Origin of the sequence: Pseudoalteromonas sp. SR45-1, from assembly GCF_014163655.1 — a bacterium.
Taxonomy (GTDB): domain Bacteria; phylum Pseudomonadota; class Gammaproteobacteria; order Enterobacterales; family Alteromonadaceae; genus Pseudoalteromonas; species Pseudoalteromonas distincta.
In genome coordinates, this window is record NZ_JACJDR010000011.1 from 115343 (window position 1) to 173013 (window position 57671).

The window sequence follows — 57671 nt, forward strand, 5'->3', positions numbered from 1 at the left end:
TGGTCATACTGCCATCTTTAGACACAAAACCTAATACCATCAAAAAGTTACGCGCAGACTTTGCAACAACGACACCTTGCCTTTGTACTTCTTCAGGTAAAAGTGGTGTTGCTGTCGCTAATTTATTTTGCACTTGAACTTGTGCAATATCAGGGTCTGTTTCGGCGCTAAACGAAAGAGTAAGCGTTGCTGAACCGCTCGACTCAGACGTTGATGACATATAAAGTAAGCCATCAAGCCCTTTCATTTTTTGCTCTATAACTTGCGTAACCGTATCTTCAAGCGTACGTGCAGATGCACCAGGGTACGTTGCCGTGATACTAATTGCTGGCGGTGCAATTGACGGATACTGTGCAATTGGCAAGCTTTGTATAGCCAAAATACCTGCTAGCATCACTACAATAGCGAGTACCCAAGCAAATATCGGTCTATCGATAAAAAATCGTGACATTAAAACTCTCCGTTATTGAGCTTGATCGGCTTTAGCAGACGATTGAATTTCAGATGGGTTCACAGGTGCACCAGGGCGGATTTTTTGTAAACCTTCAACTATTAACTTATCGCCATCACTTAGGCCATCAGTAACAAGCCAATCAGAACCAATAGTTCTATCTACTTTTAATACGCGGCTTTCTACTGTATTGTCTTTACTGACAACCATTGCTGTTGGTTCGCCTTTTGAATTACGGCTAACGCCACGTTGCGGTACTAAAATCGCATCCGCTTTAACGCCTTCAACAATAGATGCACGTGCATACATGCCTGGTAATAATAGCTTTTCAGGGTTAGGGAACTTAGCGCGCAAAGTTACAGAGCCGGTACTTGGGTCAACAGTCACTTCTGAGAACTGCAACGTTCCTTTGTGAGAATACGCCGAGCCATCTTCCATTATTAATTCAACATCTGTTTGGCTGTTTGCATCAATACCTAAACGGCCAGATGCAATCGCTTTTTTAAGTTGCGTCAACTCATTGCTCGATTGTGTTAAATCAATATAAATTGGGTCTAATTGAGTCACTGTAGCAAGTGCTGTACTTTGATTTGCACTTACTAGTGCACCCACTGTTACGCTTGATTTACTAATTTGGCCACTAATAGGGGAAGACACATGGCTGTAATCAAGGTTAATTTGTGCTGATTTTAACTGCGCTTTAGCCGTTAATAATTCAGCATTAGCTTGCTTATATGCGGCATCTGCTTCATCAAAATCTTGTTGGCTCACGGCTTTAATTTTTAAAAGTTCTTTATAACGCGATGCTTTTGATTTAGAGCTGGCAATGCTTGCCTCTGCGCGCGCTACGCTTGCTTCACTTGCTGCTAAGTCTGCTTCAAATGTAGCAGGGTCTATTTGATACAGTGCTTGGCCTTGTTTAACCTCATTACCTTCAACAAATAAACGAGATTGTACAATACCACTTACTTGTGGACGAATTTCAGCAATTTGAAATGCACTAATGCGACCAGGAAGTTCTTTTTTGAGAGTAAGCGCTTGGCTTTTTACTGTAATTACACCCACTGGGACAGCTTTAGGAGCTGAAGCTTGTGACTGCTCAGCAGCCTGATCACAACCAGTTAAAGCAACAGAACCGACGAGGGCTGATAATACAAATAAAGCGATGCGGGAACGCTGCATGTTAAATACCTTTTAGTTTAGAGTGAACGATCATTCTAAATTAAAATGCGCTGATAATGAATCTTAATAAGGAGAAATTTACACAAACTTACACTATTGAATACAATATACGCCTTAGGTAGCATTTAATGTTAATTTGATGAAAATAGAATCAAAGCTGTTTGAAAATAAAGCAATTAAACAGATTGAAATAACCACTCATTTTAAGCACAGAACTTTTAAATAGGCACAAAAAAGCCAAGCAAAAACAGCTTGGCTATTTATATAAACGACTATCTTACTTTTTTAAAGGGGGTTGTCGTTCTGTGGATTAATAACTCTTGAAACTAACAACTGCTCTACCCTAATGCCCTCTACATCAACAACTTCAAACTTAAAGCCTGAAAAAGTTAAATGCTCTGCACGTTTAGGGATTCGCTTCATACTGTAAATTAAAAATCCAGCGACAGTTTCATAGTGCATCTGATCTGGAAATTCTTCTATATCAAGTACCTTTGCTAAATCGGTAATTGGAGTTAACCCATCTACAAGCCATGAATTTTTATCGCGCTCTATAATTAATTCATCACCTTGATGAGTAATTAAATCCCCCATAAACCCTTTCATTAAGTCTTTTACCGTTACAATACCTACCGAAAGCGCGTATTCGTTTACGACAACAGCAAATGGCTTTGCTGCGCTTTTAAACGCATTTAAGGCTTCTGATAGGCTTAATGTTTCCGGTAAGTAAAAAACATCTTTATCAATCAGCTCATCGTTTATATTGGCGGCTTCGCCTTTTAGTACTTGTCGTAAAATATCTTTAGATTCAACAGAGCCATGCAATTTATCTAAATTTCCTGACACTACTAAAAAGTGATTATGAGGGTGGTCAATAATTTTGGTCGCAATATCATGGCTAGATTCGTTTAAATCAAAATAGACAATTTGGTCGCGTGGCGTCATTACGCTTGATAAAAACCGCGCTTCTAGGTCAAACACATTACCAATGAGTTCATACTCTTGCTTTTGCAAACTACCATATGCAGCACCCGCTTCCATCATGGCAACAATGTCCTCAGTTGTAACGTTGTCTTCTCGCTCAGCGGGCACTTTAAATAAGCGCAGCACAAAGTTAGTTACCCCATTAAAAAACATCACTAGCGGAGTTAAGGCAAAGGTTACCCAGCGCATTATTGTAACGACTCTAACAGCGACAGCTTCTGGCATGATCATCGCTAAACGTTTTGGCATTAAATCGGCGAACAAGATAAACAGAGATGTAATAGTAAAAAATGAGAATAAAAAGCTAATTTTTTCTAAGTGTGCACCTTGATAAAAAAGCACTAAAACACTTTCAACATAAGGCGATAAAGCCTGCTCGCCCACAATACCACCCAAAATCGCAATCGCGTTGAGTGCAATTTGGATCATGGCAAAAAAAGCCCCTGGATTTTCTTGTAGCTTTAATACCGCTGCTGCTTTTATATTTCCTTCATCTGCCATTACCCGCAGTTTTATTTTACGCGACGCTGCAATTGCTATTTCTGACATAGCAAACAACGCACTGATCAAGATCAATAAGCTAATCCCGATTAAATCACCCATTTAACGCTCCAATAAGTTAGCGCTTTTTTAAACAAAAAGCAGCTGGATTATAATCGGTTTTTTAAACGCAGCAATTTATATTTACGAAATATATTTAAGCTATTAATTTTCAATTATTTAAGAGGTAAAACAGTGAGTTTAAAGTGCTTAAATTTTATTAAAGGCAACTTTTAATTGAGAAACTAAAGCCGGATCCATATTTATATTACAGGCAAAAAATAACGGAGACTGAGTTGTGTTTAAATCAAGTAATGGTTCTAGTAACTCAAGCTTAGGCTCTGTTTTAACTCGATAGTTAAATTGCTTTTTGTTGAGGATAACAAAATCAAGTATATGGTGACGAGTGCTTATGAGTTTATCTATTTTATCTAGGCTATCGATGAGTAATAAATGCTTGCTTTCACTAAAGCCCCTTTCAAGCAAATAATGATGACTAAAGTTATCACGCAGTACTGCTATTTTGTATTTTTTAGCATCATTGAGTGTGTTTAACTTTATACCTCTGGATTTTAGACCATAAATGGCAGAGTCAAAGCTTTCCAGTTCGCCTACCCAGTTAAACTTACTTTCTCTATTAGGTAATCGAACAATCGAAAATATACAGGTGTTTTTATCGCGTAGCGCTGCATTGTAGGATATGGCCCAACTATGCGCCAACATAGTGTAGTTTATACCTGTACCTTCTAGCGCTTTATGAACTTTTTCGACAGAGCGGCCAACGAGTTTGTTATCTTCATTAATATACTGAAAGTCCGGAAATACTTCCGTTACTATTGTAATTTCAGCTGCATCAACTTTAATACAGCTAATGAACAATAAAAAGATCAACAATTTCATCTAGCGAGGCCTCAACTAACTCATTATATGTATTTAATAAATATAGCTGAGGCTTTATGAACTGCTAGTTTTTAGTCATGTGATGCACACTTATACGCTGATAGTGCTAGTATTTATAGCTTCTACAGCTTACTTGTTCATTGCACTAATTAAAAAGGCTGAAATTTTAGCGCCTTCTCTAAGTGTCGTTTCTGAGCTTGATTGGCCAACTAAAGAGCTGTCGGTAAATGGCGCTATCTCCATCATATCTGCACCCGTAATAGGAAACTCATCCGCAATGGCTGATAAAATATCAAGCGCATGCTGAGGCGTTAAACCGTGATGCTCTGGCGTACCTGTGGCAGATGCAAACTCTGCATCAAGTGCATCAATATCAAAGCTTACGTATATTTCATCAACGTTATCGGCTTTTAACTGTGCAATAGCGTCGGCAGCAACCGCTGCTGCGCCGCGTTCAATGATTTCATGTGCCCAGTGCTGTTTAACACCAAAAGTATTTTCCCAATGCGCTTTAGGCTTGCCACTTGAGCGTATACCAAATTGTATTAAATGATGCGGCGCCGGTAAAAACTCTAATATATGTGTACACCACGAGCCAAAACATAAATCAATACCTAAGCGCTCCACAAGTAAATCGGTATGCGCGTCAAAGTGAATAATAGCCGTGCGCTTACCTTGCTCACGTTTTGCTTTTAAGTACGCTTTAGTAAGTGGGTAACTAATTGAGTGATCGCCACCAATACCAAATAATCCCTTATCTTTAAACGTTGCGTAAAAACTGTCGCATACATCCTCAGTGATTGATAACGGGCTTACGTAATAGTCGTTATCTTCATCACCATATAAGGCTTTTTGGCAATTAGAAATGGTTGCATCATTTAGGTATTTGTCATGAAGTAAATGTGGGATCACACGTACATCACCCAAATCAAACGAATGACACTGCGGTTGCTGATCAATTAATGCTGAGCGTACAAACAGTGGCCCCCAGTTTGCGCCGCGTAATATCCCACCGCCACAGTCTGAACTAATACCTAACATAACGGCTTTATGTGGTGAGTTTGGTAATTCGTTTAAAGACTCGCGCCACAAGTTATCAACGTTTTCAGTTTGTCCGTAAAGTTTATTACGCAGTGCGGCTTTGCGCTCTTTTGCAGTATTTACTGTGTATACGCCATCGCCCGGTGCGCACAAACAGTGCTCAACTTTGTTTTTAAATGCTTCAAATTGTGTGCTCATAATAAACTCCTTCGGTTTTTATTCTGTACGTAGCTAATTACTTTTGATTAGTTATGCAAAATCACTAAAAATGCCTAAACTTCAAATAAATGCCACTTTGCTAAATAAGTCAGTGCTTAATATAAGTAAACACGTTAGTTTTTACGTCTTCACTACAAGATTAAATCATTGAATTTATTTGATATTAATGAAAATTTGTAATCATTCATTTAATCGTAGTTACGCGCTTGAGTGATACTTATTATGTCTGCTTGAACATGTCAACAGCGCAACAAGGCTACGTATATAAGTACTTGAGTGAATATTCATAGTTGGTGAATAAATCAAATTAGCCCTTAAAATTATTAAGGCTTTATTGGAAGAGTTAAGATAAAACGGACAATCGTCCTGTACTTGATAAACGTTTCTAGCAATCATGCTAGATTGACAACAAATTATTATAAAAGGCTTAGCTATGGAAAAGGTATTTCACTTAGGACTATGTATTGACGATCTTAAAGGTGCAAAACTTGCGATTGTACCGGGCGATCCAGATCGTGCAGCACGTATTTCACAATTCCTAGACAACCCAACCTGCCTTGCTCAAACTCGCGAGTTTCATGTTTATTTAGGTCAATTAAACGGCCACTCTGTGGTTGTATGTTCTACAGGTATTGGTGGTCCATCTACGTCGATTGCAGTAGAAGAATTAGCACAACTTGGCGTGCGTAAATTTTTACGTATTGGTACAACCGGTGCAATTCAGCCACACATTAACGAAGGCGAAATTTTAATTAGCCAAGCGTCTGTACGTTTAGACGGTGCAAGCCAACATTTTGCACCACTTAGCTACCCTGCTGTATCTGACTTTTATGCAACACAAGCTATGGTACAAGCATGTAAAAACCTAAATATCGATTTTCATATTGGTATTACTGCATCAAGCGATACATTCTACCCAGGGCAAGAGCGTTACGATACGCACTCTGGTTACGTTCCTAAATCACTACAAGGTAGCTGCGAAGAGTGGAAAAAATTGGGCGTGATGAACTACGAAATGGAATCGGCAACATTATTTACTATGTGTGCAGCCCTTGGATTACAAGCAGCATGTGTAGCAGGCGTACTTGTTAATCGTACTCGCCAAGAAATACCAAATGTAGACCACGGTGAAATTGAGCGTAAATCTGTAGCAGTAGTATTAGAAGCAGCTAAAGTATTACTTGATTAATACAGGTTATAGCAGTCAGTGAGTGAGTTAATTCGATAGAATGGCTCGCTTTAATAAAGCACAGCTCCGGCTGTGCTTTATTGTATGCAAGCCACTATTTAAGTGGTGCGCTAATTACTTTAAGTGCTGGTAAATGCGTAAAACTGGCAAGTACAGCTTTTGCCACTTGCGACTGGTTTTCACGACCCGCTGTTTCGAGCAATGTTATTCCCTTCACCGTACTTTCGTTAAAGCTAAGCCCAGCTAAAAAGAACTGACTTAGTGCACTTTGTAGTGGCGATAAACTTGGACTGTAAGCTGCATTTTCGGCGTAACTTCCGTAAAAATCACCATCACTAAATGTACTTATTTTTACGGCGCTAAAGTTTTGGCTGTAAGGCACGTACGCATTAAGTGCAAAACGCGCAAGGGTTTCATCAAGGCCATCAAAGCTAAAATTACCTTGCTGTGGTTTTGGGTTAAACAAGCTAAATTCGTTACCTAAATCGGTAGGTCCAAATGAATGCGGCAGTAATTCAGCAAGTTTAAATTGCTGATCAGGAAGTAAAATATCAAACTCTTTCGCATCAGCTAGTTCGTTCATAAACTGGCGACAATACCCACAAGGCGCATCGCTAATCGCAATTTTAACTATTTTTTTAGCGCCGTTTAACCATGCGTTATTTATAGCCGATTGCTCTGCATGAACCACTAAACTCAATGCTTGATGATCAAACTCTACATTCGCACCAAAGTAAAAGTTTACCTCACCCTTTTCATCAAGCGCTTTAACAATTGCGCCTACATGAAAATCTGACACTGGCGCAACGGCATACTCAGAAGCTAAAGGTACTAAACCTTGTAGTAATACATCATCAGACACATTGAGTTGCGCGCATAACGCTTTAATATTATTAGAATTTAATATGCCACGTTGTGATTTTAATTGACTACGTAATGACGCTGTTTGCGCTACGCTTAATGTGAAGTGCGAATTTGTAAGTGCTGTATCTTGCTGTACAGTAAAAGTTGCTGAAGCCATAATATTTTTTAATTATTCAATGGCTAAGTAGTTTAAAAGGTTAGGATGTTAAATACCAGCCTATTTAACGCAAAAAAAGGGAGCACATCGCGTGCTCCCTTTTAATACCAATAGGTATACCTAACAAAATAAAGTGTTAGCCGGTATTACGCATACCTGCAGCTATACCTGTCATCGTGATCATTAACGCATTATCAATGTCACCTTCGTTTCGTTTTTCCTCTGAGCGAGCACGGCGTAAAAGCTCAACCTGTAATAGGTTAAGTGGATCGGTGTACGGATTACGTAAACTAATCGACTCCTTAATCCAAGGTTGTTCGGCGAGTAGGCTTTTTTGTGGGCTAAGTGATTGCACCAAGCTAATCGCTTCTTGAAGCTCTTTACGAAGTGTTACACCCAATGGTTTGTACATATCTTCCACCAGCGCATTATCGTAATGCTCACTCAACCAGCAATCGGCTTTACTAAATACCATTTCTAGCATTTCTAGGCGCGATCTAAAGAACGGCCACTGTAAGCTCATTTCGTTGAGTGTTTCTGCGCCGTACTTATTAAGCGCAGCTTTTAAGCCAGTTAACGCACCTAACCATGCAGGAAGCATTAAACGGTTTTGGCTCCACGCAAAAATCCATGGAATAGCACGCAGGCTTTCAACGCCACCATTAGGATTACGTTTTGCAGGACGCGAGCCAAGCGGCAACTTAGACAACTCAAGCTCAGGCGTTGCCATTCTAAAGTAAGGTACAAAGTTTTCATCGTGGCGAACTACATTACGGTAGTGTTCACACGACTCCTCACTTATTAGCTTCATTACTTCGCGCCACTGAGGTTTTGGTTCCGGCGGCGGTAATAAGTTACTTTGTAGTACTGCGCCTGCGTAAATATTTAAGCTTTGCAGTGCTACATCGGGTAAACCAAATTTAAAGCGAATCATCTCGCCTTGCTCGGTTACACGCAAACCACCTTTTAACGAACCTGGCGGTTGTGAATGCAGAGCTTGTGCAGCAGGTGCCCCACCACGCCCTACTGTGCCACCACGTCCGTGGAATAAAATAAGTTCAATACCACGCTCATCAGCAAGCTGCACTAGTTTATCCATTGCTTCGTACTGTGCCCAACCTGCTGCCATCATGCCGGCATCTTTAGCAGAATCAGAGTAACCAATCATTACATTTTGGGTGTTTTTAATGTGCCCGCGATACCAAACATTATCAAGTAATGTAGTAATTACATCACTGCCTGCGTTTAAATCGTCGAGTGTTTCAAACAATGGTGCAACTGGTAAATCAAAGCTACAGCCGCTTTCTTTTAGCAATAATTGTACTGCTAAAATATCTGATGCTGTTCGCGCCATCGAAATAATATACAAGCCAAATGTTTGTTCGTCTTGCTTAGCAATAACGTCAAAGGTGTCTAGCACTTCTTGAACATCAGGGCTTGGTTGCCAATGTTTTGGAATAAGCGGTCTGCGAGAGTTAAGTTCAGTAAGTAAAAAAGCTTGTTTATCTTGCTCTTGCCATTGGTTGTAGTCGCCTAAACCTAAATAACGAGTCAGCTCAGAAAAAACATCGCTGTGACGAGACGAGTCTTGGCGCACATCGAGTTTAGCTAAACGCAAGCCAAAGCTATTAATACGGTACAGTAAATCAAGCAATAAGCCATCAGCAACTACTTTCATATTACACTTTAATAACGAGCGGTAGCAAACCTCTACAGGGTGCTTAAGCTGATTAATATCAGTAATTAAATCTTGTGAATCGCTACGCTTATTTTTAATTTTAGCGCCCAGGTGAGCCACGGTCTCTGCAACTTGGTTTTTAAGCTTTTTGATCACCGCTCTGTATGGTTCAAAGTCTTGACCTGCCAACTCAATAAGCTCATCACTGGCATCTGACATAGAGAGTTCAGCGCATAACGTTTTTAAATCTTGAATATATAAGTTAAGCGCCATCCAACGACCGTGGTCAAGCACTTCTGCTGTAACCTGCGATGTTACAAATGGATTTCCATCACGGTCTCCACCCATCCAAGATGTGAACTCAATCGGGCTGTAATCTTTTGGTAGCTCTAAACTTAATTGCTCTTTCACATTGGCTGAAAATTCACGTAAAAAACGCGGAACAGCGTGCCAAAGACTGTTTTCGATTACCGCATAACCCCATTTAGCTTCATCAACTGGCGTTGGGCGAGAGCGACGAATGTCGTCGGTATGCCAAGCCTGGCTAATAAGCTGTTCAATACGATTTAAAATAGCATCTCTCTCTAGCGGTAAGTTATCTTTTCGCTCTAATGACGCTAAGCAATCACTTAGTTCAACATGTTTGTTAATAATAGTACGGCGCGTCACCTCGGTTGGGTGGGCGGTTAATACTAAGTTTATGTGGAGTTTTGAGAGTGTTTCGGCCAAATGATTACTATCTAGCTGGCCTTGTTCTGCTTTTGTAACTAACGTTTTTAATGTTTGAGTGAGAGGGTTTTGTTGACCAAGGCCAACGTCATTAAAACGCGAAACGGTATGAAATTGTTCTGCTACATTAGCAAGGTTTAAAAAATGATTAAATGAACGGGCAACCGGCAAAAGCTCTTCATCACTAAGCGCATGTAAAACGTCTATTAGCGCTTGTCTGTCGTCTTCATTACCACTGCGAGATGATTTAGATAAAGCCCGAATTTCTTCTACTTTATCTAAAATAGCTTGGCCTTGAGCATCCTTAATAGTTTGTCCTAGTAATTGCCCAAGTAAATTTACATTACCTCGCAAGGCGGCATATTGTTCACTCATTTCTCATTCTCCTTTGTTTCGTAGGACACTATTAATATCATCATGAAGAGAAATTTAATAGATCCATTTGCAATGTCTTGTCGTAAAAAAGTATATATAAAATAATCACAAAGCGATTACATGATCATTTTTTACGATGGAAACTGCCCTCTTTGCAGCACCGAAATGCAGCAACTAAAACACGCAGACTCTAAAAATCTAATTACGCTTGAAGATCTTAACGCGAGCGACTTTAGTGAACGCTACTCGTATATTGATAAAGACAAAGCAATGAACTACCTGCAAGCCCAAAAGCAATCAGGTGAAATGATTTACGGGCTTGATGTAACGTACGAAGCATGGAAAATAGTGGGTAAACACAGCTGGTTGAAAATTTTTCGCTTGCCAATAATTCGCTTTTTCGCTGACTGCGGATACCTGTTATTTGCTAAATATAGGCACCCCATCAGTCGCTTTTTAATGCCAAATACTCAGTGCAGTAACGGCCAATGTGGACTAAAAGCAAAAGGTGATAAATGAAAACCATTGTTTTATTCGGCGCAAGCAGTGCCATAGCAAATGCATATATAGAACATTTACAAATAAACACGCCTACTCATCAGATAGTTTGTATTAGTTCAAAAAGTATTGAATCTGACTCTAGTGTTGTCCACCTGCATACTGACTACACAAAACAAAGTTTAGTGCGCGTCACTAATTACCTAAAAGAGCAAAATGCCGATATACAACAAGTTATTATATTCAATGGTACACTGCACAACGAAACCCATATGCCCGAAAAAAAGCTGGAGGATTTAGACGCTGAGTATTTTAGCCAACTTCTCAATTCAAACACCCTAACTCCCCTACTTTGCTTGCAGAGTATTTTGCCGCTCTTAACACATAAAACGCACTGTACTATTACAGCACTCAGTGCGCGTGTGGGCAGCATTAACGACAATAAATTAGGCGGTTGGTATACGTATCGCGCCTCTAAGGCAGCTCTTAACATGCTATTTAAAACCGCAGCGATTGAGCTTTCACGCCGAGCTAAAAATACCAAGCTCGTTTTATTTCACCCAGGGACTACTGATACTGCGCTTTCAAAGCCATTTCAAAAAAACGTACCCGCTGGAAAACTCTTTACAGCTGAATTTGTAGCTAAGCAGCTTTTTACACTTACTTTTAATAACCTTCATTTAGAACTCAATGGTGAGCCTGCCTACTTAGATTGGCAAGGCAAAACCATACCGTGGTAAGGACCTTTAATGCATTTTACTAAAGAACGCATAAACGCACTTGAAAAACACACTCGTACTCATTTAATTAATTCGCTTTCGGGTTTTAAAAGCGCCAACTTAATTGGCACGCAAGACAAACAAGGCAATACTAATCTCGCCATTGTTAGCTCTGTTATTCATTTAGGTGCTCACCCGCCGCTAGTTGGCATGATAATGCGCCCAAATAGCGTGCCTCGACATACGTTCGAAAACATAATCGAAACCGGTAGTTACACCATTAACCAGGTTAATAAAGCTATTTATAAGCAAGCTCATCAAACATCAGCCCGCTACGACAAAGGCGAGTCAGAATTTGCAGCGACAGGTTTAACGCCCGAATATTTAAATGACTTTGCAGCGCCTTTTGTTAAAGAAAGCCGCTTAAAGTACTCGGTTAAATTTGTAGAAAACCAACATTTAGCCATCAATGGCACAGAGCTTGTAATCGGTGAAATCACTGATGTGTATTTAGATGAAGTAGCACTTCAAAGTGATGGCTTTTTAGATTTACAGGCTATTGAAACGGTGGCAGTAACCGGGCTTGATAGCTACCACACAAGTAATAAACTCACGCGTTTACCTTACGCTAAAAAATAATATGCCATTTTAAGAGGCTATAAACTAATAGCCTCTTATCGCATAACATTGAATTTTACCTTGGTATTAATCACACTAGCTAAAAATCCAAGGAGAAAAATATGACCACCATCGGTATTGGTACACAATCAAGCGAGCAAGCGCTGGCAAGCCTAAGTAACATGACGCAAACGCTGACCCCTATCGCAGCTGACGAACATTTAGAGCGCATAGCCAAGGCTCAAGCGTATATGCTAGCAAACAACATAGATGCAATTTATTTAAACGCTGGCACCAACCTTACCTACTTTACAGGCATGAAATGGTACGCGAGCGAACGTATGGTTGGCGCGATATTACCCGCCCTTGGTGAAGTACAATACATTGCGCCTTATTTCGAAATTGGTTCACTAAACGGGTTTAAAGTAATAGATGGGCCTATTCATGGGTGGCAAGAGCACGAAAATCCTTATGCACTTTTTGTCGAAGTATTAAAAAAGTTAAACATTAATGAAAACGCAACCATTGGCATTGATGAAAGCGCACAATTTTTTATATTCGACGGCATTAATAAAGCACAAACGGGTTTAACCCTCATAAATGCACAACCTGTAACGGCGCATTGCCGTATGCATAAATCAGTTCATGAACTTAGCTTAATGCAACGCGCGATGGACATGACCTTAGCCGTACATCAAGCCACAGCAAGTATGCTTTATGAGGGAATAACCACCACCGAAGTAGAAGCCTTTATTAAGAAAGCACACCAAAAAGTAGGCGCGCCAGGTAACTATTTTTGTATTGTTTTATTTGGTGTTGCAACGTCTTTCCCGCACGGTGTTAAAGATGCCCAAATACTTAAAAAAGGCGATATGGTACTAATTGATACCGGCTGTAAAGTACACGATTACCTATCAGATATAACCCGTACCTATGTATTTGGCGAACCAACAATGCGCCAACGTATGTTTTGGGATCATGAAAAAGCAGCGCAAATGGCGGCATTTAATGCAGCTAAAATTGGTGCTACGTGCGAAGACGTAGACGCGGGCGCCCGTAACTATTTAGCGGCGCAAGGGCTAGGCCCGCAATACCAAACACCGGGTTGCCCACACCGAACTGGCCACGGCATTGGGCTAGACATTCATGAATGGCCATACTTAGTTGGCGGTGATAAAACCCCACTTGCCCCAGGCATGTGCTTTAGTAACGAACCAATGTTAGTTATACCCGATGAATTTGGCGTACGCTTAGAAGATCATTTTTACATGACCGACAACGGCCCTCATTGGTTTACACAACCAAGTTATAGTATTGACGACCCATTCGGGCTTAACGCTTAAAACTGAATACCTTCAAGAGCAGCTGCTTAGCTGCTCTTTTTAGTTTGGTATTGATAAAGTGCAGTTCATCCCAATATCCCCTGTTATACCAAAGCAATCCTCAAAAGGATAAATATGAAAAACTTTAAAATTGATATCGTTTCAGACGTAATGTGCCCTTGGTGTGTAGTGGGTTATAAAAACCTAGAAACTGCACTAGAGCAACTCAAAGACGAAATGAGCGCAGATATTACGTGGCATCCTTTTGAACTAAATCCAGATATGCCAATTGAAGGTCAAGACTTAAACGAACACTTAATGCAAAAGTACAACCTAACTGAAGAGCAAGGCGACGAAAATCGTAAAAACATGTTCGAAGCCGGTCAGCGTGCTGGGTTTACCTTTAATTTTGATGGCAAACGCATCATGATCAACAGCTTTGATTTGCATCGTTTATTAATGTGGGCACGTGAAGAAGGTAAGCAAACGAAGCTAAAACTCGCCTTTTTTGAAGCGCACTTCACTGATTTAAAATACTTAAATCAAGAAGAAGCACTGCTCGACGTTGTTGAAAAAGTAGGTCTTGATAAAGAAACTGCGCGCGGTATCCTACATTCAGACAAATACGTACAAGACGTACGCCAAGAGCAAGACAACTTTAAACAGATGGGTATTACGTCAGTACCTACGTTTATCATAAACGATAAGTATGCACTTACTGGCGGACAACCAAGCGACTCATTCATTCAAGCACTAAAACAAATTAGTGAAGAAGAAGCGAAGCAAGAAGCTTAGTTAGCTAGGAAAAATTAAAGGCTGCAATATGCAGCCTCTTAGCCTAGTTTAAATAAATGGTTATACACCGCAATCCGCCTTATACAATTAACTCGTAGCCAAACGAGGCTGATTTAAGCATATTCAAACTCTTTATAAATCAGCCACTTTGGAAGGTAGGGAGTGTCGGGCACTTGCCAACCATGTTTATCATAGGCAAGGCTAGCCACTGCGCTTATTAGCAGAGCTACATCGCCTTCCCACGTAACTGCGCCCTCTGGTGGATCATTGTAGAATGTATAATGTAATTCAATAGCCTTATAGATTGCCCGTTTATAATGAGCTTCATCGTTTGATAAAAGCGCTACCCAAACATCCAAATAAGGCAAGAAAAGCTTGTTCACATAAGGCGCTCTAAATTCATCAACATGCTCAGGGCCTGATTTCTCCATTACTTCACGCAATAACTCAGTTTGGTCCATATCTTGTACAAAAATATTGCGCACAAAATTAAACAGCGCAACGTTAAACGGCTCGTTAAACTCCAACCAATCTTCTTCGCACCGACAGATTAACTTAGCCGTATCAGTATCTCTTAAGCAAAGCGCTAAACTCAATTGCACTAACCAATTATCAACAAACCAGCAGGGTCAGGTCTTGTATCTTAGGTGTCACCTTAGATATACCCACCATAGGCTGTGGCAAGAGCAAGTTATTAGGTGAGTTTAAAGAACTTGCAAAACACCGTGGCTCAACGTCTGATTTAATAGATGACAACAAGATTATTGGCAAAGTGCTACGTACGCAAGATAATATCAAACCTGTTTATGTATCCATTGGCCATAAAGTATCACTAGATACTGCAGTTGAGTGGATATTAAAACTAGCGTCTAAATATCGACTCCCAGAAACCACTCGTCAAGCAGACCAATTGGTTAATAAAACTTTAAAAGAACATAGAGAAAAGACTTATGAAAAACCATAAGTCTCACATACTCATTAATAAGTTTTATTTTCGTATGAAATATTTACCTTCTTAAAATTATCATTTCGAAAAGCAATGACTTCATCTAGCGTTAAATTAACTAAATGGTGAAAGTTTAGTTCTTCTAGCTCCAGCCAAGCATGTTTGTTAAGCCCATATAAAATATTCCTGCTAATATTTGAGACAAAAAGCGTATTAACTGGGAATTCTAACAGCGACGGCAGTAATTCTGTAAATTTTATATCCGTTACGTCTTGTAAGCTAAGTTCTATAACATTATCAGAAGGCAATTTTTTTATATCGTTAAAGCTAGTAATTTTTAGCGGTGAATTACCAACAGCAGCATTCAAACAAAAAATATCGTCAATACTTTTATAGATATATATACCACGAAGCCTGTTTTCTTTACTAAAAGCTAACTTTAAACTTCTTTTATCCTCTGATTGAAACCTAGCTTCATAATAAGATAACACTGAAGGCTCATTCCATTCATATTCATACTGAATAGGGCCAACGTCATAAAATAATTCAGAGTAGCAATCATGTTTTTGAAAGTGTTGTGCTATTGCATCAGCAATCCATCCATTAACGATGCAGCGTACATCACACACCCAACCGTAAGCAGTCTCATATACAACACCATTGAAAGGTTTGCCTTTGTGAACAAGCTGAAAATTTCCATCCCATTCTTGATCAATGGCTGCATCTAAAAGCTCAAGCCCTTTAATGTCTATAAAAGGAAAATCGTAATCACCCAATATTTGACCATTAAAAAATTGCTTTTTGCTAACAACAATCCCCCTTTCAGCGAAAATAGCCACGCCCGTAAAGGGCGCTCCTTTGAAAAAGTAGGTATTATCTTGATTCACTAGCGCATCAAACACAACAAGTGGTGGAGCTTCACATTTCATTAATCAACTCTTCCTGTAAGAATTTCAAACTTTTGTAATATACCAGAACAATTCATACAAGCAGGGAAATTTGTTCCTGCGTCATCGCCTTTTAACCTCACAGTTGCAATCGAAATATCTGAAAAGCTAACTGTGGGGTTTTCTTTTAATATTTTATTTACTGATCGAACTTCAGCATGAAGCCCAGGTGCACCAGCTCTTCCATGAGGTATTTGAATTTTATGTTTATAAGCAAAATCTAAATATGATTCTATTTCTGTAATTAATCGTGCACACCAGCTGGGTCAGGTCTTGTATCTTGCCTTTTACTACAAAACGCAAGAAGAAAGACCTGACCCTATTATTTTCAATATGAAAAACTTTAAAATTGATATCGTTTCAGACGTAATGTGCCCTTGGTGTGTAGTGGGTTATAAAAACCTAGAAACTGCACTAGAGCAACTTAAAGACGAGATGAGTGCAGATATTACGTGGCATCCTTTTGAGCTAAATCCTGACATGCCGCTTGAAGGTCAAAATTTAAACGAGCACCTAATGCAAAAGTACAACCTAAGCGAAGAGCAAGGCGATGAAAATCGTAAAAACATGTTCGAAGCAGGTCAGCGTGCCGGGTTTACCTTTAATTTTGATGGTGAGCGCATCATGATCAACAGCTTTGATTTACACCGCCTACTTACTTGGGCGCGTGAAGAAGATAAGCAAACCGAATTAAAGCTTGCCATGTTTGAAGCACACTTCACCGATTTAAAATACTTAAATCAAGAAGAGGCACTGCTTGATGTAGTAGAAAGTGTTGGCCTTGATAAAGAACAGGCCCGCAGTATTTTACACTCAGATAAATACGTTCAAACAGTACGACAAGAGCAAGACCGCTTTAAGCAACTCGGTATTACCTCAGTCCCTACATTTATTATCAACGATAAATATGCAATCAGTGGCGGACAACCAAGCGACTCGTTTATTCAGGCACTAAAACAAATTAGTGAAGAAGAGGCTAAGCAAGACGCTTAGTTAGCTAGCAAAATTAAAGGCTGCAATATGCAGCCTCGTAGCCAAACAATGCTAATTTAAGCATTTTCAAACTCTTTATAAATTAGCCACTTTGGCAGGTAAGGGGTGTCGGGCACTTGCCAACCATGTTTATCATAGGCAAGGCTAGCCACTGCGCTTATTAGCAGAGCTACATCGCCTGTCCACGTAACTGCGCCCTCAGGTGGGTCATTGTAGAATGTATAATGTAATTCAATAGCCTTGTAGATTGCCCGTTTATAATGAGCTTCATCGTTTGATAAAAGCGCTACCCACACATCCAAATAAGGCAAGAAAAGCATGTTCACATAAGGCGCTCTAAATTCATCAACATGCTCAGGGCCTGATTTTTCCTTTACCTCGCGTAATAACACTGTTTGGTCCATATCTTGTACAAAAATATTGCGCACAAAATTAAACAGCGCAACGTTAAACGGCTCGTTAAACTCCAACCAATCTTCTTCGCATCGACAGATTAGCTCAGTCGCATCAGCATCTCTTAAACACAGGGCTAAACTTAATTGCAGTAACCAATCATCAACCATGATTAAGCGATGTTCAGCACGACCTTCTAAGCGAAATACGTGATCTTTTAAAGTAAAAATATGGCGCTGCCCGGGGTTTGACACTAAATTATAATGCGCATGCAATAAATCTAGGCCAAAGCGCATAATAGGCACGCCCTCAAGCCCTTTTTCTGCTTTTTGTGCAGTAAAGCTAACACGTATACAACTCATTGCATCTGAACTTAACCGTGCTTGAGGTGCCTTGTAAAATGATGGTTCCTTCTCCAAGTAACGAAACCATTTGTCCTCATAGCGTTCTAAATGAATTTGAAAAGCATTTTGCAAATTCACTAATTTATAATGGTCATTGTGGTACTTTAAATGGCTCATAACTTGATACTTCCAATGGTGTAATTTGTCACGTCAAACGTTGGTTTTAAACTACTGCCAGTTTGAAACTTCTGTTGCACTTTACGAAATTCAATGTTACCAGAATAACTATCAAATGCTTGCAAAGTGTTGCCCAAGGCTTGTGTAAATAGGGTGGTCAGGTCTTTCTTTTTGACACTATTTTACTTACACGAGAATAGTGCAATTGAAAATAGTCACCAATCTCTTTCAAAGTGTCTTGTCCTGAAATCTGTTTACACATTTCAGGACAAGACAAGTTTAAAACTAAATAAGACTGCACATTTTAGCCCTATTGGTTCTCAACTGTAATATGCACATATTCGCCGCTGTAGTTGATTAAGCAATCCTTACTAGCGCAGTAATAGAGCGCCCCTGACTTGAGTATTTCCTCCTCAGTATTTTTAATTATTAACGCGCAGCGATGCGTATTTTCGAAAGTCTTAATCGATATTTCTAAAAAGCCTATGAGGGATTTATTATTTATTGTTACCTGCTCTGTTATTAAGTTTATTTTAATAACCCTAGCCAATCGAAAATATTTATAAACTATATACAAACTGGCTAAGCAGCTAATTGGCAGTATTATCTCCCCTAACGCTAAAACGAGCCCTGCTAATATAGCGATAGCTCCTATCCCTACACCTTTAGATTTTATTAACGTGACTGTATTTTTCATAATAATAGGTAGTTGATATTGCTTATGGTTAATTTCTAATATAGGAACATATCTACTATTTGTTCCTTTGCCACAATTAACATTACACGAATAGATTTTTACACTGGCATTATAAGTGCATTATTAGCAAAGAAAATTATTACATGCTCTGTGAGATAATTTTGTGCGAATGATAGGTAAAAATTACATTTATTTAGACCCTTTTTTCAAAGCGACCAACAATGTTGAAACCTACATTTGTACTGTCTGCACAAATAAATTAACTATTTAAAGTAAGGAGTACACATGGCTAAGTCAGCAACATTATATAGAATGGCAACCGATGAACATATATGTCCGTTTGGACTCAAATCAAAAGATTTACTTAAGCGAAAGGGCTATAAGGTAGATGATAAGCCGCTGACTTCGCGCGAAGAAACCGATGCATTTCAACAAAAGCACAATGTTGATACCACACCACAAACATTTATCGATAACGAACGCATTGGCGGGTATGACGACCTGCGCACTTACTTTAATAAATCGGAGCCTGGCCAACAAGGTACTACTTATACTCCCGTAACGGCCATTTTTGCTGTTACCTTATTGCTTGCCTTTGCATTTAGCTACTCGACTGGCTTTGCACTTTTTTCTATGCATACAGTTATGCTGTTTGTCGCGTTAACAATGGGCGTACTGGCTATTCAAAAATTACGCGACTTATACAGCTTTAGTAATTCTTTTATAACCTATGATTTATTTGCGATGAAAGTAGTGAGATATGCTTATGTGTATCCATTTTTAGAAGCATTTGTAAGTATTGGCATGATTGCAGGGCTTTCAGCTTATATTGTTGCACCAATTTCTTTATTTATTGGGGGGGTTGGCGCCGTGTCGGTGATTAAGGCTGTTTACATAGACAAACGAGAGCTTAAATGTGCCTGTGTTGGCGGAGATAGTAATGTACCGCTGGGGTTTGTCTCTCTAACCGAAAACCTGTTTATGATTGCTGCGGGTATCTGGATGTTTATTAAATAACCTTAACTCAGGTTAAACAATGAGCTTGATAACTAACCAGGTTATTTTACATGACTGGTCATTTAGTGTAAAAAAAGGCTACTAACTAAATAATAAAAGGAATTAAAATGAAATACTTACTGTCTATCATTGCCGCTCTAATCATTACTGGCTGTACTACAACTCCACTTCAAGACAGTCCTACCGCAACAGTAAAATCAACAGTTCCCCCTAAATACCCTGTTGCAGAGGTGCGTAACAAAACAGAAGGTTTTGTTACCATGTCTTTTGATGTAGATAGTTATGGGCGCCCAAATAATATTAAAGTTATTAACGCTAAACCTGATCAAGTGTTTAATAGCGAAGCCAAACGTGCCCTATCTAAATGGCAATACTCACCTAAAGTTGTTAATGGTGTTGCTGTACCTGATAAAAACTTAGAAATGACAATTGAGTTTAATTTGGATAATTAATAATCGGATAAGATTATATCTTAAAGGCTGCAGTGTGCAGCCTTTTTAGTATTTGTCAGCGAGCTTATTAAGTACGATAAAGCACTTTAATTACATGCCAGCCAAATTTGGTTTTAACTAAATGTGGCTCTAAAATTGCGCCATTAAAGGCTATTTTGTCAAACTGTGGAACCATTTGCCCGCGTCTAAATTCACCTAAGTCACCGCCTTTTTTACCTGATGGGCACGACGAGTATTTTTTAGCTAAGGTTTGAAACTTGGCACCTTTACCTAATTGCTTAATAATGTCTTCTGCTATTTCTTTGTGTTTAACCAATATGTGGAGTGCGTGCGCTGTACTTGCCATTTCAAAGCCCTGATAATTTAAAACGCGGCGATTTTAGCACAGCCTCCTAAACCTAGCATCTACTTATAGCTAAGTTAACTTAGCCAATTATAAATAATGTTTTGCGTCCTCTGGGTTGGGTATTCTGCAATACTGATATTTGCCAAATAACGAATACCTATTTAAAGCAACCCTATCGTATAACCAATTATTAAACCTATTTGGCAAAATACTAAATACGTTTGCTAGTTTGTATGGGTAACCTAGCTGCTTAACAACATTAAAAAAAGCATGGCTTTGTGTAAATGCTTTACCATTTTCAACAAGCACCATTGAGGCATATTCAGTTGTTGAAAAACCAAAATGCGTTAACAGCAATTCCCCTTTTAGAGATTGCACGCTGCATAATTTAAAAATAGTATTTTTATCGTGAGCAATAATAAAATTACACCACGCGCTGCACAGCTTACATTGCGCATCAAATAAAATAACTTTTTGATTTTGCATTAATATAGCTGCATCATCGCTCATAACACCTCCCTTAAATTAAGTACTAAATTACTGCTGCACCGGTTTTTTTTGTAACTTGCGCTGCAAAGTACGCCTATGCATATTAAGTTGCCGCGCGGTAACCGACACATTGCCATTATTGCTGTGCAGTACTTGTTGAATATGCTCCCACTCTAAGCGCTCCGGCGACATAACCGCATCATCAATAACATTCGATGCCAATGCCACAGGCTCGGTGTTAAGCGCTTTTAATAATGTTGCCATATCAACCGGCTTAGTAAGGTAATCGTTTGCACCTAACCGCATTGCCTCTACTGCGGTTGCTATACTTGCAAACCCAGTTAGTAAAACAATATGAGTTTGGGGGAGCAAACTACGCAGCGGTTTTATGAGTGCAAGTCCGTTGTCGTCACCTAGTTTCATGTCTAATAAAACAAAGTCGGGCAATAGTTTACGCGCGGTAAGTAACGCATCACTTTGATTATGCGCCACCTCACAGGTAAAGCCCTGTTTAGTTAAACGCCTTGCCAGTGTGCTGGCTAAATTAATGTCGTCTTCAATTATAAGTAACTTCATGAGGCGTTATTCTCAATGTTTACAATAGCGAGTTTAACTTTGGCGACAGCGCCGCCATCTGCATGGTTAAACAAGGTAAGTGAGCCATTTAAACGCTCAAAAGTAACATTTGATAAAAGCACAGCAAGCCCCATTCCCTGATCGCTTGGCATAAGTTGCCCGCCAAGCTCTACTAATTGCGATGATGAAAAGCCACGGCCAAAATCACGAATTAACAAATAAACGCATTCGCTATGTAAGTTATCTTGCTGCCAACTCAGCTCTAATTGAGTTTTACCTTGTTTTTGATTAGCGAGCGAGGCGTTTTGCAATAAATTTAAAATAGCAGGCAATAACATCGCATCACTCAATAGCGTTGCCGCAATAGGTGGCGTAATCCATTTAATGTACTGATCAGGGTATTGCAGTAAAAGCGTATCTGTAATTTGCGTTTGCAGTTGCTTTACGGTGGTATGCTCTTGTGAATTTTTAAGGCGTAATTGCTCTGAGAGTTTTCTAAAGTCGTTAAGCTGCGTACTACACTGAGTAAGCGGCGCTTGCATGTGCTTAACAATTGGGTTGTTTGGTTGCTCTTCTAATAACTCTTCAAACAGTAACTGTAAGTTTGCAATTGGGGTCGCTAGTTGATGGGTGATTTGTGCAGCAGCCCCATCAAGGGTAACTAGCTGTTCATTACGCAATTGTTTTTCACGCACGTTTGCAATAATTCGCTCTCGCTCTTTAAGTGCCCTGCTCATTGCGCCAATAACAAGTGCAATTACGCTGGCACTTAAAACAAAATTAACCCACATGCCAATAAAATGACCACTCATATTCATTTGATGCATACTGTGATCGGGCATCTTTATAAGTAGCAAACTGTATGCGGCAATGGCTAATACCGCAATATAAGCTAATCCTTTTTCTCGCAGCGTAACAGCAGCTATCATTATCGGGAGCAATAACAGCGAAACAAATGCATTAGTTGCACCGCCGCTTAGCGATAGTAAAACCGTTAAAAATAATACGTCTGCAGTTAGCTGCATCAACATACCCAAAGGTTTAGCACGGCTTACATTTCGATAAGCAAATAGGCTAATAAGCTGAAACACAGCCTCAACGGCAATAACAATAAGTAAAGGCAGTAATGCAATTTGATGTTCTAGTAAAAAATAAACGCTAAGTACCGCAATTAATTGCACGGCAATAGCGCCGCTTCGCAGCATTAATAATCGACTAATGGTGGGGTCGGTACGCATTAACAACAGGTTATTGCCCAATCAAATGTTTAATAAGGTTATTTTAACGGTTATATGATTTTTAATCATCATCCATCGAAATTGAAAACGGCGCACAAGGCGTTCCTTGGTGAAACACCATTTTCCATTGTTCATTACTTTTACGCCAAAGCGACATACGCAATGAATAATTAAACTCAGCGCGAGCAGAGCGCCTAAAAGCAGCTTGGTAACTAAGTTGCACTACATCATCGCTCAGCATTCGGCCCTTAAAATGCTGATTATAAAACTGTGGCACAACCTCGGTAGGTAAGCGGGTAAGTACTTGGTATTTATTAAATGTAGTGCCATTGGCAGCAATTTCGATAAATTCATCATCGAGTAAAGCATCTAATGCGCGCTCAGATTGGCGAACTTCTGGGTCTAGTAACTGGCGCTCAGCGTCAATCAAATGATTAAACAACGACACTTTTATTTTGCTGCTCATAACCTTCCCTATTGTTTATAAACTTGCCCAGCTTTCATAACAAATTGCACGTTTTTAAGTACGTCGATATTTTTAAGCGGTGAGCCATTCACACTGATAATATCTGCTTGTTTACCAACACTCAAGTCGCCAATGAGTGCGCTTTGCCCCAGCAGTTTAGCTGCATGTATGGTTGCTGATTTAATAGCTTGGGCTTCGCTCATACCATTGTTTACCATTAAACTAAATTCGTTAGCATTAAGCCCATGACGCGACACCCCAGAGTCTGTTCCAAAAGCTATATTAACCTTGTTTTTCAATGCAAGTTTAAACGAAGCCTGCATTTTTGGAGTCACTTCACGCACTTTGTCGGCTATTGCCGGTGGCATATTTGGGTTTGTAAGCACCTCTTCACTTACCGTTGCCCCCGCTAAAAGCGTCGGTACTAAATAAGCCCCCGTTTTTTTAAATAACTTTATTGCCTCTTTATCTAAATAAGAGCCATGCTCAATAGAATCCACACCGGCTTTTAAGGCCGCTTTTATACCTTGTGTACCGTGTGCATGGGCTGTAACTTTACGTCCTAAGTGGTGAGCCGTATCAACAATTGCAATCAGCTCTGCATCTGTAAGTTGTTGGTTAACCCCAGCAGCGGTATTACTTAGTACTCCACCCGTGGCAGTAATTTTAATTACATCAGCGCCACTTTTAATTACCTCGCGTACTGCACGGCTACAATCATCCGCGCCATTACAAATACCAATCCCGCCTGTAACCGCATCTGTAATATCTTTTCGATAACCATGCATATCTGCGTGCCCACCAGTAGGCGATATTGTATCACCCGCTGCAAAAATGCGAGGGCCGTTAATATCATTTCGCTCAATAGCGCGTTTTAGCGGAAATATAACTTTGTGATCGCTACCTAAATCACGCACTGATGTAAAACCCGCATCGAGCGTACGTTGTAAATATTTAATTGAACGCAAAGCATAATCGGCATCATATTCTGTAGCCCAGCGATGAGGGTTTGCTTTAGCATCTCGTTCAAACGTAACGTGAACATGCATATCGATAAGACCAGGCATTACAAATTGATTTTTAAGATTGATAATATCGGCATCAGGTAGGTTAAGTTCTGCTTTTGTGAGGTAGCCGTTTTTAATGGCTGTTATTGTATTATCTGTGATGACTAACGTTTGCTCTGTTTTTACTTTTTGATCTTCGGATGCAAGTAAACTGCCCGCATAAATAATTTTATGCTGTTGAGCAAAAGCCCCATTTGTTATTAATGCCAGCGTTATTGAAGTGAATGTTGTTATTAGTGTTGTTTTCATACTTGCTCCTTTTTTATACTAGCATTACCTTAAATAATCTGTAATTGCGAATATTTACGATACAAAGCATGCTATAAACTAGTCTTGAAAGCCGTTTTTTGGTATAACTCCCCCATTAGTAACACATGTCAGACCACCTTAAGAGAACATACTATGCCTTACGCACATATCACTGGTTGGGGTAAATGCATTCCACCAGCAAGCATTAGCAACGATGAAATTAGTGAAATAGTTGATACCACCGACGAGTGGATAACCACGCGTACTGGCATTAAATCTCGCCGAGTGAGTCATGTAAGTACCGCTGAGCTGGCAACCGTTGCTGCTAAGCATGCTATTGCGTGCGCAGGCATTGATCCTAAAGATATTGATTTAGTGATATTAGCAACCTGTACACCTTCTACTGTTGTGGCAAATACCGCCTCACAAGTACAAAAAAATATTGGTGCAACAGGCGCTGCCGCAATGGATACAAACGCGGCATGTTCGGGCTTTTTATATGCGTTGCAAGCTGCTACAGCACAAATTCAAGCGGGTATGATTAAAAAAGCAGTCGTCATTGCCGCTGAGCGTATGACCTGGTACGTAAACTGGGCACGTCGCGACAGCGCTGTTTTATTTGGCGATGGCGCAGGTGCAGTAATACTTGAAGCTGCCGATACGCCAGCGGGTTTACTTGGTACCAAAACCGGTTGTGACAGTGAAGACCGCGATATTTTACACATCACCAACTTTGGTAGCGATTTAAATAAGTATGAGCCAATTGGTCCTTCTGATTTATTATTTGAAGGTCGTGAAATTTTTAAACGTGCTGTAAAAGGTATGAGTGAAGCCTGCGACGACGTACTGCAACAGGCCAACTTAAGCCTTGACGACATTAATGTACTCGTTCCACACCAAGCTAACTTACGTATTATTCAGGCTATTCAGCATCGCTTAAAAGTACCTGACGAAAAAGTAATGGTTAACATTGGTGACTATGGTAATACCTCTGCTGCGACTATTGCTATTGCGTTATGTGAAGCGGTTGAGCAAGGGTTAATTAAACCGCATTCAAACATTATGTCTGCAGCATTTGGTGCAGGCCTTACGTGGGCTGCAAGTTACATAAAATGGGGCGAACGTGTAACGCCTATTAGTGTAAGCGATGCTGCTTTACCACCATGTGATAAAACTGGTTTAGAGCTTGTAGCACCGGCCGTTAAAGCATGTAAAGAAGCCGAGCCTAGCTAACACAACATGTAGTAAGCCACATATAAAATGCACTTATTTAAGTGCGTTTTTGCTTTTTAAGGAATTAAATTTGAAACTTTTAGGTATTCATCACGCTGCTATAATTTGTAGTGACTATGCACGTTCTAAACACTTTTATAGCAATGTACTTAAACTTAACGTTATTAATGAGCACTTTAGAGCTGATCGTAATTCATATAAATTAGATTTAGCCATGCCCGATGGTAGCCAAATAGAGCTATTTTCGTTTGATGGTTCGCCCGAAAGACCCAGCTATCCCGAAGCACAAGGCTTAAGACATTTAGCTTTTAAGGTAGCGGATGTACAGATTGCAAAAACGTATTTAGAGTCGTGCGATGTAAACGTTGAGGATATTAGAGTGGATGAAATAACCGGCAAAAAGTTTACCTTTTTTGCCGATCCAGATAACTTGCCACTTGAGCTTTATGAGGTTTAAAGCTCATAAAGCTCAAGTTTTTACTATTGAATCAAAAACTTACTTATTAAAACGATTTTGTAGGTAATTAAACACCGCACGAATACCTAATGCTTCACCACCCGTTGGACGACCTGGTAATGCACGTAAGTTCCATGCCATTACATCAAAGTGTACCCACGGTGTTGTTGGTTCAACAAATTCTTTTAAGTAAAGCGCTGCGGTAATAGCACCACCAAACGGTGTGCTTGCGCAATTTGCCATATCGGCTACATCACTTTTTAGTAAGCTTTTGTATTGCTCAAACAACGGAAGTTGCCAAACAGGGTCATGTACACTTAAACCGGCGTCAATAATGCCATTTGCTACATCGCGCTCTGTTGAGAAAAAGCCCGGAAGCTCCGTGCCCAGTGCAACACGGCATGCACCCGTGAGAGTAGCAAAATCAATAATTAGCTCAGGATTATCGTTTTGCGCTTCGCTTAATGCATCACATAATACTAAGCGACCTTCAGCGTCGGTATTATCAATTTCGACCATAATACCTTTGCGCGTTTTAATAACATCGCCTGGGCGAAATGCATTGCGCGATACTGCATTTTCAACCGCTGGTACAAGTACACGTAATCTAATTGGTAAGTTAGCTGCCATAATAAGCTGCGCTAGTGCAATTACGTGCGCCGCGCCGCCCATATCTTTTTTCATGTTACGCATGCCAGAGCTTGGTTTTAAATCAAGTCCGCCTGAGTCAAAACATACGCCCTTACCGACTAGCGTAATTAATGGAGCATCTGTCGCGCCCCATTTTAAATCAAGTAAACGCGGTTTATTTTCGCTTGCACGACCCACCATATGAATAGTCGGGTAGTTTTGCTCTAGTAACTCATCGCCAACCCACTGTGAAAATTCGCCATTGTAAGTTGCAGCTAAATCTTCCATAACTTGCGATAAATGTTGCGGCATCATATCTACCGCTGGAGTATTAACTAAATCACGTGCAAGTGTAATGGCATCAGCTTGTTGGCTAATGCGTTCATATAACGCTTTATCGCTAATGGCTAATTGCGCCTTTGCCGTTGGCTTTTCTTTATATTCACTAAATTCGTAACCACCAAGTACAAACCCTAAAGCAACCTGCTCTACAAAAGCGCTGTCGCCTTGAATTTGATAAGTACCTGTAGGAAGTGTATTTGCTAAATTACCCGCAGCCCAAAAATCATCGCTGCTTTGCATTAGACAAAATACCTGGCTTAACTCGCCCGTTTTAGCATCAGGAATTAAAGCAATACCTTGCTTTTCAAAACCTGTATTAGTTAACCAATTTTGTATAAATGCAGGCTGCTGTGCTTGCCAGTCAGATAATTCGTTTTTAAGAATAAAAGATAAAGGAATACCAGAAGATGTATGACGTAGTAATGCACTCATTAAAAAGCTCATATAATATAAAAATGGTACTTAAGAGCATATCAATAAGCGCACCTAAAAGGTATCGCTAATTTGAAGGGATTTTAGCTACTTTTTTAAGCTATTTTTAGATTCTTGCTTTTGATTTTCTTGATCTATTTTAGCATCTAGTTCTTTAATAGATTTGTTCATATTAAACGAACTTGGCAGTACATCAACTCCTACCAAACTCCCTAATTTAACAACTAAAGGAATTGTAAGCGGAGCAAAAGGTAATACAGCAAATACACCGAGCCCTAACCCTTTTAAAATATCAACAAATTGCTCATTTGCGCGTTTTAACTCTTCTTTACTTGTGTGGCCTTGAGTGTAACGCCTATAAATAGAGAGCATTTCTTTAGTTTCTTGTTTTTCTTGGGCGAGTGCGATTTTAAGCGCCACCATAGCACGGCGAAAACGCAGCTGTTGGCGTTTTTTACTAATTTTAACTACCCGCCAAGGTGCACGGTGAATAACTTTATATAATCGCATAACTTTTATTTTCACACAGCAGCACAGGTTCACAAAGAATAATTTACTTTCAACACCCTTTAACTTACCCTTTGCACCAAATTAGTATTAAATACATACAACAATGCAGAATATAACAAATCAATTACCGCAAAAACCTGAAAAACCAAAATCGGATGAATGTTGCGGTGGTGGCAGTTGCTGTCCCTGCGTATGGGATGAATACAAAGAAAAATTAGCAGCTTGGCGGTACGCACAAAACATTGAAAACCCCACAAAAATAGATACAAATAAATAACATTTAAATGCAGTTAGCGCATTAATATTCCCCTCAATAGCCTTATTTGCACTTATTTAGTTCATTTTAGTTTTACTTTGCACCACTGTTGCATTTTTTCTTAAATTGAATCTTTTTGTTATCAAACGGTTAATTAGTAATTGCCCTTCCTGTTTTTTATCTATAGTCTGTAGATAGGACTTCACAAAAAGTAAGCTTAATTGATTAGGCTTTTGAGCTAAAACCTCAAACTTATGTGAAACAAAAAATTAAGTTAAAAACAAATGATGTGAAATTCACATCAAAAATAAGAATTATTCTAACTGGGGAAAATTAGAATGAAATTAAAAAGTAATGCGCTAAACCAAGCAATCAAATTTGCTTTAGCTACAACCACTGCAGGGTTATTTATTTCTGGATCTGCTATTGCGGCAGACGAGCAGGAACAAACTAAAGTAAATAAAAACGTTGAGAAAATTGCCGTAGTAGGTACGCGTTCAGCTCCTCGTTCAATAGGTGACTCACCGGTTCCAATCGACATTATTGGCGGCGAAGAGCTTGAAAAGTCAGGTAACACTGACATGCTTGAACTTTTAAAAGGTGCAGTACCATCGTTTAACGTACACCAAAACCCTATCAGTGATGCGGCTTCTCTTGTTCGTCCAGCTAACTTACGTGGTTTACCGTCAGACAGCACATTGGTTCTTTTAAACGGCAAACGTCGTCACCGTGCTTCTGTAATCGCATTTTTAGGCGGTGGTATTAACGATGGCGCGCAAGGCGCAGATATTTCAGTTATTCCAAGCATTGCGATTAAACAAGTAGAAGTACTTCGCGATGGCGCGGCTGCGCAGTATGGTTCTGATGCAATCGCCGGTGTAATGAATTTCCAACTAAAAGACGCTTCAGAAGGTGGTAAATTAGAAATCCGCCATGGTCAATTTTATGAAGGTGATGGCGATACAACACAAGTGTCGGGTAACGTAGGTTTACCGTTTACCGACAATGGTTTTGCTAATTTAAGCTTTCAATATAAAACAGCTGATGCAACAAGTCGTTCAGTTCAACGTGCCGATGCCGCAGCACTTTCAGCTGCAGGTGTGCCTGATGTATCTTCTCTTGCACAAGTATGGGGTGCACCAGAAGTAGATGACGATATTACTATTTTTGGTAATGTGGGTTTAGAGCTAACAAACGACTCTGAATTTTACATGTTTGGTAACTACTCTGAACGTGATGTACGTGGCGGTTTTTATTACCGTAACCCGCAAACACGTTCTGGTGTTTACTCAAATGATGGTGGCGAAACATTACTTGTTGCCGACACAACACCTGATATGAGCGCTAACTGTCCAACTATTACAATAACAGACGGCAATGTACTAGATGATCCGGCTTACATAAATGGTGTAGCAAACAACCCAGATTGTTTTGCCTTTAATGAGATGCTTCCAGGTGGTTTTACACCTAACTTTGGCGGCAACATTACTGATACTTCTTTAACTATTGGTACTAAAGGTCGATTCACTGGTGGCTTCTTAAAAGATACTTACTATGACTTAAGCGGTACTGTTGGCTTAAATGAATCACGTTACTTTATTTACGACACGGTTAATGCCTCTTTAGGTGCAGATACACCACGAGACTTCAGCCCGGGTAAATACGAACAGCTAGAGAAAAACTTTAACTTTGATTTATCAAAAGGTATCGACTTTGGTTTAGCTTATGATGTAAACATTGCCGGTGGTTTTGAGTGGCATGAAGAAACATTTACTATCGTCTCTGGTGATGAAGCATCTTACACAGCAGGCCCTTTAACAGAACAAGGCTTTGGTATTGGCTCTAATGGTTTCCCTGGTTTTAAACCATCACAAGCGGGTGAATTTTCTCGCCGTAACTATGCAGCATATGTTGATGTTGAAGCACCGTTTACTGAAGACTTCTTAATGGGCGTAGCACTTCGATTTGAAGACTACGACAGCTTTGGCACTACCACTAACTACAAAGTAATGGCTCAATACCATTTAACTGAAGATTTAAATATTCGTGGTTCTGTAAGCAGTGGTTTCCGTGCACCAACGGTTGGTCAAGCTAACGTAAGTAATGTACAAACAAGTTTAGATGGCGGTGTATTACAAGATTCAGCGCTTCTTCCACCAACAAACCCAATTGCAGTGCAATTAGGTGGTACAGAGCTTGAGCCGGAAGAATCGCAAAGTTATACGCTTGGTGCTGTATACACAATTGGCGAATTATTTTTAACGCTTGATTACTACAACATCCAAGTAGATGACCGTATTAGCCAATCAGATAAAATCAACTTAAGCCAAGCAGACAAAGATACCCTTGCAGCAGCAGGAGTACCTAATGTACAAGGTCTTGCTCAAGTAAGCTTTTTTACAAACGACTTTGACACAACAACACAAGGTATCGATTTAGTTGCAAACTATACAGCTGAATTAATGGGCGGTAGCTCTACATTTAGCCTTGCATATAACTGGAATGATACTGAAGTAACTAAATTTAGTGAAATTACAGGTGCGTTTAAAGTTAAGCGTTTAGAAGAAGATTTACCTAATCATCGTGCAACGTTCACATTGTCTCAACAATGGGAATCAGTTTCTGCATTTGCTCGTGCAAACTACTACGGCGAATACCAAGGTGTTCACGTTGATTATGATGCAACAGCTAAAACAGCAGATGCTGCAGTCACTATTGATGCTGAAGTAACTTACTTCTTAAATGAATCAGTTAGCTTCTCTGTAGGTGCTCAAAACTTATTCGACCAAGATGCTGAAAAACTTGATTTTGCAGATGCAACGGGCATCCCTAATAACAACTGGGGTGGTCAGTTCTACGAAACATCTCCGTTTGGTATTAACGGTGGCTTTTACTACGCTAAAGCAACATATACTTTTTAAACTATTTTCATGAAGAACCAAAGGCGAAATGTTAAAGACATTTCGCCTTTTTAATTTTATAGTTAATAAAAATAATAATGAACAATACCAATTGCATTGAATAAGTGTTCTATTATAGCGCTCAGAAAATAGCGTAATAACAAGGCGAAAACTATGATATATAGTTGCTCTATATGAATAATTTTTAACGCAGTGAGTACGCTATTTAATGCGATAGAATGATTATTTTTTAATAAAATTGGTATAACTATGCTACTTGAAAAAGCCAACCAACTACTGCAACAAAATAAACTCAAAGAAGCCGAGTTCCATTTTAAAGCAATTTTAAATAGTAACCCTGAAAATGGTGAGGCTTTATTTGGCTTAGGCAGAATTGCCTTACGACTAGAACGTTACGACGCTGCTGTATACCTACTCCAAAAAGCCTGTGAGCGCTTGCCTCATATGCTTGAACCATTACATGCCCTTGCTGATGCTTTTAACGGTGTTCATTCGCCAAACGATGCGCTAACGGTGCTTGAATACGCAAAAAAATTAGCAAGTCATAATCCAGAACCTCATTATTACTTAGCACAGCACTATTTAACACATGGCGAGTTAGATAAAGCTCATACAACTTTTGCTCATGCACTCAGCATTGGTGTATACCCTGTAACAGCCTATATTTTATTTGAACTTGTACAATTAGGTCGTTTTGATAAAGAACATAATTATGTAAGTAATTTGCACCACTTATTAACTCAAACTAGTAATTTACGTTTAAAAATGGTGTGTTACTACGCATTAGCAAACAGTTACGATGCACTTGAGGATACCAAGCAAGCATTTAATTATTTTATATTGGCGAATAAATTACAAAAAAAATTAAGTGAATTTAACACTAGAGATTTAATCCCTTTTTACGATGAAATAATAAAATACAACACCGAGGAGTTTATAGCCTCTGCCGATAAAAAATTTACGGGTAATATCACGCCTGTATTTATTATTGGCATGCCTCGTAGTGGCTCTACCCTTGTGGAGCAAATATTGGCAAGCCATAGTCAGTTTTCGAGCCTAGGAGAGAGCACGAGTATTAGTAATAACGCAGTTGCTTTTATCGAACAAAAAACGGGAGTGACTTACCCGCAATGTTTAGCACATTTAACGCCGGATTTAATCAAAAAAGCCCGCGAGCTGTATATCACAACATTAAAAACAGCATCGCCCATCAGACCTTTTATAATAAATAAACTGCCGAGTAATTATCAGTCGCTCGGACTTATATATATTCTATTTCCAAATGCTAAATTTATAAATTTAAGTCGTGATTTTAATGCCACCGCATTTTCTATCTTCACTAATTACTTTGCTGAAAACGAGCCTTACTTTTGCTCACTACCTGAGTTTAAGCTTTATCATAAGTTGTATGAAAAATTGATGAGCCATTGGCACTCTTTTAAAGAGATGCCAATTTATGATGTCAGTTACGAAGATTTAGTGAGTAACCCAAAAGAGCAGCTAACGCAGTTACTTGGTTTTTTAAACTGTAGTTTTGAAGAGCGCTGCTTAGCATTTTATAAACAAAAAACACCGGTAACGACCTTGAGTAAACATGCTATTCGCCAACCTATTAATAACGCCGCAATCGCTAAGTGGGAGCGTTACAAAACACCTCTTCTAAAGTTACTTGATGAGAATTAATTAGGGCCTGTTTATCTTTCGAGGTTAAATTTGCAGTAGGCTGTTTGGTATTTAGGCAAGGCAGAGCTTATGTAGTGTGGTTGTTCCCCATAAATAGGCGATAACGCAGCATAAAGACCAAACATCCACTGCCCTTTGGGTTCTCTCTAGGGACGATTAACTCTTTGTTGCTCGGTTTTTACTTAGCCCACTAGGTTACAAACTTCGCGCCGTGATTAAATCTTCCTTGGATTGAACAAATTTTAATCCTGAAAGGTCAACAGGCCCTTACGGATGTGCTTTAAACCAATTAAGTAAATCTTTAAATTGATCATCACGCGCACTTGGGTGGGTAAGCATATTAATATGATCGTAATCAAAATTATGCCCGTGTTTACGACCGTAAATTTGCATTTGTTGAATGCCTAGCCCCGATTCGTCCATAAATTTTTGAATATCGATTGGTTGCGCTAATGCTTTATCTTTTACCGCAGCAATATGAAGCGTTGGCGGTAAATGCAGGTTGTTTAGCGCTTTTGCATAATCAAAATTATCATCAGAATCTATCCATGGCTTCTTTTTAGCCCATTGCATACTTTGATAATGCGACTTTTGAGTTTCGTTATCGCTGCCCCACTTATAACCTTTAGCATTTAAATAGCCATGTTTTTTAGCAAGTAAAGGCGCCATAAAATACCAAATTAAATTGGCTTGTAATAATTTTTGAGGATGATTATTAAATAAAGAACGCTTAGAGCCAAAATACACACATGCTTTAACGTCGTTAATATATTCTGGAAAACGTGCAAACGCGCTGTTCATCAATACCCCGCCCCAAGAGTGAGCAACCCAGTAGTCTGGCTTTTTGCCTTCAATCAACTCTATTTGCTTAATAAAGGCAGGGATGTCTTCTAGGATAGACTCAGTTTGTCCATATTCGGACTCGCTCGAAATGATTGGCTTGCTATCACCTCGGCCACGTAAATCAGCCACATAACATCTATACCCATGCTCAGCTAAAAAAGGGGCAAGTCCTTTATTAGAGTGCGTGTAAAAAATCTTACCGTTTTCTATTGCTCCATGCATAAAAAATACGATAGGCCCTTGCTGATCTTCATCGCTAATACGGCGTAAATGAAGTGTTTGCTGATCAGCTACATTAATAATTATTGATTGCTGAGAAATTGCCACAGTTATTCCTTTTTATTATTTTCAACTCATCCTACCAGTAATATTAAATATACCAAAGGAAATGTCTGCACTTTACTCATCAGCATTTGTTACAATCACCACATCATATCTGTTGTTAAAATGAAGCCATGAAAGAAAATAAAGCACGTTCAAAATTACACCCTCGTAACCTACATAAAAATGGGTACGACTTCGATTTATTAACAACAGAGCATCCTGCTCTACTGCCCTTTGTTATAACCACACCTGCAGGGACTAAAAGCATTGATTTTAGTGACAACAAGGCTGTTAAAACACTCAATCAAGCTCTTTTAAAAGCACATTATAATATTGATTTTTGGGATATTCCCGAGCACAACTTATGCCCACCTATACCTGGGCGTGTTGACTACATTCACTACTTGGCCGACCTATTAAGTGATGATAATCAACAACAAATACCTTTAGGTAAGCAAATTAAAGTGCTTGATATTGGCACTGGCGCTAACTTAGTTTATCCGCTTACTGGTACAAGTGAATATAAATGGCATTTTACTGGGACTGATATTGATACAGCCTCGGTGAAAATAGCAAAGCAAATAGCCCAGTTTAATGGCTTAAAAATAACCCTAAAACAACAAAAAAACGCATCACATATTTTTGAAGGCGTTATAAATCAAAAAGATCTATACCATTTAACGCTCTGTAACCCTCCGTTTCATGCAAGTGAAGAAGAGGCAAGTAAAGGCAGTGAACGTAAATGGAAAAACTTAGGAAAAACACCCAGTAGCACGCTTAATTTTGGTGGTGATAATAATGAATTGTGGTGCGAAGGCGGTGAAGTACAGTTTATCTCTAATATGATTAAAGAAAGCGAAGACTTTGCAGAGCAAGTACTGTGGTTTACGTCGTTAGTCTCTAAAAAAGATAATATTGCAGCCCTTGAAGAAGTATTAAAAGCTCACCCAATAGCACAGTATAAAATTGTTGATATGGCACAAGGTCAAAAAATTAGCCGCTTTATTGCTTGGACCTACTTTGATAAAGACACTCGTGAGCAAATTTGTAGCGAGCTTGATTAATACCAATTTTATTAAAAATAATAAAAAGGATAAGGCAATCATGATAGATTTTCGCTCTGATACAGTTACAAAACCAACAAAAGAAATGCGCGATATTATGTACAACGCACCGGTTGGTGACGATGTATATGGTGATGATGAAAGCGTTAACCAACTAGAAGCCTATGCGTGTAAGCGTTTTAATTTTGAAGCCGCACTTTATTGTAGCTCAGGCACACAAGCCAACTTACTTGCGTTAATGGCGCACTGTGAGCGAGGTGACGAATACATTTGTGGCCAAAATGCTCACAATTATAAGTTTGAAGGTGGTGGCGCAGCTGTTTTAGGGTCTGTGCAACCACAGCCTATTGAAAACGATGCTGATGGCAGTATACCTTTTAGTAAAATAGCGACGGCTATAAAACCAGACGATTGCCATTTTGCAAAAACGCGATTGCTCAGCTTAGAAAATACCATTGGCGGAAAAGTACTCCCGATTGAGTACTTAGCCCAAGCACGTGACTTTGTTAATACGCATAGTTTAGCGCTGCACTTAGACGGCGCACGTGCTTTTAATGCCGCTGTTGAGCTAAAAGTTGATATCACTGAAATTACAAAGCACTTTGACTCAGTTTCTATTTGTTTATCTAAAGGTTTGGGGGCGCCCGTAGGCTCTTTATTATTAGGCTCACCAGCACTTATTAATAAAGCAAGACGATGGAGAAAAGTACTTGGTGGCGGTATGCGCCAAGCCGGAATGCTTGCAGCTGCCGGGCAATTTGCACTTGAGCACAATGTAGAGCGCTTAAAAGACGATCATGAAAATGCACGTTATTTGGCTCAACAATTAAGTGAAATCAGTGGCTTTACTGTCGATATGACTAACACCACTAATATGGTTTACGCAACATACAGTAGCAGTATAAATATTAAAGATATTGCTGAAGCGCTTAAACAACAAGGCATATTATTTAGCCCAAGCAAGCAGCTTAGGCTAGTTACGCATTTAGATATAACCCGCGAAGATATTGATACATTTTTAAATGCTTTATCGGCCCATATTTAACGCGGCTTTATAATGTTTGCGGCATACCGAAACATATCGGTCATTGCCGCCAATTTCTACTTGGTTACCATCGGCTATTGCTTCGCCATTTTCATCAGTACGCAGTACATGGTTTGCTTTACGTCCACAGTGGCAAACAGTTTTAAGCTCAACTAACTTATCAGCCCACGCAAGCAAATATTGCGACCCTATAAATAGCTCGCCTCTAAAGTCGTTACGCAGGCCATAACACAATACAGGTATACCGAGTTCATCAACCACATCGGTTAATTGCATTACTTGTTCTTTTGATAAAAATTGGCACTCGTCAACTAACACACAATGGCGTTTTTTATCATTGTTGAGTGATTGAATAAGATCAAAAACATCTTTGCTAGCATCAAATACATGCGCATCTGCTTGCAAGCCAATACGAGACGATACTTTACCCACGCCTTGTCTATCATCAATGGCAGCAGTCAGGATCACAGGTTCCATGCCACGTTCTTTATAATTAAATGCAGATTGTAATAACGTGGTTGATTTACCTGCATTCATTGCAGAGTAGTAAAAGTATAATTGAGCCATTGTGGTGCCATTTTATAAAAAGTGCGCTTATGCTACCTTAATATTAAATTAATACCAATTTACAAACGCGAATTTTATTTTGTCAGGGCCTGTTTATTTAAGTGTTTGTAAGTATTTAATATACACAGGTGCACTTTCAAATTTTGATAACCACTGCCACATTTGCAAGCTTAGAGCATTATTTACTTCATAGAATTTTTTTGAAAATACAAGGTAACCATGGCTGGTTTCGTAAGGGGGATAAATAGGTTTAACATTATTACCCTCATACGGATAACTCGACACTTTTAAGCCATCTACTTGGCATAGATCAACGCTCGCCTGCACTACCCCCTTATCTAGCAACTCAAAAGCTTTGCTTTTAGAAAACGTATTATGAATAAAAAATGGTTCTTCTTTTAACGCGCTATTTAGCCCATAACCATTAGGAATAGCTATCGTAAATGCTTTATTTTGAAATACTTCACGAGTCTCCCATTCCTTATGAAATTTATAACGCCCTATAAGGCAGCTGCCAAATTCACTTACTGCGTAGTCATCTTGTAACTTACCTTGCTCATCAACAGGGTAAACAGCAACGTTTTCTCGCCCTTTGCGGTAACTTGCAATAACAGCATTAACTCGATTAAATTCTAAATCGTTTAAGCATCTACGCCATGGCTTTCTAACAAATGATATTGCTACATTGGGCAATGCTAAATCAAGTTGTTGAAGTATTTCGATTGATGCACCAGGTTTATCTGTTGGTATATTTTGGCCATCACCTAAAAACATGGGTGCTATATTTTTGTCTTCGTAACAAAACACGAGACTTTGCGGCTTGCTAAACGCAGTAGCGCTAAACATTAAACTGGCAATAAAAAAGTAAACTAAGCTATTAATACGCATAATAATTTTTATTAGTTGATTATTTAAATTATAGGTTGAGTTAAGCAGACTGGCTATATTTTATCAATTAATTTACATTAATCCTTCGTGTTTCAGCAACCATAGTTTTCTATCAAGTCCACCTGCATAACCCGTTAACTTTGCATTTGCGCCAATAATGCGGTGGCACGGTACAATAATACTAATCGGATTTTTACCATTAGCAGCGCCTACTGCCCTCACTGCTTTTGGGTTATTGAGTTGGTTAGCAATATAGCCGTATGTTTGCGATTGTCCAAAAGGCACCGTTAATAGTGCTTGCCATACACTTTGCTGAAATACTGTACCGGTTGTATCAAGTGGTACATCAAACATAGTGCGTTTTTTTGCAAAGTACTCATTTAACTGCGCAGCGCAAATAAGCACCGCCTTGTTAGTAACTTGCTCAAACGGCGTATAAGAGTATTCAACTGGTGGATAAAAACCAACGTAACTCACACCTTTATCAGTCGCTTGAATAATTATGTCGTCTATAGGGCTCGAAATTGATGTTTGAATGATCATTATAATTGCTGCCAAAGTTGAAACGTTAAGTAAGAGCGAAAAGGAGCGCAATTAGCAGGCTCAAAAGGGTTTGCCGCCGCTTGAGCTTTTTTAACACCTAAGTCGCCATCAAGTAATATATCGGGTTGGCTTTGTCCTCGCAGCTTTGCATAATTTACTGTCCAAGGACCAATTCCCTTTAAGCTAAGCCATTCGTCTAAATCGTCATTTTCAGGATTTAGTGCACAAAATTGGGCTAAGTTGTGTAGCGCATTTTTGCGTGCTTGTGGCATTTTAAAAAATGCAAAATCACTATTAGCAACAATTTTAGCCGTAGGAAAATAAACGGCATCGCCCTCTTTTTCGCCTAATTCATCAACTAACTTTGTTACTAAATTATGCGCTGCAGTAACACTCACTTGTTGCCCAAGTACCGCTCTTATACCGGCTTCAAAACTTGACCAAATCCCCGGAAGTCTGAGCCCTTCGCACACTGTAAACGCATTGTTTATATTGGCGCTTAAATGCGTTTCAATTAAATTAATATCGGCATCTAAATCAAGCACACGGCGTATATTATTTATAACTGTTTGTAAGTACGCCGTATTGTCTATATTGATAGACACACTAAAGTGGTTTTTACTCGCTATAAATTCAGCGGTAAAGCTTCCTTTATATTTCTCAGTTGCAAAAGTACGCCCGTAGCTCGTTTGTGTTATCCACTCCATTGGTTTTATCAAGCGCCTTTGTAAAAAGCCCTGCAAAGCAGGCCAATTATAAGGCGGCCTAAATGGCAGGGTTAAAGTGAGTGTTGACGTTGGTTTTTTATCGCCACTGCGCAGCTTCGAGGGAGCTATATTTAACTGCTGTAAAAATGCATCATTAAAACGCCTAATGCTTTTAAAGCCTGCGGCAAACGCTATTTCGGTAAGGGGTAAATGTGTTTCTTGAATCAGTTTTTTAGCAAAGTGGCATTGGTTAAATAATCGATATTGCGTAATCGACACGCCAAAATACTGCTTAAACAACTGCCTTAAATAACGACTACTTACGCCTAAACGAGCTGCTAATTTTTCGCAGTCGTGTTCATCATTTTGATCTATTAACTGTTTTGCTCTAAGTGCAGTCGTTTTTGTACCCTGCCATGCTGCGCTGCCAGGGGCACTATCGGGCCTGCAACGAATACAGGGTCTAAAACCATCTTGCGCCGCGTTATGGGCAAACTGATAATAAGCAACGTTTTTTTCGTGAGCCGTTGGTGCAGGGCAAATTGGTCTGCAATAAATACCGGTACTTCTTACCGCTACGTAAAAAAGCCCGTCAAAACGAGGATCGCGACTCTGACGTGCTTTTTGCCAATGTGAAGTGTCCATAAACGGCTCTATAAATTAACCTAATAGAGCCTAGCTTATACAAAAAAACTCACATTACTAGCCATATTCGGCACTCAACTTACTGCGGCTAGGTAGCGTTTTTCAACTTCAGTCCAATTAATTACATTATAAAAAGCAGCAATATAGTCAGGACGCTTATTTTGATACTTCAAATAATAGGCATGCTCCCATACATCAAGTCCCAAAATAGGGGTATTTCCCTGCATTAAAGGGCAATCTTGATTAGCACTATTTTCTACAATCAACTTTTTATCTGGGGTCACACATAGCCACGCCCAACCACTGCCAAATTGACTAATTGCAGCAGCAGTAAATTGGTCTTTAAACTTATCAAAACTGCCAAACTGTTCATTTATTGCCTGAGCTACACTACCTTCAGGTTCACCTCCTCCTTGAGGGCTCATTACTTGCCAAAATAAGCTGTGATTAAAATGCCCTCCTACATGCTCTTGTACTGCTTTTTGTAAATTACTAGGCAGGCTGTTTATTCCCTTAAGTAATTTTTCAGCATTTGCGGTTGCATAAACAGTATCTGCTAAAGCAGCATTGGCTTTATTGATATACGTTTGATGATGCAATGTGTGGTGAATATGCATTGTTTTACCATCAATATGAGGCTCAAGCGCATCGTACTCATAGTTAAGTGTAGGCAAAGTAAAAGCCATAAATACTCCTTTTTCTTTTAAATTAGTGCAGTTGATTGTTTGTAGTGCTCTCTGAGCATAAGCAAAAATTCACTTGCTCTATTAGCTCAGGTAAAAAATGATAGCGTCTTGCAAATAATACAAGTTCAGAGGACGTTTTAGTGTAATGATGCTTACTCACTTTTTGTATATCGTAATGAGTATGCTTAATTAGCGAACAGAGTGTTAAGTGTACTTCGCATAGCCATTTGCATGCATTTTCAGGCTGTTGCAAAGCTATATAGGTATCAGCTAAATTATGCGACGCAACAACAAGTGCAGGTATGCAATGCTCAATAGCATGGATGACATTGTTATTAATCTGAGCATATAAAAACTGCTGAAGAAGATGATCTGCAAGTGTTTTAGCTAATAAGTATTTATCGCGGGCTTCGAGAAGTGCACCTTGTTCAAATGCATAATTACCTTGCATTATATTCGACTGCCAAGGGCTTAATGCTTGATCAAGACAAAGTAAATCTGAGTGGGATTGTTTTTGATTTGAGATCATATAATCATCTGCACGTTTATTTATGGGCGTGTAGTTAACTTACACACCCACAAACCTAAATGCAAATGATTTTCATTAACTATTTAGCAAAGTCTAGTAATTCGTGCCCTGTTAAGCGATATATAATCCATTCGTTTTGCGGCTTTGCACCAATGCTATTGTAAAAATCGATAGCGGGTTTATTCCAATCAAGCACTACCCATTCAAAACGACCACAGTCATTACTAATCGCCTTATTAGCTAAGTGCTTCATAATGGCTTTACCTGCACCATTGCCACGGCTATCTGGGCTTACGTATAAATCTTCAAGGTATAGGCCATTTTTACCTAACCAGGTAGAGTAATTATAAAAATATACCGCAAAACCAATTGGCTCATCACCTTCTAAACAAATTATGCTGTGCGCAGTTGCACCTTCACTAAACAGAGTATCTAAAATTGCCTGCTCGTCTGTTTTTACTGCATCAGGTTCTTTTTCATATATGGCAAGTTCGGTAATAAAGTGCAAAATTGTTTTTGCGTCACTTGGTTTTGCATCACGTATTATAACGGGTTGGCTCATTGTATTTTTACCTTAAATATACTGCTCTAATTTATCTTTTAAAATATCTAATTGAATAGGTTTACTCAAGTAATCATCCATTCCAGCTGTTATACAACGCTCTTTATCTGAGTTCATTGCATTTGCGGTGATAGCGATTATTTTAATGTTTTTATGCTGTATGCCCGCCACGCCTTTACGAATAGCAGCGGTTGCAGCAAAACCATCCATAACTGGCATTTGGCAATCCATAAGTACGAGCTTAAAGTATCCTGAATCATGCGCTTCTAATATATCAATCGCTAATTGGCCATTCCCAGCAATAGTAACGTCACAATTGAGCTTTTTGAGCATTAATGTAGCCACTTGCCGATTAATTGGATTATCTTCTACAAGTAATATTTGGGTAGGTTCCTGCACCTTTTCTTTTTTAAGAGAGGAAATATAGCCTGAAGTAACAAGTGGGAGTGTCTCATCTGAATCATTACTTGTTATGACTGACAGTGCAGAAATTAAATCGGCAGTGGTTACAGGTTTGGGGAAATATGCCTGAAAGCCTGCATTAGAATAGCGCTGCGCACCTTCCATACCAGCAATACTGGTCATCATTACAAGTGGCATTGATTTATAATGTTCATGTGCTTTTAGTGCTTTACACAGCTCTATACCATCCATTCCTGGCATTTGCATATCAAGCACTGCAATGTCATACATGCAATTGTTACTTTTATACTGCTGCGCGCACATATCAAGAGCTTCGCGTGCGTCACATGCAAGCGCAACCTTAGCGCCCCAGTGCTCAAGCTGCTGTGAAATTACAATTCGATTTGTCTCGTTATCATCAACAACCAAAACGGTTAGCTCTTCCATATTAATATTAGGAATATAACGTTCTTTTTGATCTCCCGGAGTCAGCATTATAGTGGCAGTAAAAGTACTCCCTTTACCGGCTTCGCTAGTGAGAGAGATAGCCCCCCCCATTAGTTCACAAAGCTGCTTACAAATAGCCAGCCCTAAGCCACTGCCTCCATATTCACGCGTTGTTGATGCATCGACTTGAGAGAAAGGGGTAAATAATTGCTCTTGTTTTTCTAAACTTATTCCTATGCCTGAGTCCTTTATACTTACAACAAACTCTAAACCTTGAGCTACTTTATTAATTTTCGCGCTTACAACAACCTCGCCTTGACTCGTAAACTTAACGGCGTTGCTCAATAAATTAGTAATAACTTGGCGAATGCGCCCAGGATCGCCACATAACTGCGAAGGCTCTAGCGCTACCAGATCCAAAATAATTTCAATACCTTTGTCTTGAGCTGTAAATGCTTGTGCGGCAGCAACTTCACCAATTAAATCACGTCCATTAAAGTTAATTTCTTCAAGCTCGATTTTACCTGCTTCAGCTTTAGAGAAATCTAAAATATCATTAATTACACCCAATAAAGAATGTGCACTTTTTTTGGCTATATCTACTTTTGTTTCTATTGGTTTAGATAACGACTCTAATTGAACAAGCTCTAGCATGCCGAGTACGCCATTCATCGGCGTTCTAATTTCATGGCTCATGGTTGCTAAAAATTGGCTCTTAGCAATGGCTGCATCTTCAGCTTTCACGAGTGCTACTTTTAGCTCCTCACTAATTACTTTTCGTTTTTGAGAAACTAAAGTGCTTCCCACTAAAGTAGCTAATGAGCGAAGATACGTTTCTTCACTTTGCGTCCAGTTGTGATGCTCGCCTACTGTTTCAGCGCACAAAATACCTAAATTACCATCGCCTGTTGCAATTACAGCATCAAGCATCGATTTAATATTTAGTGGTGTTACATATGCTTCAATAAAATCAACAGTTGCTGAGTGAGTATAAACATCATCAATAGCCACTAAATTATGTTTATAAATAGCATTAAAATAAGCTGGGTAGTCTTTAGCAGTTAAAATAGCGTCGGTATCTACAAACCCTTGACCATTTATATATAAGCAATGACACGTCATCACATCTCGTTTTTCGTTAAAGATCCATATCGAAGCTCGTGTAACATTTAGCACTTCACACATAGATTTAACGGCTAGCTTTTTAACCTGTTCTACATCACTATTTTGCACCTCAGGTTTGACTGTAAGCGCGGCTAAATTTTTGTTATAACGATTTGCTTTTTCGCTCTCAAGTTCAAGTCGTTTATGTGCATCAATACTTTGAAATGAACCAAACACACGTACACATTTACCGTCTTTTAGCTCAGCTTGGCCCATCGATTTAACCCAACGCTCTTGCCCAGAATAGGTCAAAATAATAAGCTCTACACTCCAGCTTTCACCTAAAGTCACTGCGCACTCAAATAAGGTACTTATAGTATCTCGGTGTATGCCTGGTTTATAAAAGTTAATAGCGGTATCTATGCTCGGTTCAAAGTCCTCTGGTACTTCGTGAATAACTTTAACTTCATCAGACCAATAAAGTGTATGCGCATCTAAGTCCATCTCCCATGCGCCAATCTGCCCTTGCTTACTCATTGATTCAAGTAGGCTTTGCTGACGATTTATTTTTAACTGTGTATTGTAACGCTCTGTAATATCAAAAATAAATCCATCTAAATACAATATGCTGCCATCATCTGCGTAAATGGCTTGGCCTTTTTCATTTACCCAATGTAAGGAGCCATCGCGGGCTGTAATCCTATACTCAACAGACCATGACTGCTTAGCGCTAACACAACGTAGAATTTCATCTTTTATTTTTTTAGAATCGTCTTCGCATATCAAATCAAAAAAGCTGGGGGGTTCATCATGTATCAACTCATCAGGTGAATAACCTGTTATTCCACTCGCTTGCTCGCTCATATAAAGCATGCTTAATTTATTATCAAACTTACATCGATAAATAATGCCAGGGATATTTGATACCAAAGATGCAAACCTATCGCGGCTTCCTTGTAGCTCAAGCTCTGTAGATTTTCGTTCTGATATATCTAAATGCGTACCTATCATACGTTTTGGAGAGCCATCGGTATTCCACTCAACTACTTTTGCAGTATCGAGTACCCAAATCCAATGTCCATTTTTATGCTTCATGCGGGCTTCACTAACAAAATAGTCAGTCTCACCGGCAAAGTGCTCTTGAAGTTTTTTATTTGATATCACTAAGTCGTCTGGGTGAGCATATGTATACCAAGTATCTATAGTACAAGGCTCAATCTCACTGAGTTTGTAACCTATTATCTCGGCCCAGCGGTTATTAAACGTCACTTTATTCGTATCAATATACCAATCCCAAATACCCACGGCTGTTGAGTCTATCACTAACTGTAACTGTGTTTTGTGTTGCTCAAGCTCTAGCTCTTGTACTTTCAGGGCTGTAATGTCATTACGAATAGCAATATAGTTTTGCGGTTTTCCATTTTCATCTAAAAATGGTGCAATCGTCGTATCTACCCAATATATGCCACCATGCTTAGCTTTATTGCATATTTGCCCGTTCCATATATCACCACGTTTAAGCGTTTTATACATATTTTTAAAAAATGCTTTTTCGTGTTTTCCTGAATTTAAAAGGCGATGGTTTTGACCTATTAATTCGTGTTCATCGTAGCCACTAATCTCACAAAATTTCTTATTTACAAAAGTGATGGTGCCATGCAAATCAGTTACAGCAACAATAGCGTGTTCATCTAATGCACTTTTTTGCTCGGCTAATTGTTTTAATGCAATTTGAAGTGCAGAGCGTTGCTTTTGTAATATACTGTGTTGCTCTTCTTTTACGGCTACTAAATTACGTAAACCCAATGAAAGCTGGTTAAACTCAATACTGTCGTTTATTACAGGGACTTTTACCTTATCTCCTTTTGTAATACTTTCAACAATTTTAGCTAAGTTAATTAAAGGTCTAGAAAGTCGACGCCCAAACCACCACGATGACGTTAATATAAGCAGCAATGCCCCCGCATTTGTTAATAAAGCAAGCTGTTTATAAAAATTAGCACCTTGTAGTGCAACTTCTTTTGGTTTTGTTACAAGTAATTGCCATCCAGATTCATTTAAAAACTCTAGAGAATCAATATACCCGTATAAAGTTTCTTCATTTTTATTACTGTAAGAAAAAACACGTTGCGTTGGGGAGCCGTTTTGAGAGAAAAATAGTGGTTGAGAATCTTCTGAATTATTATTTTTTTGAATTTTATTATTATGCATAACATAAAATGTTATGTCTTTATTTGCAGCGTGTATTTTACTTAGATTATTTAATAAGCCGTTTAAATTTATATCTGCGAGCAATATGGCTTGTAGCTTATTTTCGGTATTTACTAACGGTAAGCCAATAATATGATACTCACGCCCTGAGACTGTCATTGACTGAAATTGGATTTTACCTGTATTTTTAATACCAGAGAGTATGTTATTAAAACGTTGATCTTTAATAATATTAAAAAAGGGTGATGAAGGTAGTGATTTAACGAGGTTTACATCAATAAGTTCTACATTATTAACAAAGTCGTACTGCTCAACAAATTGCGCTATTAATTGTTGTTTTTTAGTCGGGCTAATATCAAACTGCGCCCTAAGCAAATATAGATCCTTAACATGCTCTGCAAACCAAATATCAGCAAATTGCTTACCTATATTATTAAGCTCGTTTAGTTCAGCGTCTGCATTTTGCTTAAGCGTGCTATTTACATGTCCAAGGCTAAACCAAGTAAGTATACATAGTGGCCCTAAGGCTATAATTATAAAGGTTATAATTAACTTACTTCGAACAGACTGTCCTTTACCTGTTAATTCATCAAAGTTTAAACCTTTGTGCATGCTTAATATCCAGCAACTTATAATCATTTAATATTACTTACATTAATGCACTAAATATATAAAGACGCAAGTTTTGAGCGGTAAACTCCTTAAAAAATGGGTGTTTAGCGTTACAATATTAAATTCACACTTTTTAAAATATACGCCTTTATTACTAACTTATAATTAGATTTATTGACGCTACCACATCTGTAGCGGTTTTAAACCAGCCATGATATAAGCAATATTCAATTAATACATTTGAGGTCATTATGGCGCACGATCACTCACATAGTCATGTAGACGAAAACCAGAGCGATAAACAGCTAACCGTCGCTGTGGTTATTAATGTATTGCTAACCGTAGCCCAAGTTATTGGCGGGGTATTTTCGGGCAGTTTGTCACTTATAGCCGATGCACTTCATAATTTAAGTGATGCTGCCGCTATATTTATCGCGCTCGTTGCACGTAAAATTGGTAATAAACCTGCTGACACCACTCATCATTTTGGCTATAAACGCGCTGAAATACTTGCCACACTTTTTAATAGCAGTACATTGATATTAATTGGTGTGTATTTAATTTTTGAAGCCATTTCGAGCTATTTAAACCCTCAACCAATTAATGGTTGGATAGTTGTGTGGGTGGCAGCAATAGCATTGATTATTGATTTAGCAACCGCATATTTAACCTACCGAGCTGGCGCAAATCACAGTATAAATATAAAAGCGGCCTTTATTCATAACGTATCAGATGCAATGGCATCTATTGTTGTTATTATTGCGGGCACCTTAATTATTTTATACCAGTGGTATATCGTTGACTTAATTGCCACTGTGCTTATTTCTCTTTATGTAATTTATCATGGCATTTTACTATTAAAGCAAAGCTGCAAAATTTTAATGCAAGCAGCGCCTAGCAATATTGATATACACGCAATATCACATGCTATTAGTAATGAATTTAATATCGAATCGGTAGTTAGCATTAAGCTTTGGCAACTAGATGATAAAGAAAATTATTGTGAGCTTATTATTGGCACTCAGCACTTAATTAATTTGCCAGCAGTAAAAAGCTTTTTACACGACAATTTTAATATTGAAAATTGCATAATAGAAATCCGACCAATCGCAAATTAAAGCCCAATTTAATGCTCTTAATAACAAGCTAAACCAAATACATAACTATTTAATTGAAAACAGCTCGTATTATCATTTACAATATTGTCATTAACTCATAATGAGATACCGTTTTTGAAACTTTGGTTACGTAGAATTCATTTAGGCCTTGCCCTAATTAGCGGACTATTTTTATTAATAGTGAGCCTAACCGGTGCTGTTATGATTTATGCAAAAGACATACAGCACCTAATAGAGCCTGAGAAATGGCAAGTAACACCCCAAAAAAACTTAATGCATTACGATGAACTTATACAAAATGTACAAGCTCAAACTAAGCAAAAAATCACCTTTTTTATGCCCGAACAAGCGCCAAACGCAGCATGGCAATTTCAGTTAGCCAATAAACACTACGCCAGTGTTAACCCCTACTCAGGGAGTGTACTAAACATCTATGAATCAACCGATACGATTTATGGGTTTGCTATGGGATTACATCGTTGGCTGTTGTTTGAAAACAGTAAAGGTGAAAAAACCTTTCGAAATTGGATGTCGGTGTGTGCATTGCTACTTTTAATAAATGTATTACTGGGCTTTTATTTATGGGTAAAGCCCAAAAACAGAGTTAAACGTTTAGCTATAAAACCAAAAGCCAAATTTAGAGTGCTCATGTATCAATTACATACAGTGCTTGGTGTTTACTTTTTTATACCGCTTATGCTGATTGCCTTTACTGGTATGGCATTTAACTGGAAAACACAAACTCAATCGGTATTAGAATTTGTGACCTTAAACAAGGTAGAACAAAGACCTAAAGCACCAAAAGTAATAACCCCTTCTCAAGCTACTTTAAACTACAATGAAGCAATTAAAAATGCAGAGAACGTATTTCCAGACGGTAAATTATATAGAATTTACTTACCTAAAAAGGATGACGAAGCAATTGCACTGAGAATGCAAAACCCTGGCGAAAGTCACGCTTACAGCTGGGTTTGGACTAACCCATTTACGGGTAAAGTATTAAACTCATTTGACGCCAGTAAAACAAACTTCACAACACAAGCATGGAACTTCAAATATAAGTTTCACATTGGTGATTTTGCAGGTCCTATCGTGCAGTTTTTATGGTTATTAATAGCCCTTTCACTCGCATTTTTTATTGTAAGCGGTGTGTATTTCTGGTTAAAACGCCATAAATGGAAATAAATCTCATTAACACTTGTGTCATTAGTTGATAATGATTACCATTACGTAAATTGTTATCAACTAAGACACCCCATGTTAAAAACTTCGCTTTGCCTTATCGCTGTTGCAATAAGTACTAACACGTTAGCAAATGAAAATAATAAAAATGAATACAATTCTGATCAATTTGAGCATGTCATTGTTTCAGGCAGCCGTATATCAGAAAGCATTGACGAAGTACCAGCCTCGATCACCGTTATTAATCAGCAACAAATACAACAGCATTTAAAAGTAAGCTCAGAATTGGGAAGTTTACTCGCGCAAATGGTTCCTGGCCTTGCCCCAGATACTGGTAGTTCAAGTAATTCAGGACAAACACTACGCGGCCGTGCGCCATTAATAATGATTGATGGCGTACCGCAATCAACCCCTCTTCGTAATGGTTCTTTAGGCGTAAAAACGTTAGACGCCAGCGCAATAGCGCGCATTGAAGTCATAAAAGGCGCAACGTCTATTTATGGTAATGGTGCCTCAGGTGGCATTATTAACTACATAACAAAACAAGCGCGTAGTGATGGTAAACCGGAAGGCGAAATAAGTATTTCAAGCCGCTTTAGCGCTGTTAAATTAGCAGAAAGTGGTGGCGGTAGAGTATCAGCCGCAGTAAACGGTAAGCTCGACCAACTAAGCTACCTGTTAACGGCAAGCTATGAAGAAAACGGCGTACAACGCGATGCACAGGGCGATATTTTAGGCTTGCAATATGGTTTATCAGACTCTGAAACTCAAAACTATTTTACCAAACTAACTTATGATTTTGACGACGAAAAGCAACTGCAGTTCAGCTATAACTTTTACAGCTCACAGCAAAAAACTGATTTAGGCGATGTTACTGGCGATGGCAATATAGGGGAAAAAACATACGCTATACACGTCCCATTAGCGCTTCAAAAACAAGGTAAACCGCAAGGCCCAGAAGGCAACGAAAATATAACCCTAAAATATGTTGATTACGCGTTGTTTGAAAACACACAAATGACCCTCGATCTGTATAAACAAAATATAGAAAACGTATTCTTTTTCTCAACCGCTTTAGCCAATCTTGATGAAGGTTATAGCGGTGGTCAATCGGTTATTAAATCAGACAAGCAAGGTGCAAGAGCTACATTTAATAGCCAGTTTGATTTTGAAAACCTAACAGCCACTCTAATCTACGGTATTGATGCCTTAAATGATAAAACATCGCAACCTTTAGTAGATGGCCGTGTGTGGGTGCCAGAAATGGACATGAAAAGTGTGGCTGGCTTTTTACAAACCAAATGGGTAATAAACGACGATATTATTGTAAAAGCGGGTGTAAGAAACGAAAGCATTGATTTGAGTGTAAGTGACTACCAAACGCTAAAACTTTGCAAAACCGTATCTCAATGTTCAGTACCATTAAATGTGCGTGGTGATACCATAAACTATGACGCTACAACGTATAATGCAGGCATAAAATACAATTTAACAGATGCATTCAGCCCATTTTTTAGTTATTCACAGGGCTCTGATATTTCTGATATTGGTCGCCTACTTCGCGCTGCAACTGTTGACGATATTGCACTTGTTCAAACACAAGCCTCAATAATCGACAATTACGAAATTGGTTTTACCTCACAGTTTGAAAACGTACGTTTTGAATTTGCTCTTTACAGAAGTACCTCAGAGCTTGGTACAAGTAATGAGTATAATGAAGTAACGGGTGTTTACGAACCCGTACGTGCACCACAAGAAATATGGGGTTACGAAGGGTTAGTTAATTATACTATTAACCAAGACCTTAAATTAAGCGCCACATACAGTTACGTAGAAGGTAAAAACACCGAAGCTGATGACTACCTAGGCGCAAGCCAAATTAGCCCACCCAAAGCAACGGCGAATGTAACGTGGCAAACAAATGACGAGCTATCGCTTGCAATGAGCTTTTTATATGTAGGCGACAGAAAGCGCTTTGATAAAAATGCACAGGGCCAATACTCTGGCGATCAGGGCCCTGTTAGTAGCTACAACACATTCAACTTAAGTGGCCAATACAATGTTAACGCCAGGTGGAGTGGGTATTTTGGAATAGAAAACCTATTTAATAGCGATTACTACCCTGCCCGCGCACAGGCTTACACCTACGGTGGATATAATATTAAAGGATTAGGCACAACCGCAACGCTGGGTGCTAAATACCAGTTTTAATTAGTGATAGACTCAATAATTAGGCATCAGCATGCCTATTTATTTAAAAAGATAATATGAAAAGCAGTATCTCTACTTATTGTTTATAAATACCTCTAGTAATCATTCTCAGATACTAATACAAATAAAAAACTGTCCATAAACCAAGCAGTAACGCAAACTTAAATAAGAATCAAAACCAATAGTAACGCAATGATTTTTATAGAGAAAACTTGCAATATAGGCTATATGTACTACACTGCATACAATTGAAATAGTTGAGGCGATTTATCATGAAAGGTAATCAAAAAGTAATCGATGCGTTTAATACATTGTTAGCTAACGAATTAGCAGCAATCGATCAGTATTTTATACACTCGCGCATGTATGACGACTGGGGTTTAAACAAACTATACGAGCGCCTTAACCACGAAATGGAAGAAGAAAAAGATCACGCAGACTGGCTTATCAAGCGCATCTTGTTTTTAGAAGGTGTACCAAATATGACTAAGCGCCGTGATTTACTTATCGGTAACGATGTAAAAAGCATGATGCAAAACGATTTAACACTAGAGCTTGAAGTAGTTGCGTGTGTTAAAGACGTAATCGCAATATGTGAAGAACAACAAGATTATCAATCTCGTAGCATTTTAGAAAAGCTGTTATTTGATACCGAAGAAGATCATGTTTACTGGTTAGAGCAACAACTTGGTCTAATTGATAAAATTGGTTCTGAAAATTATCATCAAGCACAAATGGCTTAGTAGGAGCATATTATGAAAGGCGATAAAGACGTTATTGCAGCGCTTAATAAAGTACTCGCTAATGAGCTTGTTGGTATTAACCAATACTTTTTACATGCACGTATGTTTAAAGATTTTGGCTTTACACAGCTTGATAAAGCAGACTACAAAGTATCAATTCAAAAAATGAAAAACGCTGATCGTTTAATTGAACGTATTTTGTTTTTAGAAGGCTTACCAAATCTTCAAGACCTAGGCCGATTACGTATTGGTGAAAACAGCGAAGAAATGATTGCTGCTAACATGAGTTTTGAACTCGATACTATTGACGAGTTACGAAGCGCCGTTAAACTGGCTGAAAGTAAAAAAGATTACATTACCCGTGAAGCCCTTGATCACATTTTAAGTGAACAAGAAGAGCAAATTGATTGGTTAGAAACCCAACAATTACTTATTAAAAATACGGGTATCAAAAACTACTTACAGTCTCAACTGTAAATAGTAACAAGCATAAAAAAAGCAGCTAAAAAGCTGCTTTTTTTATATCTAAATTTTATATGTAATTAAGCAACTTGATCCGTTACATCCGCAATTTGAATAAGTCTGCGATTAAGGATCTTTTTAGTACAACCACAACACTTACCGCATTGGCTGCCTACTTTAAGTTCTTTGGTTAATTCACGCATGGTCGTTGCACCATCGTCAATTGTTTGCTCAATTTTTTTATCAGTCACACCGTGACAAAGACAAATATACATCAATACAAACCGTGTTAATTACATTCAATAGGTGCATACTAATCTAAACGACAATTGTTATCAATAGCTTCCTCACTAATAAATATAAATTATTTATTAGAATATGGTATTTGTTCTCTTAACTATATTTACCTAAAAGTAAAGTTATGGAATAATGGCCGCCTCTTAGGGGAGTAGCCCGCTCAGTAATGAGTAAACTTATCAACATAATTGCACCTCATGTGCATGGTAAGTTTGTAATGTTGTAGCAAGCGTTATCGGCGAGACCTAGGTAGACACTATCCTCATGGCGGGAGATAGTTGTTTGCCTTGGTTTAGTATTCCCGCCTGTAAGAATCAATAATGGAAGTTTTTTTAACCTCAACCGTCACTGTTACACTTGCCGAAATTGGCGATAAAACCCAGCTTTTATCACTCCTGTTAGCTGCCCGTTTTCGTAATAAAAGCGCACTTATTCTTGGTATTTTAGCCGCAACTTTACTCAATCATGGCCTATCAGCGTGGTTTGGGCAGTGGTTAAGTAATAGTTTTTCTTCTGAATATTTACCTTGGCTTGTAAACATCAGCTTTATTGTTGTTGGCCTTTGGCTATTAGTTCCAGACAAAGACGAAGATGTAAGTAGTAAATACGATAGCTACGGGGCTTTTTTAGTTGCTTTTGTATTATTTTTTATTGCAGAAATTGGTGATAAAACACAAATAGCGACAGTGTTGCTAGGCGCACAATATCAGTCTGTGTTTTGGGTAACGGTAGGAACCACGTTAGGTATGCTAATTGCTAACGTGCCTGTTATATATGCTGGTAATGCATTACTAAAAAGAATATCTCTAAACACCGTACGTGCTATTGCTGCTTGTGTGTTTGTGTCATTAGGTATTTATGGCTTAGTTACAATTTAATCAATGTTAAAGCTCGAACCTATTAATTTAAGTGCGAGCTTTAATTTTTTCTGCACGTTATTTACGCATTATTTACACAATAACATCCCTTGGTTTGTGTAATTAAGAGGTTTGAGTTAAAACCTGCAGCTAAATTAGTGACCGCAGTTTCAACAAAGCCACTTCCCTGGGCACACGCTAACCCTTCGGAGAGAGGACCGGCATAAACAAAATCACCGTTTTTATTAATAATAACGGCGGCAGGCGTTGCCGGAATAACAAGTTTAAGCTTTGGTGTTAATTCAACTTGTACAACCTTCATAGCTTTATTGGCAGCAAAAGAGCTTAACGATGAAATATGCGACTTAGCCTGTATGGTGCACCCGCAATTTTTTTCAGTTATAAGCACTAACGACGCTTCATTAGTGTCAACCCAGTCCAATTGCTTTTTAAAGTTATTAAACCAGTGCTTTTGCAATAAAACTTTTGAGCTATCAAACGGCTTAAGTTGCTCTAACTGAAAATAAACTAACCCTGCAACAACACAAACAAGCCATATAGCTATAAGCGAAAATACAAAGGAGTTAGATTTATTTAAACTTGGCAATGCTTTGCTCTAATACATCAATACTTACATCGATTAACTGCACCTTAGCGGTTAACTGCTGCACTATTTGCGTATCTTGGTACTGATTTTGGCGCATAGTATCAGTACTGCTTGCTATTAACTCGGTATTACCTGCCTGCTCCGCTACCACTTGTGCAACTGAGTCAGAGCTTGAAGATACTGCGGCTATTTGCTCGCTCATTGCTGAAATATTTTCTTTCATTGCAGCACTAATACTTGTTAAATCAACTACAAAACTCACACACTGACTCATTGATTGCGTTGACGTTTTACTATTATTAACAAGATCTTTTAATGTAAGACTAATTTTATCTGTTGTTGCTTTACTGTGGTTGGCCAAAGATCTTACCTCATCAGCAACAACAGCAAAACCTCGACCGTGTTCGCCTGCGCGGGCAGCTTCAATAGCGGCATTTAAAGCAAGTAGGTTTGTTTGCTCAGCAATGCCTGATATTTCATTAAGAAGCCCTGAAATAACATCGCCCGCTGCCACTAAGTGGTTTATTTTTTCTTCGGTATGGTTAAGCAGTGTTAACAACTCTCTACTTTTAGCGTCTGTTTGAAGCACTTCTTTTAATGCATCACCTGCAGATTGTGTAATATGGTCAACTTGGCGTTTAAGCACCTCACTTTCTTCTTCTACAAGTTTAAAGCCATTGGCAACTTGAGCGCCAGAATTAGCAATATCATCGGTTTGTTGTGTGCGTTGAACCGCACCACTCGCTAACTGATCGTGTACATCAATAAGCTCTTGTGAGTTTTTTTGCAATGATTCTGATTGTGTTTGTACCTGTTTAATAACATCAGATAAGTAATCTAGTAATGTGTTAAATCCTGCTACAGCTTCGCTTTTAGTGTCATCCGCGCGAAGAGAGAGTTTAATGTTTTCAGGATCTTTCATTATTTGTTCTGTCGCATAACTTAAAGATAAGCCCGCACGACGTTCCCGTTGCAGCGTTTTTGCAATATAGCCTGCAACTAATACTTCAACTATTGCGTATCCAGCATGAATTAGCACCGTAGTAAAAGCGAGTCTATCAGGGTCAAATACGTAAAAACCCGTATTTTGAGTTTGTAAATAATAAAAAGATAAATGATGTACCGCTACAAAAATAATAGCGGTAATAAACACTCGCCACTGTACAAAAACAATTAACATGGGCATTAAAATAAATATTTCAAAATGGACTTCAATCAGCCCAAAAGTTTGTTGTATGTGCAAAAAAGAAAACATCATTATGGCGGCAGCTACCACATGGGGGATAATAGGGCTATCACCTTGTGTTTTTAAAAGCCATATAGGTAATAAACACAATGGCAAACCTATCATAAAAGCCTGCGCTAATGTGTCGAAATACAAGCCTATAGCAATAGACTCGACAAACAAAAGACTGAAAATAATTGTAAATAACCGGCCAATACTAGACATAAGAACCTTAAAATTGTTGTTTGCATTGTTGTTTTATAAAGCAGTCTGCAATATACGTATATAAACGAGTTTCAGTTTACTTAACACAATAATTAACTAACGACACATCAAAGCAATACATTTTATTTACATTACATGCATGCGGTCTACTTAATTATAGGCAGTATTTTCTTAAACGTAGGCGTAGCAGCTTTTTTTGTCCATTGAAAAATTACTATTTCAGCGCATGAAATTACAGCTCCAGCTTGACGTAGCTGCTCAATCGCCAAATTTTTATGTTGTGGGTTTCTCGAACCAACTCCGTCGTAAACAATAATAACTTCAAAGTCATTTTCTATTAAATCTAAGCATGTTTGTAAAACACACACATGTGCTTCAGTTCCCACAACAACAACTTGCTTTTTACCATGGCTTTTTAACGTATCAACAAAACCAGGCTCTGCACACGCACTAAAGTACGTTTTATGAAAATACGTGGCATTAGGTAACGTATTTTTAATTTGCTGATTAGTCTCGCCCAAACCTTTCACATATTGCTCCGTTACTAAACATGGAACGCCATGAATAATACCCGCTTGAGCTAACTGCAATGTGCTTTTTAAAATATTCGGAAAATCTTTAATTGCAGGAGCAAGCAACTCTTGTAAGTCTATAACTAATAACACGCTGTTTTTTGCATCAACATTAGAGAAAACCAATATACTCTCCTTCTAAGCATTTACTATTATCTGTATAGAGTAGCTCACTATTTAAAAATAGAACTTTTAGCGTTATGTATATTATTTGTAATTAAAAAATAAAAACTTATGCTATATTTACTATCTAGCTAAGCATCATCCTACCTTCCACTGAGAGTGTTTATAAGTGCGTTTGAGCAAAATTTTTTTTCATATCACCATTACTTTTTTACTATGCATCCAAAGCACTTATGCATCACAAAACTATGCTCAGCAGTTACAACGAATTTCTACTGACGAAGGCCTATCACAAAGTTACGTTTTGCAGACTCAAGAGGATGATATTGGTTATATTTGGATAGCAACCCAACAGGGTTTAAACCGTTTTGATGGTTATAATGTAAAAACTTTTAGTGGCGGCTTTGGCCTGGATAAACACTATATTTATGCATTATTTAAAGCCGAAGACGGAAAAATCATTGTCTCAACAGATCTTTCTGGTGCCTATATAATAGATCCCCTCACTTTAAAAACCGAAAAAATCTATTCTGGTCAAATAGATAAAGAACAAAAAATGTTCTCTCCGATCTCTGCAATGACTCAGCAACAAAACACTTTTTATTTCGCCATAGATGCTCAAATATATACATTTGATGAGACGAGTAAACACTTTACATTTAAGGTAACCCTGCCAAATAAAGGTGACTACATTCGGTCATTAACAATATATAAAAACACTTTATATATTGGTACAAATGATGGTTTATACACTGCAAATATAGATAATTCAGAACTTGTAAAAATACCTCTTCATCCCCCTGAAAAAAATACGATAGATAATGTAAACGTCAAATTCTTAAGTGTTGATAATGAATTAGGATTACTTGTTGGTACTGTTGAAGGCATGTATCAATTAGCATTCGATAATACCAAAAATATATCTGCAGCAAATATTACAACTTTAATCCCTGATTATAATATATGGGATTATGCCAATACTGTTTACGGGGAGTTTGTAGCAACCGAAAGTGGATTGTTCAGTTATCACCGCGAAACCAAAGAACTAGAATTCGTATTAAATTATGAAAAAAGTAAGTTTAATATTAATGAAAACTCAATAAACGATCTAATGGTTGATAAGTCCGGCGTACTTTGGCTCGCATCTAGAACCCAGGGCGTGTTTACATGGCCAATTAAAACCCGACGGTTTAAACACATTACTTTACCCGGTAACAATACTGTTCATGCCACCTACCAAGACAAAAATAATATTATTTGGTTAGGAACAGAAGATGGAATTGCACGGTACGACAAAGCAACAAATAAAAGTGATGTATATCTAAGCTCAACCGACTCAAAAGCAATATACGGGGCATCTGCCGTTTATGATATTTTTGCGTCTTCAATTGGTGATAATCAATTCCTTTGGCTTGTTACTTTCGATGGTTTTAAACTGTTTGATAAACAAACGGGTAAAATTATTGAAAATAAAGACACAGAAAAAGATGTAATTAACCAATCCAACTTATTTGGCTTTGCCCAGTTATCTGCAGACACATATGCATTTATGTCGGATGATAATTTTTATGTTTTTAATGAAACAACAGGAAAAACAAGAATTATTAAGGGGCTCAAAGAGCAAGTCGATCCTTTATTTTCTTACGCTTTTTATAAACACCTCGACACACATCCTGAAGAGTTTGTACTTGGCACATCAAAAAGCTTCCTTAGGTACAACGAAAAAACGAAAACTTTAACGACTATAT

Annotated in this window: 56 protein-coding genes (2 of these 56 running past the window's edge); 24 read left to right on the forward strand and 32 right to left on the reverse strand. The window is 38.6% G+C overall.

Features of this window, described 5'->3' with window-relative positions:
• The 5 genes from H5089_RS12755 to H5089_RS12775 all read right to left on the reverse strand — a co-directional run.
• On the reverse strand, positions 1 to 451 hold the 5' portion of the coding sequence (locus H5089_RS12755; RefSeq protein ID WP_182712340.1) for an efflux RND transporter permease subunit. 2684 nt of this gene lie to the left of the window's left edge; 451 of the gene's 3135 nt are visible here — the first part of the coding sequence; it begins with the start codon at positions 449 to 451; its stop codon lies beyond the left edge, outside the window.
• A gap of 12 nt (positions 452 to 463) precedes the next feature.
• The gene (locus H5089_RS12760; RefSeq protein ID WP_182712341.1) at positions 464 to 1633 is read right to left on the reverse strand and encodes an efflux RND transporter periplasmic adaptor subunit; all 1170 of its coding nucleotides are present in this window, start codon (positions 1631 to 1633) and stop codon (positions 464 to 466) included.
• Positions 1634 to 1918: 285 nt separating this feature from the next.
• On the reverse strand, positions 1919 to 3220 hold the full coding sequence (locus H5089_RS12765) for a hemolysin family protein (protein ID WP_002959027.1): 1302 nt from the start codon (positions 3218 to 3220) through the stop codon (positions 1919 to 1921).
• 147 nt (positions 3221 to 3367) lie between these two features.
• Positions 3368 to 4057, reverse strand: coding sequence for a transporter substrate-binding domain-containing protein (locus H5089_RS12770; RefSeq protein ID WP_002959026.1), 690 nt, complete (start codon positions 4055 to 4057; stop codon positions 3368 to 3370).
• A 129-nt stretch (positions 4058 to 4186) separates the two neighbouring features.
• Positions 4187 to 5296 carry an arginase family protein gene (locus H5089_RS12775; protein ID WP_024605708.1) on the reverse strand — a complete coding sequence of 370 codons (1110 nt, stop codon included), beginning with the start codon at positions 5294 to 5296 and terminating at the stop codon, positions 4187 to 4189.
• 454 nt (positions 5297 to 5750) lie between these two features.
• Here H5089_RS12775 and udp point away from each other — a divergent pair, with 454 nt between their 5' ends.
• Positions 5751 to 6506 carry a uridine phosphorylase gene (gene udp, locus H5089_RS12780; protein WP_182712342.1) on the forward strand — a complete coding sequence of 252 codons (756 nt, stop codon included), beginning with the start codon at positions 5751 to 5753 and terminating at the stop codon, positions 6504 to 6506.
• A gap of 94 nt (positions 6507 to 6600) precedes the next feature.
• On the opposite strand, the gene cdd is transcribed toward udp, so the two are convergent.
• The gene (gene cdd, locus H5089_RS12785) at positions 6601 to 7527 is read right to left on the reverse strand and encodes a cytidine deaminase (RefSeq protein ID WP_182712343.1); all 927 of its coding nucleotides are present in this window, start codon (positions 7525 to 7527) and stop codon (positions 6601 to 6603) included.
• A gap of 136 nt (positions 7528 to 7663) precedes the next feature.
• A complete protein-coding gene (gene ppc / locus H5089_RS12790; protein WP_002959021.1) occupies positions 7664 to 10309 on the reverse strand; it encodes a phosphoenolpyruvate carboxylase in 2646 nt (881 codons plus the stop codon).
• 120 nt (positions 10310 to 10429) lie between these two features.
• On the opposite strand from ppc, the gene H5089_RS12795 reads away from it, so the two are divergent.
• The 5 genes from H5089_RS12795 (at position 10430) to H5089_RS12815 (ending at position 14261) form a co-directional block, all read left to right on the forward strand.
• Positions 10430 to 10828 carry a thiol-disulfide oxidoreductase DCC family protein gene (locus H5089_RS12795; protein WP_024594554.1) on the forward strand — a complete coding sequence of 133 codons (399 nt, stop codon included), beginning with the start codon at positions 10430 to 10432 and terminating at the stop codon, positions 10826 to 10828.
• Positions 10825 to 11547, forward strand: a complete 723-nt coding sequence (locus tag H5089_RS12800) for an SDR family NAD(P)-dependent oxidoreductase (protein WP_182681591.1) — start codon at positions 10825 to 10827, stop codon at positions 11545 to 11547. The genes H5089_RS12795 and H5089_RS12800 overlap by 4 nt, the downstream gene beginning before the upstream one ends.
• 9 nt (positions 11548 to 11556) lie before the next feature.
• Entirely contained in the window at positions 11557 to 12165 is a 609-nt protein-coding gene (locus H5089_RS12805; protein ID WP_007375568.1) for a flavin reductase family protein, read from the forward strand.
• Between the two features lie 101 nt (positions 12166 to 12266).
• Positions 12267 to 13487: a Xaa-Pro peptidase family protein gene (locus tag H5089_RS12810; RefSeq protein ID WP_182695192.1), complete on the forward strand. Its 1221-nt coding sequence runs from the start codon at positions 12267 to 12269 to the stop codon at positions 13485 to 13487.
• A gap of 114 nt (positions 13488 to 13601) precedes the next feature.
• Positions 13602 to 14261, forward strand: a complete 660-nt coding sequence (locus H5089_RS12815) for a DsbA family oxidoreductase (RefSeq protein ID WP_182712344.1) — start codon at positions 13602 to 13604, stop codon at positions 14259 to 14261.
• Between the two features lie 113 nt (positions 14262 to 14374).
• Here H5089_RS12815 and H5089_RS12820 read toward each other — a convergent pair whose 3' ends face one another.
• Positions 14375 to 14863, reverse strand: a complete 489-nt coding sequence (locus H5089_RS12820; protein ID WP_310734701.1) for an immunity 49 family protein — start codon at positions 14861 to 14863, stop codon at positions 14375 to 14377.
• Between the two features lie 38 nt (positions 14864 to 14901).
• On the opposite strand from H5089_RS12820, the gene H5089_RS12825 reads away from it, so the two are divergent.
• The gene (locus H5089_RS12825) at positions 14902 to 15225 is read left to right on the forward strand and encodes an endonuclease V (protein WP_310735810.1); all 324 of its coding nucleotides are present in this window, start codon (positions 14902 to 14904) and stop codon (positions 15223 to 15225) included.
• Positions 15226 to 15239: 14 nt separating this feature from the next.
• Here the strand turns inward: H5089_RS12825 and H5089_RS12830 are convergent, their stop codons facing one another.
• Together H5089_RS12830 and H5089_RS20490 are read right to left on the reverse strand one after the other, a co-directional pair.
• A complete protein-coding gene (locus tag H5089_RS12830; RefSeq protein WP_182712345.1) occupies positions 15240 to 16136 on the reverse strand; it encodes a hypothetical protein in 897 nt (298 codons plus the stop codon).
• Positions 16136 to 16399, reverse strand: coding sequence for a YwqJ-related putative deaminase (locus H5089_RS20490; protein WP_182194830.1), 264 nt, complete (start codon positions 16397 to 16399; stop codon positions 16136 to 16138). Before H5089_RS20490 ends, H5089_RS12830 begins: the two co-directional genes overlap by 1 nt.
• 88 nt (positions 16400 to 16487) lie before the next feature.
• Between H5089_RS20490 and H5089_RS12840 the strand changes: the two genes are divergently transcribed.
• Positions 16488 to 17147, forward strand: a complete 660-nt coding sequence (locus H5089_RS12840) for a DsbA family oxidoreductase (protein ID WP_182712346.1) — start codon at positions 16488 to 16490, stop codon at positions 17145 to 17147.
• Between the two features lie 56 nt (positions 17148 to 17203).
• Here the strand turns inward: H5089_RS12840 and H5089_RS12845 are convergent, their stop codons facing one another.
• Complete coding sequence (locus tag H5089_RS12845) at positions 17204 to 18061, reverse strand: immunity 49 family protein (RefSeq protein ID WP_182712347.1); 858 nt, start codon at positions 18059 to 18061, stop codon at positions 17204 to 17206.
• A gap of 982 nt (positions 18062 to 19043) precedes the next feature.
• On the opposite strand from H5089_RS12845, the gene H5089_RS12850 reads away from it, so the two are divergent.
• Complete coding sequence (locus tag H5089_RS12850; RefSeq protein ID WP_154902917.1) at positions 19044 to 19775, forward strand: MauE/DoxX family redox-associated membrane protein; 732 nt, start codon at positions 19044 to 19046, stop codon at positions 19773 to 19775.
• Positions 19776 to 19882: 107 nt separating this feature from the next.
• On the forward strand, positions 19883 to 20227 hold the full coding sequence (locus H5089_RS12855; RefSeq protein ID WP_165742555.1) for a TonB family protein: 345 nt from the start codon (positions 19883 to 19885) through the stop codon (positions 20225 to 20227).
• Between the two features lie 67 nt (positions 20228 to 20294).
• Here the strand turns inward: H5089_RS12855 and H5089_RS12860 are convergent, their stop codons facing one another.
• The 6 genes from H5089_RS12860 to H5089_RS12885 form a co-directional block, all read right to left on the reverse strand.
• Positions 20295 to 20573 carry a peptidylprolyl isomerase gene (locus tag H5089_RS12860; protein WP_004588770.1) on the reverse strand — a complete coding sequence of 93 codons (279 nt, stop codon included), beginning with the start codon at positions 20571 to 20573 and terminating at the stop codon, positions 20295 to 20297.
• Between the two features lie 87 nt (positions 20574 to 20660).
• The gene (locus tag H5089_RS12865; RefSeq protein ID WP_165742556.1) at positions 20661 to 21083 is read right to left on the reverse strand and encodes a thiol-disulfide oxidoreductase DCC family protein; all 423 of its coding nucleotides are present in this window, start codon (positions 21081 to 21083) and stop codon (positions 20661 to 20663) included.
• A gap of 27 nt (positions 21084 to 21110) precedes the next feature.
• Positions 21111 to 21638, reverse strand: coding sequence for a response regulator transcription factor (locus H5089_RS12870; RefSeq protein WP_165742557.1), 528 nt, complete (start codon positions 21636 to 21638; stop codon positions 21111 to 21113).
• Entirely contained in the window at positions 21635 to 22876 is a 1242-nt protein-coding gene (locus H5089_RS12875; RefSeq protein WP_182712348.1) for a sensor histidine kinase, read from the reverse strand. The genes H5089_RS12870 and H5089_RS12875 overlap by 4 nt, the downstream gene beginning before the upstream one ends.
• Before the next feature lie 61 nt (positions 22877 to 22937).
• The gene (locus H5089_RS12880; RefSeq protein WP_024595765.1) at positions 22938 to 23342 is read right to left on the reverse strand and encodes a DUF4440 domain-containing protein; all 405 of its coding nucleotides are present in this window, start codon (positions 23340 to 23342) and stop codon (positions 22938 to 22940) included.
• Positions 23343 to 23350: 8 nt separating this feature from the next.
• A complete protein-coding gene (locus H5089_RS12885) occupies positions 23351 to 24658 on the reverse strand; it encodes an amidohydrolase family protein (RefSeq protein ID WP_182712349.1) in 1308 nt (435 codons plus the stop codon).
• Between the two features lie 153 nt (positions 24659 to 24811).
• On the opposite strand from H5089_RS12885, the gene H5089_RS12890 reads away from it, so the two are divergent.
• Entirely contained in the window at positions 24812 to 25891 is a 1080-nt protein-coding gene (locus tag H5089_RS12890) for a ketoacyl-ACP synthase III (protein WP_182712350.1), read from the forward strand.
• A 70-nt stretch (positions 25892 to 25961) separates the two neighbouring features.
• Positions 25962 to 26348 carry a VOC family protein gene (locus H5089_RS12895; RefSeq protein WP_182681582.1) on the forward strand — a complete coding sequence of 129 codons (387 nt, stop codon included), beginning with the start codon at positions 25962 to 25964 and terminating at the stop codon, positions 26346 to 26348.
• 39 nt (positions 26349 to 26387) lie between these two features.
• Here H5089_RS12895 and H5089_RS12900 read toward each other — a convergent pair whose 3' ends face one another.
• Complete coding sequence (locus H5089_RS12900) at positions 26388 to 27752, reverse strand: M17 family metallopeptidase (protein ID WP_182712351.1); 1365 nt, start codon at positions 27750 to 27752, stop codon at positions 26388 to 26390.
• Positions 27753 to 27839: 87 nt separating this feature from the next.
• Positions 27840 to 28262, reverse strand: a complete 423-nt coding sequence (locus H5089_RS12905) for a hypothetical protein (RefSeq protein WP_002959004.1) — start codon at positions 28260 to 28262, stop codon at positions 27840 to 27842.
• A gap of 103 nt (positions 28263 to 28365) precedes the next feature.
• On the opposite strand from H5089_RS12905, the gene H5089_RS12910 reads away from it, so the two are divergent.
• The 3 genes from H5089_RS12910 (at position 28366) to H5089_RS12920 (ending at position 33122) form a co-directional block, all read left to right on the forward strand.
• Positions 28366 to 28539, forward strand: a complete 174-nt coding sequence (locus tag H5089_RS12910; RefSeq protein WP_182712352.1) for an oxidoreductase-like domain-containing protein — start codon at positions 28366 to 28368, stop codon at positions 28537 to 28539.
• Between the two features lie 317 nt (positions 28540 to 28856).
• A complete protein-coding gene (locus H5089_RS12915) occupies positions 28857 to 31439 on the forward strand; it encodes a TonB-dependent siderophore receptor (protein ID WP_024595720.1) in 2583 nt (860 codons plus the stop codon).
• Positions 31440 to 31688: 249 nt separating this feature from the next.
• Positions 31689 to 33122 (forward strand): sulfotransferase, encoded by a 1434-nt coding sequence (locus tag H5089_RS12920; RefSeq protein WP_182712353.1) that lies wholly within the window; start codon positions 31689 to 31691, stop codon positions 33120 to 33122.
• A gap of 267 nt (positions 33123 to 33389) precedes the next feature.
• Here the strand turns inward: H5089_RS12920 and H5089_RS12925 are convergent, their stop codons facing one another.
• A complete protein-coding gene (locus H5089_RS12925) occupies positions 33390 to 34292 on the reverse strand; it encodes an alpha/beta fold hydrolase (protein ID WP_182712354.1) in 903 nt (300 codons plus the stop codon).
• 128 nt (positions 34293 to 34420) lie between these two features.
• Between H5089_RS12925 and rlmF the strand changes: the two genes are divergently transcribed.
• Both rlmF and ltaE read left to right on the forward strand, forming a co-directional pair.
• Entirely contained in the window at positions 34421 to 35353 is a 933-nt protein-coding gene (rlmF, locus tag H5089_RS12930) for a 23S rRNA (adenine(1618)-N(6))-methyltransferase RlmF (RefSeq protein ID WP_182712355.1), read from the forward strand.
• Positions 35354 to 35393: 40 nt separating this feature from the next.
• Positions 35394 to 36398, forward strand: a complete 1005-nt coding sequence (gene ltaE / locus H5089_RS12935) for a low-specificity L-threonine aldolase (RefSeq protein ID WP_154902929.1) — start codon at positions 35394 to 35396, stop codon at positions 36396 to 36398.
• On the opposite strand, the gene H5089_RS12940 is transcribed toward ltaE, so the two are convergent.
• The 8 genes from H5089_RS12940 to H5089_RS12975 all read right to left on the reverse strand — a co-directional run bounded on the left by H5089_RS12940 (position 36381) and on the right by H5089_RS12975 (position 46301).
• A complete protein-coding gene (locus H5089_RS12940; RefSeq protein ID WP_154902930.1) occupies positions 36381 to 36965 on the reverse strand; it encodes a thymidine kinase in 585 nt (194 codons plus the stop codon). The genes ltaE and H5089_RS12940 overlap by 18 nt on opposite strands.
• Positions 36966 to 37058: 93 nt before the next feature.
• A complete protein-coding gene (locus tag H5089_RS12945) occupies positions 37059 to 37853 on the reverse strand; it encodes an amino acid ABC transporter substrate-binding protein (protein WP_182712356.1) in 795 nt (264 codons plus the stop codon).
• A 72-nt stretch (positions 37854 to 37925) separates the two neighbouring features.
• Positions 37926 to 38396 (reverse strand): methylated-DNA--[protein]-cysteine S-methyltransferase, encoded by a 471-nt coding sequence (locus H5089_RS12950; RefSeq protein WP_182681574.1) that lies wholly within the window; start codon positions 38394 to 38396, stop codon positions 37926 to 37928.
• A complete protein-coding gene (locus H5089_RS12955) occupies positions 38396 to 39748 on the reverse strand; it encodes a DNA-3-methyladenine glycosylase 2 family protein (protein ID WP_182712357.1) in 1353 nt (450 codons plus the stop codon). The genes H5089_RS12950 and H5089_RS12955 overlap by 1 nt, the downstream gene beginning before the upstream one ends.
• Before the next feature lie 74 nt (positions 39749 to 39822).
• Positions 39823 to 40434: a superoxide dismutase gene (locus H5089_RS12960; RefSeq protein ID WP_182712358.1), complete on the reverse strand. Its 612-nt coding sequence runs from the start codon at positions 40432 to 40434 to the stop codon at positions 39823 to 39825.
• Positions 40435 to 40456: 22 nt separating this feature from the next.
• A complete protein-coding gene (locus H5089_RS12965) occupies positions 40457 to 40963 on the reverse strand; it encodes a hypothetical protein (protein WP_182671093.1) in 507 nt (168 codons plus the stop codon).
• A 79-nt stretch (positions 40964 to 41042) separates the two neighbouring features.
• On the reverse strand, positions 41043 to 41525 hold the full coding sequence (locus tag H5089_RS12970) for a GNAT family N-acetyltransferase (RefSeq protein ID WP_182712359.1): 483 nt from the start codon (positions 41523 to 41525) through the stop codon (positions 41043 to 41045).
• Between the two features lie 12 nt (positions 41526 to 41537).
• Positions 41538 to 46301, reverse strand: coding sequence for a PAS domain-containing protein (locus tag H5089_RS12975; protein WP_182712360.1), 4764 nt, complete (start codon positions 46299 to 46301; stop codon positions 41538 to 41540).
• Positions 46302 to 46552: 251 nt separating this feature from the next.
• Here H5089_RS12975 and H5089_RS12980 point away from each other — a divergent pair, with 251 nt between their 5' ends.
• From H5089_RS12980 to bfr (H5089_RS13000), 5 genes are all read left to right on the forward strand, one after another.
• Entirely contained in the window at positions 46553 to 47419 is an 867-nt protein-coding gene (locus H5089_RS12980) for a cation diffusion facilitator family transporter (protein ID WP_182695204.1), read from the forward strand.
• 114 nt (positions 47420 to 47533) lie between these two features.
• The gene (locus H5089_RS12985) at positions 47534 to 48604 is read left to right on the forward strand and encodes a PepSY domain-containing protein (protein ID WP_182712361.1); all 1071 of its coding nucleotides are present in this window, start codon (positions 47534 to 47536) and stop codon (positions 48602 to 48604) included.
• A gap of 72 nt (positions 48605 to 48676) precedes the next feature.
• Positions 48677 to 50812: a TonB-dependent receptor gene (locus tag H5089_RS12990; RefSeq protein ID WP_182712362.1), complete on the forward strand. Its 2136-nt coding sequence runs from the start codon at positions 48677 to 48679 to the stop codon at positions 50810 to 50812.
• Positions 50813 to 51084: 272 nt separating this feature from the next.
• Complete coding sequence (bfr, locus tag H5089_RS12995) at positions 51085 to 51555, forward strand: bacterioferritin (protein ID WP_002958985.1); 471 nt, start codon at positions 51085 to 51087, stop codon at positions 51553 to 51555.
• A gap of 12 nt (positions 51556 to 51567) precedes the next feature.
• Entirely contained in the window at positions 51568 to 52032 is a 465-nt protein-coding gene (gene bfr / locus H5089_RS13000) for a bacterioferritin (protein WP_182712363.1), read from the forward strand.
• A gap of 65 nt (positions 52033 to 52097) precedes the next feature.
• On the opposite strand, the gene H5089_RS13005 is transcribed toward bfr (H5089_RS13000), so the two are convergent.
• Entirely contained in the window at positions 52098 to 52292 is a 195-nt protein-coding gene (locus H5089_RS13005; RefSeq protein ID WP_002960627.1) for a (2Fe-2S)-binding protein, read from the reverse strand.
• Positions 52293 to 52634: 342 nt separating this feature from the next.
• Between H5089_RS13005 and H5089_RS13010 the strand changes: the two genes are divergently transcribed.
• On the forward strand, positions 52635 to 53192 hold the full coding sequence (locus H5089_RS13010; protein ID WP_024605680.1) for a TMEM165/GDT1 family protein: 558 nt from the start codon (positions 52635 to 52637) through the stop codon (positions 53190 to 53192).
• 61 nt (positions 53193 to 53253) lie between these two features.
• Here H5089_RS13010 and H5089_RS13015 read toward each other — a convergent pair whose 3' ends face one another.
• The 3 genes from H5089_RS13015 to H5089_RS13025 all read right to left on the reverse strand — a co-directional run bounded on the left by H5089_RS13015 (position 53254) and on the right by H5089_RS13025 (position 55926).
• Complete coding sequence (locus H5089_RS13015) at positions 53254 to 53778, reverse strand: DUF6436 domain-containing protein (protein WP_182712364.1); 525 nt, start codon at positions 53776 to 53778, stop codon at positions 53254 to 53256.
• Positions 53762 to 55228, reverse strand: a complete 1467-nt coding sequence (locus H5089_RS13020) for a methyl-accepting chemotaxis protein (RefSeq protein ID WP_165723367.1) — start codon at positions 55226 to 55228, stop codon at positions 53762 to 53764. The genes H5089_RS13015 and H5089_RS13020 overlap by 17 nt, the downstream gene beginning before the upstream one ends.
• Positions 55229 to 55374: 146 nt before the next feature.
• The gene (locus H5089_RS13025) at positions 55375 to 55926 is read right to left on the reverse strand and encodes an isochorismatase family protein (RefSeq protein ID WP_182712365.1); all 552 of its coding nucleotides are present in this window, start codon (positions 55924 to 55926) and stop codon (positions 55375 to 55377) included.
• A gap of 166 nt (positions 55927 to 56092) precedes the next feature.
• Between H5089_RS13025 and H5089_RS13030 the strand changes: the two genes are divergently transcribed.
• Positions 56093 to 57671, forward strand: the start of a protein-coding gene (locus H5089_RS13030) for an EAL domain-containing protein (RefSeq protein ID WP_182712366.1). The gene runs 2921 nt beyond the window's last position; 1579 of the gene's 4500 nt are visible here — the first part of the coding sequence; its start codon is at positions 56093 to 56095; its stop codon lies beyond the right edge, outside the window.

Coding starts and splice junctions, on each gene's coding strand:
- H5089_RS12830 (WP_182712345.1), bottom strand. CDS start 16,136: ATGAAATGTGAAGCTCCACCACTTGTTGTGTTTGATGCGCTAGTGAAT.
- H5089_RS12990 (WP_182712362.1), top strand. CDS start 48,677: ATGTTAAAAACTTCGCTTTGCCTTATCGCTGTTGCAATAAGTACTAAC.
- H5089_RS12905 (WP_002959004.1), bottom strand. CDS start 28,262: ATGCGATTATATAAAGTTATTCACCGTGCACCTTGGCGGGTAGTTAAA.
- H5089_RS13010 (WP_024605680.1), top strand. CDS start 52,635: ATGGAAGTTTTTTTAACCTCAACCGTCACTGTTACACTTGCCGAAATT.
- H5089_RS12840 (WP_182712346.1), top strand. CDS start 16,488: ATGAAAAACTTTAAAATTGATATCGTTTCAGACGTAATGTGCCCTTGG.
- H5089_RS12860 (WP_004588770.1), bottom strand. CDS start 20,573: ATGGCAAGTACAGCGCACGCACTCCACATATTGGTTAAACACAAAGAA.
- H5089_RS12955 (WP_182712357.1), bottom strand. CDS start 39,748: ATGGACACTTCACATTGGCAAAAAGCACGTCAGAGTCGCGATCCTCGT.
- H5089_RS12970 (WP_182712359.1), bottom strand. CDS start 41,525: ATGAGCCAACCCGTTATAATACGTGATGCAAAACCAAGTGACGCAAAA.
- bfr (WP_002958985.1), top strand. CDS start 51,085: ATGAAAGGTAATCAAAAAGTAATCGATGCGTTTAATACATTGTTAGCT.
- ltaE (WP_154902929.1), top strand. CDS start 35,394: ATGATAGATTTTCGCTCTGATACAGTTACAAAACCAACAAAAGAAATG.
- H5089_RS12805 (WP_007375568.1), top strand. CDS start 11,557: ATGCATTTTACTAAAGAACGCATAAACGCACTTGAAAAACACACTCGT.
- H5089_RS12795 (WP_024594554.1), top strand. CDS start 10,430: ATGATCATTTTTTACGATGGAAACTGCCCTCTTTGCAGCACCGAAATG.
- H5089_RS12900 (WP_182712351.1), bottom strand. CDS start 27,752: ATGAGTGCATTACTACGTCATACATCTTCTGGTATTCCTTTATCTTTT.
- H5089_RS12890 (WP_182712350.1), top strand. CDS start 24,812: ATGCCTTACGCACATATCACTGGTTGGGGTAAATGCATTCCACCAGCA.
- H5089_RS12775 (WP_024605708.1), bottom strand. CDS start 5,296: ATGAGCACACAATTTGAAGCATTTAAAAACAAAGTTGAGCACTGTTTG.
- H5089_RS12770 (WP_002959026.1), bottom strand. CDS start 4,057: ATGAAATTGTTGATCTTTTTATTGTTCATTAGCTGTATTAAAGTTGAT.
- rlmF (WP_182712355.1), top strand. CDS start 34,421: ATGAAAGAAAATAAAGCACGTTCAAAATTACACCCTCGTAACCTACAT.
- H5089_RS12950 (WP_182681574.1), bottom strand. CDS start 38,396: ATGATCATTCAAACATCAATTTCGAGCCCTATAGACGACATAATTATT.
- H5089_RS12910 (WP_182712352.1), top strand. CDS start 28,366: ATGCAGAATATAACAAATCAATTACCGCAAAAACCTGAAAAACCAAAA.
- H5089_RS12940 (WP_154902930.1), bottom strand. CDS start 36,965: ATGGCTCAATTATACTTTTACTACTCTGCAATGAATGCAGGTAAATCA.
- H5089_RS12850 (WP_154902917.1), top strand. CDS start 19,044: ATGGCTAAGTCAGCAACATTATATAGAATGGCAACCGATGAACATATA.
- H5089_RS12875 (WP_182712348.1), bottom strand. CDS start 22,876: ATGCGTACCGACCCCACCATTAGTCGATTATTAATGCTGCGAAGCGGC.
- H5089_RS12815 (WP_182712344.1), top strand. CDS start 13,602: ATGAAAAACTTTAAAATTGATATCGTTTCAGACGTAATGTGCCCTTGG.
- ppc (WP_002959021.1), bottom strand. CDS start 10,309: ATGAGTGAACAATATGCCGCCTTGCGAGGTAATGTAAATTTACTTGGG.
- H5089_RS12920 (WP_182712353.1), top strand. CDS start 31,689: ATGCTACTTGAAAAAGCCAACCAACTACTGCAACAAAATAAACTCAAA.
- H5089_RS12865 (WP_165742556.1), bottom strand. CDS start 21,083: ATGAGCGATGATGCAGCTATATTAATGCAAAATCAAAAAGTTATTTTA.
- udp (WP_182712342.1), top strand. CDS start 5,751: ATGGAAAAGGTATTTCACTTAGGACTATGTATTGACGATCTTAAAGGT.
- H5089_RS12965 (WP_182671093.1), bottom strand. CDS start 40,963: ATGATCTCAAATCAAAAACAATCCCACTCAGATTTACTTTGTCTTGAT.
- H5089_RS12870 (WP_165742557.1), bottom strand. CDS start 21,638: ATGAAGTTACTTATAATTGAAGACGACATTAATTTAGCCAGCACACTG.
- H5089_RS12980 (WP_182695204.1), top strand. CDS start 46,553: ATGGCGCACGATCACTCACATAGTCATGTAGACGAAAACCAGAGCGAT.
- H5089_RS12800 (WP_182681591.1), top strand. CDS start 10,825: ATGAAAACCATTGTTTTATTCGGCGCAAGCAGTGCCATAGCAAATGCA.
- H5089_RS12975 (WP_182712360.1), bottom strand. CDS start 46,301: ATGCACAAAGGTTTAAACTTTGATGAATTAACAGGTAAAGGACAGTCT.
- H5089_RS12915 (WP_024595720.1), top strand. CDS start 28,857: ATGAAATTAAAAAGTAATGCGCTAAACCAAGCAATCAAATTTGCTTTA.
- H5089_RS12760 (WP_182712341.1), bottom strand. CDS start 1,633: ATGCAGCGTTCCCGCATCGCTTTATTTGTATTATCAGCCCTCGTCGGT.
- cdd (WP_182712343.1), bottom strand. CDS start 7,527: ATGGCTTCAGCAACTTTTACTGTACAGCAAGATACAGCACTTACAAAT.
- H5089_RS12855 (WP_165742555.1), top strand. CDS start 19,883: ATGAAATACTTACTGTCTATCATTGCCGCTCTAATCATTACTGGCTGT.
- H5089_RS12810 (WP_182695192.1), top strand. CDS start 12,267: ATGACCACCATCGGTATTGGTACACAATCAAGCGAGCAAGCGCTGGCA.
- bfr (WP_182712363.1), top strand. CDS start 51,568: ATGAAAGGCGATAAAGACGTTATTGCAGCGCTTAATAAAGTACTCGCT.
- H5089_RS12765 (WP_002959027.1), bottom strand. CDS start 3,220: ATGGGTGATTTAATCGGGATTAGCTTATTGATCTTGATCAGTGCGTTG.
- H5089_RS12885 (WP_182712349.1), bottom strand. CDS start 24,658: ATGAAAACAACACTAATAACAACATTCACTTCAATAACGCTGGCATTA.
- H5089_RS13020 (WP_165723367.1), bottom strand. CDS start 55,228: ATGTCTAGTATTGGCCGGTTATTTACAATTATTTTCAGTCTTTTGTTT.
- H5089_RS12845 (WP_182712347.1), bottom strand. CDS start 18,061: ATGAGCCATTTAAAGTACCACAATGACCATTATAAATTAGTGAATTTG.
- H5089_RS12960 (WP_182712358.1), bottom strand. CDS start 40,434: ATGGCTTTTACTTTGCCTACACTTAACTATGAGTACGATGCGCTTGAG.
- H5089_RS12880 (WP_024595765.1), bottom strand. CDS start 23,342: ATGAGCAGCAAAATAAAAGTGTCGTTGTTTAATCATTTGATTGACGCT.
- H5089_RS13005 (WP_002960627.1), bottom strand. CDS start 52,292: ATGTATATTTGTCTTTGTCACGGTGTGACTGATAAAAAAATTGAGCAA.
- H5089_RS12945 (WP_182712356.1), bottom strand. CDS start 37,853: ATGCGTATTAATAGCTTAGTTTACTTTTTTATTGCCAGTTTAATGTTT.